Here is a 48,832-nt window from a genome sequence, read left to right as displayed (position 1 = left end):
GTGGGCGACGTCGACGGCGACGGGCGGCTCGACGTGGCCGTGGCCGCCCCCGGCGAGAAGACCGGGGCCGGTGCGGCGTCCGGCGCGGTGCGGCTGCTGCGCGGCACGGCGTCCGGCCTCACCGGCTCGAGCACGCTGTGGGGCAGCATCGTCGGCAACCGGGGCTCGTTCGGGCGGGCCGTGGCGCTCGCCGACACCGACCGCGACGGGCACGCCGACCTGGTCGCGGGCGGCCTCGGCGTGCCGGGCGGCGCGCTGACCGTGGCGCTCGGCCGCGCCGACGGGCTCACCGGCCCGCGCCGGCACATCACGCAGGACACCGCGCGGGTGCCCGGTGCCGACGAGCCGGGCGACGCGTTCGGCGCCGCCCTCGCGGCGGGCGACGTCGACGCGGACGGGTACGCCGACGTCGTGGTCGGTGCCCCCGGCGAGGACCAGGGGTCGACGGCCGACGCGGGCGCCGCGTTCGTGCTCTACGGCTCGGCCGGCGGCCCGGGTGCGACCCGCGTCGTCGCCCGTCGCCAGGGCGCCGACCGGGTGCCGGGCGCCCCGGGGGCGAAGGACGCCTTCGGCGCCGCGGTGGCCGTCAGCGACCTCGACGGCGACGGCTTCGGCGACGTGGTCGTCGGCTCCCCCGGCGAGGGCTCGGGGACCGGTGCGGTCGACGTGCTGCCCGGCTCGGAGTCAGGCCTCGACGCCGTCGCGGCCACGCACCGCACGGCGTCCTCGCTCGGCCTCGGCGGCGCGACGGGCGACCGCTTCGGCGCCGCCCTCGCCCCCTGACCCTTTGCGCGCGTCAGCCCGGTTTGCGCACGTCAGCCCGCTCGCACGGGCCTCAGCAGCGGGCTGAGCCGCGCAGAGCGGGCTGACGCGCGGAAAGGGGGTGGGGGTTCGGGGTGCGGGTGGGGCTAGCGGCCGAAGCCGACGCCGCCGCCGCGCCGGGACCGCAGGCGCTCGCCCTTGGCGGTGGCCTGGGCGTTGAGGTCGGCCTGGAACGCGGTCATCCGCTGCTGCAGCTCGGGGTCGGACGCCGCGAGCACCCGGACGGCGAGCAGGCCGGCGTTGCGCGCGCCGCCCACCGACACGGTGGCCACCGGCACGCCCGCGGGCATCTGGACGATCGAGAGCAGCGAGTCCATGCCGTCGAGGTGGCGCAGCGGCACGGGCACGCCGATCACCGGCAGCGGCGTGACGGCGGCGAGCATGCCGGGCAGGTGCGCCGCCCCGCCCGCGCCGGCGATCAGCACCCGCAGCCCGCGCCCGGCGGCCTGCTCGCCGTACGCGAGCATCTCGCGCGGCATCCGGTGCGCGCTCACGACGTCGACCTCGTGCTCGACGTCGAACTCGGCGAGCGCCTTCGCGGCCTCCTCCATGACGGGCCAGTCGGAGTCCGACCCCATCACCACGCCGACGAGCGCGCTCATTCGGTCACCACTCCCTGGATGAAGTCGGCTGCGTGGCGGGCGCGCGCGCGCAGGTCGTCGAGGTCGTCGCCGCTCACGGTGACGTGGCCGATCTTGCGGCCGGGTCGCACGGTCTTGCCGTAGAGGTGCACCTTCAGCGCCGGGTCGTGCGCGAGCAGGTGCGGGTACGTCGAGTAGAGGTCGGGGTAGTCGCCGCCGAGCACGTTCGCCATGACGGTCCAGCGGGCGCGGGGGCGGGTGTCGCCGAGCGGCAGGTCGAGCACCGCGCGCAGGTGCTGCTCGAACTGGCTGGTGACCGAGCCCTCGATGGTCCAGTGCCCGCTGTTGTGCGGCCGCATCGCCAGCTCGTTCACCACGAACGACCCGCCGGGCAGCTCGAACAGCTCGACCGCCATGACGCCGGTGACGCCCAGCTCGCCGGCCACCCGCAGGGCCGCCTCGGTCGCGGACGCCGCGAGCCCCTCGTCGAGGTCGGGCGCGGGCGCGATCACCTCGGTGCAGATGCCGTCGGTCTGCACGGTCTCGACCACCGGCCAGGCGGCGGCCTGCCCCATCGGGCTGCGCGCCACCAGCACCGCGAGCTCGCGGGTGAACGGCACGGCCTCCTCCGCGAGCAGCACCTCGCCGCGCGCCAGCCAGTCGGACGCCGCGTCGAGGTCGCGCACCACGAGGACGCCCTTGCCGTCGTACCCGCCGCGCGGCGTCTTCAGCACCACCGGCCAGCCGACCTCGGCGGCGAACGCCTCGAGCCCGGCGGCGTCGCGCACCGTCGTCCAGCGCGGGCACGGCACGCCCATGGCGGTCAGCCGCTCGCGCATCACGACCTTGTCCTGGGCGTGCACCAGCGCCGCGCTGCCCGGCCGGACGGCGAACCCCTCGGCCTCCAGCGCCTGCAGGTGCTCGGTCGGCACGTGCTCGTGGTCGAACGTCACGACGTCGCAGTCGGCCGCCAGGCGGCGCAGCGCGTCGAGGTCGGTGTGCTCGCCGACCGGCGCCTGCGGCACGACGAGCGCGGCGCTGGCGTCGGGCGCCTCGCTGAGCACCCGCAGCCCGAGGTCGAGCGCGACCGCCGGCGGGGCCAGCATCCGGGCGAGCTGCCCGGCGCCCACGACGCCGACCAGCGGGAAGCCGCCCGGCGGGCGCGTCGGGGGCGGCACGGGCGGGGCGGCGTCCTGGCTCACGCGGCAAGGCTAGGGCGCGCGCCACGGTGTCCGCGCGCCACCCGCCCGCAGGCCGCACCCAGGAACGCCAAGTACCGTGCTCGGCAGACGGCGAACCGCGGCGGCCCGGCCGGCGTGACCCACCCGACGGCCCCGATCCACCGCGTCCGAGCAGGAGACCACGTGACCCACAGCCCCGCCGCGCTGGTGCGACGGCTGCGCGGCGCCCTCGACCTGGTCGTGCGCGAGATGGTGAAGTTCGGCGCGGTCGGCGCCATCGCGTTCGTGGTCGACCTCGGCACGTTCAACCTGCTGCGGTTCGGCCTCGGCGACGGCGGCCCGCTCGAGCACAAGCCGCTGACCGCCAAGGTGATCTCGGCGACCCTGGCCACGCTGGTCGCCTGGCTGGGCAACCGGCTCTGGACGTTCCGGCACCGCCGCCGCGCCTCCGCCGGCCACGAGCTCCTGCTGTTCGTCGGCTTCAACGTCGCCGGCATGGCGATCGCCCTCGGGTGCCTGGCGTTCAGCCACTACGTGCTCGACCTGCGCTCGGCCCGGGCCGACAACCTCAGCGCCAACGGCGTCGGCCTCGTGCTCGGCACGCTGTTCCGGTTCTGGGCCTATCGCACCTTCGTGTTCTCGAAGGAGCTGCAGGGCGACCCCGACCTCGACCCGGCCGTGCGGCACCCGCACGACGTGCACGGGCCGGCCGACGAGGTCCGGACGCCGGTCACGGGATCGCCCGCTGCTCCTCCGCGTTGAGGAACAGCGCGAACACCGGCGGCGTCGCCCGCAGCAGCTCGAGCCGCCCGCCGTCCGCCTCGGCGAGGTCGCGGGCCAGCGACAGGCCCAGCCCGGTCGAGCCGCTGCTGCTGACGCTGCGCTCGAACACCCGCGCCCCGATCTCGCGGGGCACGCCCGGGCCCTCGTCGGTCACCTCGACCACCACGCTGCGGCCGGTGCGCCGGGCGGTGACGGTCGCCGCACCCTGACCGTGCTGCAGCGAGTTCTCGACCAGCGTCGCCAGCACCTGCGACAGCGCGGACGGCGTGGCCAGCACCCGCACCGGCTCGGACGGCGCCACGACCAGCCGCCGCCGGCGCTCACGGAACGCCGGCGCCCACTCGTCCTGCATCTGCGCCAGCACCGTGCGCAGGTCGACGGGCACGTTGCTCGACCGGTGGCTGCGGCGGGCGCGGGCGAGCAGCGAGTCGACGACCGAGGTCAGCCGCTCGACCTGGTGCAGCGCGATGCGGGCCTCCTCGCGCACCTGGTCGCGGTCGTCGCTGGTGCCGATCTCCTCCAGCCGCATCGACAGCGCGGTGAGCGGGGTGCGCAGCTGGTGGCTGGCGTCGGACGCGAACTCGCGCTCGGCCGCGAGCGCCGCGGCGAGCGACTCGGCGCTGCGCTGGAGGCCGGCCGCCACCCGGTCGAGCTCGACGACGCCAGAGCGCACCGGCATCAGCCGGGCCTCGCCGCGCCCGACCCGCTCGGCGTTCTCGGCGAGCGTGGCCAGCGGGGCGGTCAGCCGCCGCGCCTGCAGCACCGCAGCCCAGGCCGCGGCCCCGAAGGCGACGAGCGACGCCAGCAGCACGAAGGCGGCCAGCCGGGCGATGCGGGCGTCGACCACCCGCCGGGGCTGCTCGACGAGCACCGAGACGCCGTCCTGGGTGGTCGACCGGGCGACCACCCGGCCCTCGGGCGGCGTGCCCACCTCCAGCACCTGCGCGCCCCGACGCGCCACGACGTGCAGCTCGGGACGCTCGCCGCCGCGCCGGCTGGCCTGGGTCACCCGGTCGCGCAGGGCGGCCGGGGGCTGGCCGGGGGCGACGAGCAGCACCGCGGCGACGGCGTCCGCGCGGCGGCTCAGGTCGTCGCGCGCGGCCCGGTCGACGAGGAAGGCGCCGAGGCCGAGCGACGGCAGACCGACGAGCAGGACGGCGACGGCGGCCGCCACCAGCGACGACCGCAGCAGCCTGGCGCGCACCAGCGACCCGACCGGGCTAGTTGTCGCGCTCGAACCGGAAGCCGACGCCGCGCACCGTCGCGATGAACCGCGGGGAGTTCGCGTCGTCGCCGAGCTTGCGGCGCAGCCACGACACGTGCATGTCGAGCGTCTTGGTCGGGCCGTACCACTCGGCGTCCCACACCTCGCGCATGATCTCCTCGCGCGGCACGACGCGGCCGGCCTCGCGCACCAGCAGCCGCAGCAGGTCGAACTCCTTCGCCGTCAGCTGCAGCTCGCGGTCGTCGAGGAACGCCTGCCGGGCCTCGGCGTCGATGCGCACCCTCGCGGTGGGGCCGGTCTCGTGGCCGCCGCGACGCAGCAGCGCGCGGGCCCGGGCCAGCAGCTCGGCCAGCCGGAACGGCTTCGTCACGTAGTCGTCGGCGCCCGCGTCGAGGCCCACCACGGTGTCGACCTCGTCCGCGCGCGCGGTCAGCACCAGCACCGGCACGGTGTGCCCCTGGGCGCGCAGCTCGCGGCACACCTCGAGGCCGTCCATGCCGGGCAGCCCGAGGTCGAGCACCACCAGGTCGACGCCCTCGACGGCGCCCTCCAGCGCGGTGGGGCCGTCGCCGCGCACGTCGACGTCGTACCCCTCGCGGCGCAGCGCCCGGGCGAGCGGCTCGGCGATCGCGCTGTCGTCCTCGGCCAGCAGCACGCGGGTCATGCCGTCACTGTAGGGGTCACGCAGCGCTCGCACCGCGCACTCGTTGCGACGACACGGGTTCGGGTCGGCCGGTCAGCCGGGCCACTGCGGCGTGCGGCGCTCGGCGAACGCCCGCACCCCCTCGGCCCGGTCGGGCGAGAACGCGGTGGCGCGCCACGCGGCGTCCTCGACCTCGAGCCCGGTGGCGAGGTCGACGTCGAGCCCGAGCCGCATCGCCCGCTTGGCCTGGCGCAGCCCGACCGGCGAGTGCGCGGCGATCGTGGCGGCCAGCCCGAGCGCGGTGTCGCGCGCGGCGCCCGCCTCGACGACGCGGTCGAGGACGCCGAGCGCCAGGCCCTCCTCGGCGGTCAACCGGCGAGCGGTGAACACCAGGTCGGCGGCGCGCGACCACCCCACCCGACGGGTCAGCAGCTGGGTGCCGCCGCCGCCCGGGATCACGCCGACGCTCACCTCCGGCAGCCCCACCACGGCGGTCGCGTCGGCCACCACGAGGTCGCACGACAGCGCGATCTCGAAGCCGCCGCCGAGCGCGAAGCCGTGCACGGCGGCGACGGCGGGCACCGGCAGGTCGAGCACCCCGCGGTACGCCGCCCGGGTCACCAGCCGCTGCGCCACCAGGTCGGCGTCGCTGAACCCGTTGCGCTCCTTCAGGTCGGCGCCCACGCAGAACGCCCGCTCGGCGCTGCTCGACACCACGACGGCACGCACGGTCGGGTCGGCCGCGAGCGCCGTCGTCGCGTCGCGCAGCTGCCGGGCCAGCTCGGTCGACACCGCGTTCATCGCCTGCGGCCGGTCGAGCACCAGCTCGGCCACGTGCTCGCCGTGCCGCTCCACCCGGACGTACGGTGCGTCGCTCATGCGCGCACCGTAACGGCCGCCGGGCCTAGGACGTCGCGGACGCGGTGCCGGGTCTCTCGTCGCCGGGTCCGTCGTCGCGGCGGCGCAGCAGCCACGGCACCACGTGGCCGATGCCGCGCAGCGAGCGCCCGCGCAGCTGCCGCACCTCGACGTCCGGCCGGTCGGCCAGCGAGTGCACCGTCGCGACGTCGACCAGCACCGAGTTCGGCCGGGCGACGGCGGTCAACCGACTGGCCCGGTTGACCGTGGTGCCGAACACGTCGCCGAGCCGCGCCACCACCGGCCCGGTCGCCATGCCGACCCGCACGTCGGGCATCAGCTCGTCGGCCGCGAGCGCCTCCACGATGCCCAGCGCGATCTCGGCCGCGCTCGACCCGGGCCGCGACACGAACAGCACCTCGTCGCCGACCGTCTTCACCACCCGGCCGCCGTGCGCCGTCACCACGTCGGACGTCAGCGCCTCGAACCGCTGCACCAGCACCGACAGCTGCCGCTCGGTCAGCCGCCGCACGGTGCGGGTGAACGACACCAGGTCGGCGAAGCCCACCGAGCGCAGCGTCACCACCTGCTCGTGCGCGGCCGGCTCGTCGGCGCCGGACGCCGCGCCCGCCCAGTCCGCCCGCGGCTCCGGAGCCGCGTCCGCCGCGATGCGCGCCAGCGCCGACGCGACCTGCCGCCGCCACGCGTACACGACGAGCGGCTCCAGCTCGTCGCTGATCTGCGCGAACAGCGCCGCCGTGCCCCGGGCGGTCTCGACGTCCGGCGCCGCGAACTCGGGCTCGTCGTCGGCCGCCCCCGGCGCCTGCTGCGCCCCCACGAACTCGGCGAGCAGCTGCACCTGCCACGTCGCCAGCCGGTCGACCGACCGCCCCACCGCGCGCGTCATGCCGAGCGCCGTCACCTCGTCGAGCAGCCCCTCGCGCACCAGCCCGGTGATGCCGTGCAGCGCCCGCACGTCGGCCTCGCTGAACGCCGCCACCTCGTCGTCGACGACCGGGAACCCCATCGCCCGCCAGAACCTGCGCGCCGACAGCAGCGAGACGCCCGCCGCCCGACTGACCTCCCGCCGCCGCAGCGTCCGCGGCCCCAGCAGCGCCGCGTCGTCCACGGCGTCCACCGCCTCGACCTGCTCGACGGCGTCGGCCGGGCGCACGTCGTCGTCCGCGCTCACCGGCGCCACCACCGCCGCGCCGGCTGCGGCACCTCGGCCTCGTCGTCCCACCGGTCGTCCCACCCGTCGTCCCACGCGTCGGGGTCCGAGCGGTGCGGCCCGTCGGCGAGGTCGGCCAGCTCGACGACCCGCTGCTGCACCAGCTCGACCTGCGGCACGTCGCGCAGCACCAGCTGCCCCCGCTCACCCGCCGACTCCACCGTCAGCGTGCCGCACCCCAGCACCCGCTCGACCAGCGTGTGCTCGAACGAGATGTCGTTCAGCCGGCTCAGCGGCAGGTCCCGACCGCTGCGCGACAGCACCCCCCGCCGCGTGATGAACCGCCGATCCGTCACCACGTAGTGCGTCGTCCCCCACCGCAGCAGCGGCACCAGCGTCGTCCGCACCAGCAGCGCCACCGCGAGGACGGCGACCAACCCCCGCAGCACCACCTGCCCGTCCCCCGCAGGCACCACCGCCGCCGCGAACGACCCGACCGGCACGATCACCAGCAGCGCCACCACCGGCAGCACGAGCACCCGCCAGTGCGGGTGGAGCTCGAGCGCGACCTCCTCGCCGTCGGCGAGCAGCTTGCGGGGGTACGGCATCGCGCGATCATCGCGCACCCCGTGTGCTCGGTGCCGGACGCTCCCCGGACGATCCTCCGGGCGCCTCTCGCAAGCTCGTCTGACGGCGCCCTCCGGACCATCCGACTCGCGCCCTCCTTCCGTACGCCGGGTGCGCGTACGACCCCTCTCCCCGTCCCCCCGGTCCGCTCGTCGACGGTCGGGTGCTCTCGGGTGGGTGGAAAGGGGCAGCCGCGGCGGGTGCGCGTCGTGCAGCCGGCGCCGACGAGGCTCCCGGCGCGCCTACGAGAGGAGGGCCGAGTCGCGGAGGCCGGAGAGGCGCCGTCACACGAGCTTGCGAGAGGCGCCCGGAGGGCTGCGCGGGGAGGCCCGGCCCCCGTACGCAAGCCAACAGGGAGACCTCAGGAAGGACGGACGTGCACGACGTCACCCGCGGCGAGCGGCACCGGAGCACCACCGAGGGCGGGGGCGACGACGAGGCGGCCGTCGTCGTCGACCTCTTGGGCGACTCCTTCCAGGCGGTCGCCGCCGGGCAGGTCGACGGCGACGTCGAGGCCGAGGGTGGCGCAGCGCTCGCGGTAGGCGGCGGCGAGGCCGGAGGCGCGGGGGTCGCCGGCGGCGTCGTCCCAGCGCTCGTAGCGGGTGGCGAGGTCGCGCAGCAGGGCGCGCAGGAGCGGGTCTCGGTCGGTCGAGCTGGCGCCGGCGCCGGCGAGGGAGACGGCGGTGTCGACGGGCAGCTCGTCGGCGCGCTGGCTGACGTTGAGGCCGATGCCGACGACGACGCCGCTGGTGCCGCCGGGCAGGGGGACGACCTCGGCGAGCAGGCCGGCGACCTTGCCGGACGGCGAGCGCGGGCCCTCGCGGGGGACGAGCACGTCGTTGGGCCACTTCAGGCGGGCGTCGAGGCCGGCGACGCGCACGAGGGTGTCGGTGACGGCGACGCCGGCGAGCAGCGGGAGCCACGACCAGCGGGCGGGCGGCGCGGTGGGGGCGAGCAGCACCGAGACGGCGATGGAGGCGCGGGGCGGGGTCTGCCAGCTGCGGTCGCGGCGTCCGCGGCCGGCGGGCTGGTGGTCGGTGGTGAGCACGGCGCCGGCGACGGCGAGGCCCTCGCCCGCGCGGCGGCGCAGCTCGACGTTGGTGGAGCCGACCTCGGGCAGCACGTCGACCGACGTCCAGGTGCGGTCGTCGAGCAGGGCGCGCCGCAGGGCCCGCTCGTCGAGCGGCGGGCGGGACAGGTCGGCGTACCGGGAGGACACGTCGGCAGCGTACGGAGGGTCGTCTAGAGTGCGGGCCGTGCTCGACGACGCCACGCCCGAAGTGCCGGACATCCACACCACCGCCGGCAAGCTCGCCGACCTGCACCGGCGCAACGACGAGGCGGTGCACGCGGGCTCGGCGCGGATGGTCGAGAAGCAGCACGCCAAGGGCAAGAAGACGGCGCGCGAGCGGGTCGAGGCGCTGCTCGACGAGGGCAGCTTCGTCGAGATGGACGAGCTGGCGCGGCACCGGTCGACGAACTTCGACCAGCAGTCCCGGCGTCCGTACGGCGACGGCGTGGTCACCGGGTACGGCACGGTCGACGGGCGGCCGGTCGCGGTGTTCAGCCAGGACGTGACCGTGTTCGGCGGCAGCCTCGGCGAGGTGTACGGCGAGAAGATCGTCAAGGTGCTGACGCTGGCCGAGAAGCTGGGCTGCCCGGTGGTCGGCATCAACGAGGGCGGCGGCGCGCGCATCCAGGAGGGCGTGGTCTCGCTCGGCCTGTACGGCGAGATCTTCCGCATGAACACGCGGCTCTCCGGCGTCGTCCCGCAGATCTCGCTGATCATGGGCGCCGCTGCCGGGGGGCACGTCTACTCCCCCGCGCTGACCGACTTCGTCGTGATGGTCGACGGCACGTCGCAGATGTTCATCACGGGGCCCGACGTCATCAAGACGGTCACCGGCGAGGACGTCACGATGGAGGACCTCGGCGGCGCCCGCACGCACAACAGCAGGAGCGGCAACGCCCACTACATGGGCACCGACGAGGACGACGCGATCGAGTACGTCAAGCAGCTGCTGTCGTACCTGCCGAGCAACAACCTCGACGAGCTGCCCGCCTTCGACGTCGAGGCCGTGCTCGAGGTGACGGCGGACGACGAGGAGCTCGACACCTTCGTGCCCGACAGCGCGAACCAGCCGTACGACATGCACACCGTCGTGACGCACGTGCTCGACGACGGCGAGTTCCTCGAGGTGCAGCCGCTGTTCGCGCCGAACATCCTCGTGGGCTTCGGCCGCGTCGAGGGTCGGCCGGTCGGGGTGGTGGCGAACCAGCCGCTGCACTTCGCCGGCACGCTCGACATCGACGCCTCCGAGAAGGCCGCGCGCTTCGTGCGCACCTGCGACGCGTTCAACGTGCCGGTGCTGACATTCGTCGACGTGCCCGGCTTCCTGCCCGGCACCCAGCAGGAGTGGGACGGCATCATCCGCCGCGGCGCGAAGCTGATCTACGCGTACGCCGAGGCGACGGTGCCGCTGATCACCGTGATCACCCGCAAGGCGTACGGCGGCGCGTACGACGTCATGGGCTCCAAGCACCTCGGCGCCGACGTCAACCTGGCCTGGCCCACCGCGCAGATCGCCGTCATGGGTGCGCAGGGCGCGGCGAACATCGTGTACCGCAAGGAGCTGAAGAAGGTTGCCGAGCGCGGCGGCGACGTCGACGCCCGCCGCCGCGAGCTCGTCGCCGAGTACGAGGACACGCTGGCCAACCCCTACATCGCGGCCGAGCGCGGCTACGTCGACTCCGTCATCCCGCCGTCGTACACCCGCTCGTACGTCACGAAGTCGTTGCGGTTGCTGCGCAACAAGCGCGAGACGCTGCCGCCGAAGAAGCACGGGAACATCCCGCTGTGAGCGAGCAGCCCGACGCGACACCCCCCGCGCTGCGGGTGGTGCGCGGCACGCCGTCGCCGGAGGAGCTCGTCGCCGTCGTGGCGGTGCTCGCCGCCCGCGGCGGCGCCCCCGAGCCCGCCCGCGCGCCGCGGCCGCAGTGGTCCGACCCGAGCCGCACCCTGCGCGGCGGGGTCGCGCCGTCGCGCGTCGGCTGGCGGGCCCGGCACCTCCCCTGACCGCTGACCGGGTCTAGGGTGCGCCCGTGACCGCAACCCCTGCTGCGCGTGCCCGGACGGCGGTCGACGAGCTCGCCGACGCCCACCTCGACGCCGAGGTGGCGCTCGACCCGATCGCCGCGACGGCGATGGGCGTGCCGGGTGACGAGACCGAGCTGACCGACTACTCCCCCGCGGGGCACGCGGCGCGCAGCGAGCTGCGGCGGCGCACGCTGGCGGCGCTCGACGCGGCCGAGCCGGCGGACGACGTCGACCGGGTGACCGTGGCCGCGATGCGCGAGCGGCTCGGGCTGGCCGAGGAGCTGTACGCGTTGGGCACCGACGACCGCGACCTGAACGTGCTGGCCAGCCCGCTGCAGGAGCTGCGCTCGGTGTACGACCTGATGCGCAAGGACACCGCCGACGACTGGGCCACGGTGCGCACCCGGCTCGGCCGCACGCCGGAGGCGATGGAGCAGTACGTCACCTCGCTGCGCGCGGGCATCGCGCGCGGCGACACCCCGGCGCGCCTGCAGGTCGAGCGGTGCCTGCAGCAGGCCGAGCGGTACGGGTCGCCCCAGGGGTTCTTCGCGGAGCTGGCCCGCGACGCCCGAGCCGACGACGCGCCGCTGCCCGATGCGCTCGCGACCGAGCTGACCGCGGCGGCCGGGGTGGCCGGGCAGTCGTTCCTCGACCTGGCCGAGTTCCTGCGCACCGAGCTGCTGCCGTCCGCCCGCCCCGCCGACGCCTGCGGCCGCGAGGAGTACGCGCTGCGGTCGCGGTACTTCCTCGGCGCTCGCGTCGACCTCGACGAGACCTACGCCTGGGGCGTCGAGGAGCTGGCCCGCATCGAGGCCGAGATGCAGGACGTCGCCGAGCGCATCCGGCCCGGCGCGAGCGTGCCGGAGGCGATCGCGGCGCTCGACGCCGACCCGGCCCGCCGGCTCGACGGCACCGACGCGCTGCAGGCCTGGATGCAACAGCTGAGCGACGCCGCGATCGAGGCGCTCGCCGGCACCCACTTCGACGTCCCCGAGCCGGTGCGCCGCCTCGAGTGCCGCATCGCCCCGACGCACGAGGGCGGCATCTACTACACCGGCCCGAGCGACGACTTCAGCCGCCCGGGCCGCATGTGGTGGTCGGTGCCGGACGACGTCACCTGGCACAGCACCTGGGCCGAGACGACGACCGTCTACCACGAGGGCGTGCCGGGCCATCACCTGCAGATCGCGCAGACCGTGTACCGCTCCGAGCTGCTGAACCGCTGGCGGCGCCTCGGCTGCTGGGTCAGCGGGCACGGCGAGGGCTGGGCGCTGTACGCGGAGCGGCTGATGGCCGACCTGGGCTTCCTCGACGACCCGGGCGACCGGATGGGCATGCTCGAGGGGCAGCGGCTGCGCGCCGCTCGCGTGGTGATCGACGTCGGCGTGCACTGCGGCCTGCCCGCCCCCGCCGAGGTGGGCGGCGGCACCTGGGACGCCGAGAAGGCGTGGGCGTTCGCGAACCAGCACGTCACGATGGCCGAGTCGATGCTGCGCTTCGAGGTCGACCGCTACCTCGGCTGGCCCGGCCAGGCGCCGTCGTACAAGCTCGGCGAGCGGCTGTGGCTGCAGCTGCGCGACCAGGTGCGCGAGCGCGAGGGCGCCGACTTCGACCTGGCCCGGTTCCACCGCCGCGCGCTCGACGTGGGGTCGGTCGGGCTCGACGTCCTGCAGCAGGCGCTGCTGCCCTGAAGCGTTTTGCCCGACGGACCGGACGATCCGGGACGAGCCCGGCGTTGACCACTGCGTGACCGTCGTCGAGACCGAGACCCCCGCCGCGACCCGCGTCTGGCGCCCCAAGCAGGTGCTGGTGACCCGGTCGGCCGCCGAGCGCCCGCACGGCCGGGAGATCGTGGCCCGCGCCGAGGCGGCCGGCGTGCCGCGCATCGAGCTGCTGCCCGGCGACCGGCTGCCGTCGCTGCGCGGTGCGACCGAGCGCGAGACGTACGCGAACGCCAAGTCGACGCTCGCGGTCGTGGTGGCGCCGCCGTCCAAGCTGCGGCTGCAGCCGATCCCCCCGAGCGCCGACTGGCGGTTCGACCTGGCCGAGGGCTGCCCCGCGCACTGCCAGTACTGCTACCTCGCCGGCTCGCTCGGCGGCCCGCCGGTCACCCGCGCCTACGCCAACCTCGACGAGGTGCTGGCCGGGCTCGACGCCGAGGTGGGCCGCGGGTCGGTCACCACCGGCTCGGCCGCCCGCGACCACGAGGGCACGACCTTCGAGGCGTCCTGCTACACCGACCCGCTCGGCATCGAGCGGCTCACCGGCTCGCTCTCGGCGGCGGTGCGGCACTTCGGCACGCACGACTGGGCCGGCCCGACGCAGCTGCGGTTCACCACCAAGTACGACGACGTCGCGCCGCTGCTCGACCTGCCGCACGGGGGCCGGACGCGGGTGCGCCTGTCGGTGAACGCCGCGCCGGTCAGCCGCCGGTTCGAGGGCGGCACCGCCTCGGTGCCGAACCGGCTCGCCGCCCTGCGGCGGCTGGCCCTCGCGGGGTACCCGGTCGGCCTGACGATCGCGCCGATCATGCCGGTCGACGACTGGCGCACCCACTACGGCGAGCTGCTCGCCGCGGCCGCCGACGCCGTCCGCGACGTGCCCGGCCTCGACCTGACCACCGAGCTGATCACCCACCGGTTCACGCCGCGCAGCAAGGAGGTGCTGCTCGGCTGGTACCCGCACACGCAGCTGGAGATGGACGAGGACGCCCGGCGGCAGAAGCGCGGCAAGTTCGGTGCCGCCAAGCACGTCTACCCCGCGCCGGTCATGGCCGAGCTGCGTGGCTGGTTCGAGCGCGAGCTCGCGGCCGTGCTGCCGCAGGCCCGGGTCCTGTACTGGACCTGACCGGCACCTAGGGTCGTCGGCGTGACCGAACCGACCGACCAGACGGCCGCGCCCGTGCTGCTGCTCGCCTCCGCCTCCCCCGCCCGGCTCGCCACGCTGCGCAGCGCCGGCCTCGACCCGCTCGTGCTGGTGTCGGGCGTCGACGAGGAGCGCGCGCTCGACGGCTACCCCGACCTCGCGCCCGACGAGGTGCCGCTGCTGCTGGCCCGGGCGAAGGCGTCGGCGGTCGCCACGCTGCTCGAGTCGGACGACGCACCCGCCGACGTGCCGGACGACGTCCTGGTGCTGGGCTGCGACTCGGTGCTCGAGCTCGACGGCGAGGTGCACGGCAAGCCGGCCGACGCGGCCGAGGCCGTCGCGCGCTGGCAGCGGATGCGCGGCCGCAGCGGCGTGCTGCACACCGGGCACTGGGTGGTCGACCTGCGCGACGGGTCGGCGGGCGGCACCGGCGCCACGATCGGCGCGGTGTCGTCGACCACCGTGCACTTCGCCGACGTGAGCGACGCCGAGATCGAGGCGTACGTCGCCACCGGCGAGCCCCTCGCCGTGGCCGGCGCGTTCACCACCGACGGGCTCGGCGGGGCGTTCGTGCGCGGCATCGAGGGCGACCACCACACCGTCGTCGGCGTCAGCCTGCCGCTGCTGCGCGACCTGCTCGCCGAGTGCGGCGTCGCGTGGACGTCGCTGTGGGGCCCGCGCGGCTGAGCTCGTCGAGCAGGGTGTGACGCAGTCGTGGCCGCCGGACGGCCCAGGGTGCGCGCCAGAACTTGACGACGGCCAGCGCCAGCAGGTTAGGTGAGGCTCACCTGCTGAGGCTTGCCTCACCACTCCGTCTGCTGGAGCCGTCCGTGCTGCCCACCTTCGTCATCGGCCTGCGCGAGGGCCTCGAGGCCTCGCTCATCGTCGGGATCGTCGCGGCCTTCCTCGTCTCGCAGGGCCGCCGCGACGCCCTGCGCCAGGTCGGCGTCGGCGTCGGCGCGGCCGTCGTGCTCTGCCTGGGCTTCGGCGTCGTGCTCGCGCTGCTCGAGCAGAGCCTGCCGCAGCGCCAGCAGGAGCAGCTCGAGACCGTCGTCGGCGTCGTCGCGCTCGGCATGGTCACCTGGATGGTGCTCTGGATGCGCCGCCACTCGCGCGGGCTGAAGGGCGAGCTCGAGGGCGCCGCCCGGGCCGCGCTGGCGCGCAACTCCACGCGGGCGCTCGTCGTCATGGCGTTCCTCGCCGTGCTGCGCGAGGGCTTCGAGACGGCGGTCTTCCTCGTCGCGGTGTTCACCGCCAGCACCTCCCCCGCGCAGGCCGGCAGCGGCGTCGTGCTCGGCCTGGCCGTGGCGATCGCCCTCGGGTACGCGGTCTACCGCGGCGGCGTGCGCATCAACCTCAGCCGCTTCTTCACCGCCACCGGCGTGGTGCTCGTCGTCGTCGCCGGCGGCCTGCTCATGACCGCCGTGCACACCGCCCACGAGGCCGGCTGGGTGAACGTCGGCCAGCAGACCGCGTTCGACGCCAGCGCGCTGGTGTCGCCCGGCACGCCGCAGGCCGCGCTGGTCACCGGGGTGCTCGGCCTGCAGCCGCAGCCGACGGTGATCGAGGTGGCCGCGTGGGCGGTCTACGTCGCCGTGATGCTGGCGGTCGTGCTCTGGCCGAAGCGCCGCCGCCCCGCCCCAGCACCGCTCGTGCGCGCCCACGCCGGCGCCACCTCCTGACCCCACGCGCCACGGCGCCACCTGCAGCACTCCGAAGGGACCACCCGTGCACCGCCCCCGCCTCGCCGTCCTCACGGCGCTCGCGCTCAGCCCGCTCGTCCTGTCCGCCTGCGGGTCGGACGACGCGTCGTCCGCGGGTGCGGCGTCCGGCGCCACCGTCGTGAAGATCAGCGTCACCGACGACGGCTGCGTGCCCAGCCCGGCCACCGCGGCCGCCGGGCCGCTCGAGTTCCAGGTGGTGAACACCGGGGCCAACCGGGTGACCGAGGCCGAGGTGCTGCAGGACGGCAAGATCCTGGGCGAGAAGGAGAACCTCACGCCGGGCCTCAGCGGCTCGTTCACGCTGCGCCTGACCGCCGGCGACTACGTGGTGGCCTGCCCAAACGCCGCCACCGACCAGTCCGCGTTCCAGGTGACTGGTGCGGCCGCCAGCACCACGGCGAACGCCGACCTGTCGAAGTCGGTCGAGACCTACCAGGCCTACCTGGAGAACCAGGCGAAGGGCCTGACCGCCTCGACCACGAAGTTCGTGGCCGCGGTGCAGGCCGGCGACGTGCAGCGGGCCAAGGCGCTCTTCGCCCCGACCCGCGCGTACTACGAGCGCATCGAGCCGGTGGCCGAGAGCTTCGGCGACCTCGACCCGCAGATCGACGCCCGCGAGAACGACGTCGCCGACACCGACACCTGGACGGGGTTCCACCGCATCGAGAAGGCGCTCTGGCAGGCCGGCTCGACGAAGGGCCTCGACGACGTCGCCGACCAGCTGCTCGCCGACGTGAAGGACCTGCAGACGAAGGTCGGCGAGGTGCAGCTCGCGCCCGAGCAGATCGCGAACGGCGCCGTCGGCCTGCTCGACGAGGTCGCCAAGAGCAAGATCACCGGCGAGGAGGACCGCTACTCGCACACCGACCTGTGGGACTTCGCGGCCAACGTCGCCGGTGCCCGCGAGGCCGTCGACGTGCTCGCACCCACGCTGCGGCAGAACGACCCGGCCCTGCTGAAGACGCTCGACGGCCAGTTCACCGACGTCCTGAAGTCCCTGTCGCAGTACCAGACCGGTGAGGGCTACGAGGACTACTCCGCGGTCACGGCCGACCAGCGCCGGCAGATGACGCAGGAGGTCAACGCGCTCGCCGAGTCGCTGAGCAAGGTGGCCGGCGTCCTGGTGAAGGCGGCGTCCTGACCGAGCAGCGCGGTCGCCTGTCCCGCCGGGGGTTCCTCGGCGGGATCGGTGCCGTGGGCGCGGGCGCGGCGGGGGTCGCCGCGGTCGACGCAGCCGCGGCCCACCCGGCCGCCGCGCCGTCGTCCACGGTGGCCGGCCCGCTCGGCGCGGCCGGGGGCGGCGCCGACGTCACCAGCGCGGCGGCGCGCGTCGACTTCCACGGCCCGCACCAGGCCGGCATCGACACCCCCTCGCAGGACCGGCTGGCGTTCGCCGCGTTCGACGTGGTGACCGACGACGCGGAAGAGCTGCGCCGGGTGCTGACCGAGTGGTCGCAGGCCGCCGTCGCGATGACCCGCGGCGTGCGCGTGCCCGGCGACTCGGTGACGCCCGCGCTGCCGCCGGCCGACACCGGCGAGGCGGTCGGGCTGCCGGCGTCCGCGCTGACGGTGACCGTCGGGTTCGGGCCCGACCTGTTCGACCACCGCTTCGGGCTCGCGGCGAAGCGTCCCTCCCGGCTCGCGCCGCTGCCCGCGCTGCCCGGCGACGAGCTGCAGCCGCAGCGCACCGGCGGCGACCTGGCGATCCAGGCCTGCTCGCACGACCCGCAGGTCGCCTTCCACGCCATCCGCAACCTGGCCCGCATCGGCAGCGGCGTGGTGGCCCTGCGCTGGACGCAGCTGGGCTTCGGTCGCACGTCGTCGACCACCCGCGCGCAGGCCACCCCGCGCAACCTCATGGGGTTCAAGGACGGCACCCGCAACATCAAGGCCGAGGACACCGACCTGATGGCCGACCACGTGTGGGTCGGCGACGACGAGCCGCAGGCCTGGATGCACGGCGGCAGCTACCTGGTGGCCCGGCGCATCCGGATGCTCATCGAGTCGTGGGACCGCGCCGTGCTGCAGGAGCAGGAGACCGTGATCGGGCGGCACAAGGCGTCCGGCGCCCCGCTCGCGGCGTCCGACGAGTTCGACGAGCTGCCGCTCGACGCGAAGGGCGCCGACGGCCAGCCGGTCGTCCCGGTCGACGCGCACGTGCGGCTCGCCTCCCCGCAGGCCAACGGCGGCCTGCAGATCCTGCGCCGCGGGTTCTCGTACACCGACGGCATCGACGAGGGCGGCCTGCTCGACGCCGGACTGTTCTTCATCAGCTTCCAGCGCGACCCCGAGCACTTCATTACCCTGCAGCGCCGGCTCGGCACGCACGACGCGCTGAACGAGTACATCAAGCACGTCGGCAGCGGCGTGTGGGCGGTGCCCCCGGGCCTGCCCGACGACACCCGCACCTGGGCCGACCACCTCTTCGCCTAGACCGGGGGGACGCCGCGGCGCCGGCTGGTGAAGGCCCGGTCGCGGCGCGCGGCGTACCGGAACCGGTGCAGCAGCTCGGCCCGCAGGTCCTCGGGCTCGACCACGCCGTCGAGCACCAGGTCGCTGACGAGGCGCTCGAGGTCGACGTCCTGCTCGTACTCCGCGCGCCGGTCGGCGACGAACGCGGCCCGCTCGTCGGGGTCGGCGATCGCCTCGATCTTGTTGGCGTACACCGCGTTCACGGCCGCCTCGGGTCCCATGACGGCGATCCGGGCGGTGGGCAGCGCGAGGCAGGCGTCGGGGCCGAAGCCGGGGCCGGCCATCGCGTACAGCCCGGCGCCGTAGGCCTTGCGCACCACGACGGAGATCTGCGGCACGGTCGCCTCCGACACCGCGCTCACCATCTTGGCGCCGTGCCGGATGATGCCGCCGCGCTCGACGTCCGACCCGATCATGAAGCCGGGCACGTCGGCCAGGTAGAGCAGCGGGACGTTGAACGCGTCGCACCACCAGATGAACCGGGCCGCCTTGTCGGCGCTGTCGGCGAAGAGCACGCCGCCCTTCACCGCGCTGTTGTTGGCGACCACGCCGACCGTGCGGCCGTCCATCCGCCCGAAGCCGGTGACCAGCTCGGCCGCGAACAGCGGCTTCACCTCGAAGAACGAGTCCTCGTCCAGCAGCCCGTCGAGCACCTCGTGGACGTCGAACGGCTGGCTCTCGACCTCGGGCACCACGCTCGCGTCGAGCGGCGTCAGCGGCGGCTCGGGCACGTAGGTCGGCGGCTCGTCGCGCCAGGTCGAGGGCAGGTACGACAGCAGCAGCCGAGCCTGCTCGATGGCGTCGGCGTCGTCGCTCGCGAGCAGGTCGCCGCAGCCGCTGACGGTGCAGTGCATGCGGGCGCCGCCCATCTCCTCGAGCGACACCTTCTCGCCGACGACCATCTCGGCCATCCGCGGGCTGCCGAGGTACATCGACGCGTTGCCCTCCACCATGATCACGCAGTCGGTGAACGCCGGGATGTACGCGCCGCCGGCCGCCGAGGGGCCGAACAGGCAGCAGATCTGCGGCACCCGACCCGACAGCGCGACCTGGTTGTGGAAGATCCGCCCGGCGCCGCGGCGCCCGGGGAACAGGTCGACCTGGTCGGTGATCCGGGCACCGGCCGAGTCGACGAACCAGAAGACCGGCAGCTCCTCGCGCAGCGCGTGCTCGGTGGCGCGGACGATCTTCTCGACGGTGCGGGCGCCCCACGAGCCGGCCTTCACGGTCGGGTCGTTCGCCACGACCATCGCCGGCCGGCCGTCGACGGTGCCGCGTCCGGTGACGACGCCGTCGGCGGGCAGCCGGTCGGCCAGGGCGTTGGCGTAGCGGCCGTCCTCGACGAAGCTGCCGTCGTCGAACAGCAGCGCGATGCGCTCGCGCACCGGCAGCTTGTGCTGCGACGCCAGCTTCGCGGCGCCGCGCTCGTCGGGCCGCTCGGACGCCTCGCGGGCGGCCTGCAGCCGCGCGCGGACGTCGGCGACCTTCGGGTCGACCGCGTACCGCGGGGCGCGTGCGAGGGCGGTCACGACGGCAGGCCCAGACCGCGGGCGATCACCATGCGCTGCACCTCGCTGGTGCCCTCGCCGATCTCGAGGATCTTGGCGTCGCGGTAGAAGCGCGCGACGGGGTACTCCTCCATGAACCCGTTGCCGCCGAACACCTGCGTGGCGGTGCGGGTGGCGCTCACAGCGGCCTCGGTGGAGTAGAGCTTCGCGATCGCCGCGGCCTGCTTCACCTCGGCGGTGCTGCGCCGCCCCTGCGAGTGCAGGTCCTTCAGCCAGGCCGCCTTGTACGTCAGCATGCGCGCGGCCTCGGTGGCGACGGCGAGGTCGGCGACCTGGAACGACACGCCCTGGTTGACGCCGATCGGGCGGCCGAACGCGAGCCGGCTCGACGCATACGACGTGCACGCCTCCAGGCAGGCCTGCGCGAGACCGACCGCGAGCGCCGAGATGGCGATGCGCCCGTCGTCCAGCGTGGCGAGGAACTGCTTGAACCCCTGCCCGCGGGCACCGAGCAGGTTGCCCTCGGGCACGTGCACGTCGGTGAACGACAGGCCGTGCGTGTCGCTGGCGTGCCAGCCGAGCTTGTCGTACGGCGGCGCGACGTCGAACCCGGGCGTGCCGGACGGCACCATGATCGCGCTGATCTCGGCGCGGCCGCGCTCGTCCGTGCCGGTGCGCGCGGTGACGGTGACGACGCTCGTCAGGTCGCTGCCGCTGTTGGTGATGAACGACTTCGCGCCGTCGACGACCCACTCGCCGTCGTCGAGCCGGGCCTTCGTACGGGTGGCGCCGGCGTCCGACCCGGCGTCCGGCTCGGTGAGGCCGAAGGCGGCGAGCGCCCGGCCGGCGACGAGGTCGGGCAGCCAGCGCTGCTTCTGCTCGTCCGAGCCGAAGGTGAGGATCGGGTTGATGCCGAGGCCGACGCCGGCCGAGAGCGTGATGCCGACCGACTGGTCGATCCGGCCGAGCTCCTCGATGGCGACGCAGAGCGACGTGAAGTCCGCCCCGGCGCCGCCGTACTCCTCCGGCACCACGAGCCCGAACAGGCCGAGGTCGCCCATCTGCGGCACGAGGTGCGCCGGGAAGTGGTGCTCGCGGTCCCACTGCGCCGCGTGCGGTGCGACCTGCTCCTCGGCGAAGTCGCGGACCACCTGCCGGAAGTCCTCGTGGTCCTTGCTCAGCTCGAAGCCGGTCATGGCGTGCCTCCGTCGGCAGGGGTGCGCGGGTCTCGCGACTTGACGTTGACGTCAACGTAAAGCAGGGTCGGGGTCGTGGCAAGCGAGCGCACGTGGACGATCGCGGAGGTGGCCGAGGACCTCGGCGTCACCCACCGCACCGTGCGCTACTACGAGGACGTCGGCCTGGTCTCCCCCGAGCGGCGCGGCACCGTGCGCGTCTACCGGGCCCGCGACCGCATCCGGCTGCAGCTGGTGCTGCGCGGCAAGCGGCTCGGGTTCCCGCTCGACGAGATCCGCACCATCGTCGACATGTACGACCAGACCCCGGGTGAGGCGGGCCAGCTGCGCTACCTGCTCGACCAGGTGGGCGAGCGGCGGGCCGAGCTGACCCAGCGGCTGCACGACGTGCGGTCGGCGCTGGCCGAGCTGGCCGACCTCGAGCGCCGCTGCCGCGAGGACCTCGAGGCGCTGCAGCCACCCGAGACCCACGACGGCGCGAGCGCCGGCGCGCGCTAGAGTCGCGGCCGGTCAGGAGCAGGAGAGTCGATGACGACAGTGACGACGGCGGAGGCGGACGCGATGGCAGGCGGGCACGGCACGGTCACCAAGGTGCTCATCGCGAACCGCGGTGAGATCGCGGTGCGCATCGCCCGGGCGTGCGCGGACGACGGCGTCGCGTCGGTCGCCGTCTACGCCGACCCCGACCGCGACGGCCTGCACGTGAAGGTCGCCGACGAGGCCTACGCGCTCGGCGGCTCGACCCCGGCCGACTCCTACCTCGACGTCGCGAAGCTGCTCGACGTCGCCGCCCGCTCGGGCGCCGACGCGGTGCACCCCGGCTACGGCTTCCTCGCCGAGAACGCCGGCTTCGCGCAGGCCGTGCTCGACGCCGGGCTGACCTGGATCGGCCCGAGCCCCGCGGCGATCGACGCCCTGGGCGACAAGGTGAAGGCGCGGCACATCGCCGAGCGCGCCGGCGCGCCGCTGGTGGCCGGCACGAAGGACCCGGTGTCGGGCGCCGACGAGGTGCTGGCGTTCGCCGACGAGCACGGGCTGCCGGTCGCGATCAAGGCGGCGTACGGCGGCGGCGGCCGCGGCCTCAAGGTGGCCCGCACCCGCGAGGAGATCCCCGAGCTGTACGAGTCGGCGGTGCGCGAGGCGGTGTCGGCGTTCGGCCGCGGCGAGTGCTTCGTCGAGCAGTACCTCGACCACCCGCGGCACGTCGAGACCCAGTGCCTCGCCGACACCCAGGGCAACGTCGTCGTGGTGTCGACCCGCGACTGCTCGCTGCAGCGGCGCCACCAGAAGCTCGTCGAGGAGGCGCCCGCGCCGTTCCTCAGCGACGAGCAGGTCGCCGAGCTCTACCGCAGCTCGAAGGCGATCCTGCGCGAGGCCGACTACACCGGCGCCGGCACCTGCGAGTTCCTCGTGGCCACCGACGGCCGCATCTCGTTCCTCGAGGTGAACACCCGCCTGCAGGTCGAGCACTGCGTGTCGGAGGAGGTCTCGGGTCTCGACCTGGTGCGCGAGCAGCTGCGGATCGCGCGCGGCGAGGCCCTCGGCTACGACGACCCCGAGCTGCGCGGCCACTCGATCGAGTTCCGCATCAACGCCGAGGACGGCGGCCGCGGGTTCCTGCCCGCCCCCGGCACCGCCACGGTCTTCGACCCGCCCAGCGGGCCCGGCGTCCGGCTCGACTCGGGCGTGGTGGCCGGCGACACGGTGGCCGGCGCGTTCGACTCGATGCTCGCCAAGCTCGTCGTCACCGGCGCCACCCGGCAGCAGGCGCTCGAGCGCTCGCGCCGTGCGCTCGACGCGTTCGTCGTCGAGGGCATGCCGACCGTCATCCCGTTCCACCGCGTCGTCGTGCGCGACCCGGCGTTCGCGCCGTCCGACCCCACGACGCCGTTCACGGTGCACACCCGCTGGATCGAGACCGAGTTCGACAACCAGATCGCGCCGTACGGCGGGCCCGTGGGCGAGGCGGCCGAGTCCGGCGAGCGCGAGACGGTCGTCGTCGAGGTCGGCGGCAAGCGGCTCGAGGTCGTGCTGCCGGCCGGACTCGGCGTCGGCTCGGGCGGCGGCGGCTCGACCGCGCGCGCCCGCGCCCCCAAGCGCTCGGCCCGCGGCGCCTCGGCGGCGGTGGCCGGCGGCGACGCCCTCACCGCCCCGATGCAGGGCACGATCGTGAAGATCGCCGTCGAGGAGGGCCAGGTCGTCGAGGCCGGCGAGCTCGTCGTGGTGCTCGAGGCCATGAAGATGGAGCAGCCCATCACCGCGCACAAGGCCGGCACCGTCACCGGCCTCGCCGCCGAGATCGGCCAGACCGTCACCAGCGGCGCCGTCCTGCTCGAGCTCAAGGACTGACCCGACGGCGCGACAGCCCGGGCCGTCGGGTGGTCGGTGCCGCGGTCCGACGACAGCAGTTCCGTCGTCGGAGTGCGGTGCCGACCGCGGGACGTGGAGCCCGGGCGCGGAGCGCCGTCAGAAGGCTCTGGTGTGGAGCTGGCGGGCTGCTTCGGCGATGGAGCCGGACATCGACGGGTAGACCGTGAAGCTGGCCGCGACCTGGTCGACGGTGAGCTTGGTCTGCACGGCGAGCGCGATCGAGAACACCAGCTCGGACGCGCGGGGGGCGACGACGACGCCGCCCATGACGATGCCGGTGCCGGCGCGGGCGAAGAGCTTCACGAACCCGTCGTGCACGTTCTGCATCTTGGCTCGCGCGTTGGTGGCGAGCGGCAGCATGACGGTCTCGGCGGCGATGCCGGCCTGCTCGAGCGCGGGGCCCGACCAGCCGACGGTGGCGATCTCGGGGTCGGTGAAGATGTTGGCCGCCACGGCGCGCAGGTTGAGCGGCTGCACGGCGTCGCCGAGCGAGTGGAACATCGCGATGCGGCCCTGCATGGCGGCGACCGACGCGAGCGGCAGCACGCCGGTGCAGTCGCCGGCCGCGTAGACGCCGCGGGCGCTGGTGCGCGACACGCCGTCGACCTGCACGTGCCCGGACGGCGTGAGCGCGACGCCCGACTCCTCGAGCCCGATCCCCGCGGTGTTGGGCACCGAGCCGACGGCCATCACGGCGTGCGAGCCCTCGACGCGGCGCCCGTCGGTGAGCTCGACGACCACGCCGTCGCCGGTGCGGGTGACGGAGGCCGCGCGCGAGCGGTTCAACACGGTCATGCCGCGGCGGCGGAACACGTCCTCGATCACCTGGGCGGCGTCGGCGTCCTCGCCGGGCAGCACGCGGTCGCGGGAGCTGACCAGGGTGACGGCGCTGCCGAGGCCGAGGTAGGCGTGCGCGAGCTCGGCGCCGGTGACGCCGGAGCCGACGACCACGACGTGCTCGGGCAGGTCGGGCAGGTCGTAGAGCTGCTGCCAGGTGAGGATGCGCTCGCCGTCGGGCTGCGCGGTGTCGAGCTCGCGGGGCCGGGCGCCGGTGGCGAGCAGCACGACGTCGGCGTCGAGGGTCTCCTGCCCGCCGTCGAGCAGGTCGGCGACGACGCGCTGCGGGCCATCCAGCCGGCCGGTGCCGCGCAGTATGCGGACGCCGTGCCGCTCGAGCCCGCTGGCGACGTCGTCGCTCTGGGCGCGGGCCAGCGACTTGACCCGCTCGTTGACGGTCGGCAGGTCGGCGCGGGCGATCTCACCCGGCTCGGGCGAGCCGGCCAGCTGCACCCCGAGGCCCTTGGCGGCGAAGAACCGGCTCATGAAGTCGGCGGTCGAGATGAGCGTCTTGCTCGGCACGCAGTCGGTGAGCACGGCCGCGCCGCCCAGCCCGTCGCGGTCGACGACAGCGACCTCGGCGCCGAGCTGCGCCGCCACGAGGGCGCTCTCGTACCCGCCCGGACCCCCGCCGACCACCACCACGCGTGCGCTCACGAACCCATCCAACCAGGCGGGTCCGACGTCCGATGAGTCCTGCCGCGGTCCGCGGTCCGACCTCGTGACACCCGACGCGACCCCAGGAGCCCGCCGTGACCGCGACCTACACCTTCGACGTCTTCTGCAGCCTCGACGGGTTCGCCGCCGCGGGCGGGGACTGGACGGGCTACTGGGGCAAGCAGGGACCCGAGCTGCTGGCGCACCGGCTGGCGCAGTACGAGGCGGAGCAGCGGCTGGTGCTGGGCGCCATCACGTTCCGGCAGTTCACGCAGATGCTCGCCGACAGCACCGAGGACTCCGACGTCCGCGACCCGTGGGTGACGGCGATGCGTGCGCTGCCGACCACCGTGCTGTCGACCACCCTGTTCGAGCCGCTCGACTGGCCGGACGCGACCGTGGTGGACGACGACCCGGTCGACGCCGTCCGGCGGCTGAAGGAGGAGTCACCGGTGCCGCTGCGCTCGCACGGCAGCCTCCTGCTGAACCGCGCGCTGCTGGCCGCCGGCCTGGTCGACCGCCTGCAGGTCACGGTGTTCCCGGTCGTCACCGGCCGCACCGGGCAGCAGCCGGTCTTCGAGGGCGCGGAGGACCTCGACCTCGAGCTGCTGGAGCAGCACGTCCTCGACGGGCGCACGCTCGAGCTCACCTACCGGCCGACCCTGCACCGACCCGCCTGAGGCGGCTCGCGACGACCGCCCACTAGCCTCGCCCCCATGGCCCTGTACGCCGCCTACGGCACCAACCTGGACGCGAGCCGCATGCTGCGCCTGGCGCCGCACTCGCCCACCCGCGGCACCGGGTGGCTCTCGGGGTGGCGGCTGACGTTCGCCGGCGAGGACATCGGCTGGGACGGCCCGAAGGCGACGATCGTCGAGGACCCGACGAGCCAGGTGTACGTCGCGCTGTACGACGTGACGCCGGCCGACGAGGAGACGATGGACGAGTTCGAGCGCGCGGTGCTCGGCGGCGCCACGAAGATCCGCCTGCGCGTGCACACGCTGGACGGCGACCCGCTGGCCTGGGTGTACGTGATGGACGCCTACGAGGGCGGGCTGCCCACCGCGAGCTACCTCGGCGAGCTGGCCGAGGCCGCCGAGGTGGCCGGCGCCCCCGACGACTACGTGGCCGACCTGCGCGCGCGCCCCTGCCGCTCGGACGGCTAGCGCGGGGAGGTTCGGTGCGCATCCGGCGATTCGCCCGCACCGAGACGGTGCGAACCGGTAGAAACGCAACGAGCACCACCGAGGACGTGCCCGACCCGTGCGCCTCCGTCACCCGAGAGGCACCCCGGATGCGCAGGATCGTCGCGGCCGTCGCCGCGCTCGTCGTCGCGGCTGGCACGGCCGCGCTGGCCGTCCCCGCCCAGGCCGCGCCCGTCGCACCCGCGGCCGCGACGTCCGCCCGGGCGGCGACCGCCGCGCTCGACGGGCCCACCCGCCCGCGCATCCGCTGGAAGCGCTGCACCAACGGGCTCGAGGCGTACGGCGCGCAGTGCGGCACGTTGAAGGTGCCGCTCGACCACGCGAAGCCGTACGGCACGCAGATCACCCTGGCGCTGTCGCGCATCAAGCACACGGTCACGACGTCCCGCTACCAGGGCGTGATGCTGACCAACCCCGGTGGCCCCGGCGGGTCGGGCCAGACGCTGTCGGTGCTCGGCTCCTACGTGCCGCACCACGTCGGCGACGCCTACGACTGGATCGGCTTCGACCCGCGCGGCGTGGGCAGCAGCCGGCCCGCCCTGCGCTGCAAGGCCTCGTACTTCCGCACGAACCGCCCCGACTACGTGACGACCACGACGAAGCTGCAGACCGCGTGGCTGTCGCGCACCGAGCGGTACGCGCAGGCGTGCGGCGACCGCGGCGGCGCCCTGCTGCGGCACCTGCGCAGCATCGACACGGTGCGCGACATGGAGAGCATCCGCGTCGCCCTCGGCGTCCAGAAGATCAGCTACTACGGCTTCTCGTACGGCACCTACCTCGGCCAGCTGTACGCCACCCGCTACCCGCAGCGGGTGCGCCGCATGGTGCTCGACGGCGTGGTCGACCCGAAGCGGGTCTGGTACCAGGCGAACCTCGACCAGGACCCTGCCTTCGAGCACGCCATCCGGGTCTGGTTCGCGTGGGTCGCGCGCTACGACTCGGTCTACCGCCTGGGGAAGACCGAGGCCGCCGTCCGAAAGCGCTGGTACGCCGAGCAGGACGCGCTGCGGCGCAGGCCCGCGGGCGGAGACATCGGGCCCGCCGAGTGGACCGACCTGTTCGTCTCGGCCGCCTACTACCAGAGCACCTGGACCGACGAGGCCGCGCTGTTCGCCTCGTGGGTGCACGACCGCGACGTCGACGTGCTGCGGTACACGTACCAGACCTCCGACGACTACGGCGACGACAACGGCTTCGCGGTCTACAACGCCGTGCAGTGCACCGACGCCAAGGCACCCACGAAGTGGCGCACCTGGCGCACCGACGCCAAGCGGGTCGCCGCGAGGTCTCCGTTCCTGACCTACAGCAACCTGTGGTTCAACGCGCCCTGCCACTCCTGGCCGGTGCGGGCCGGCACGCCGAGCAAGGTCGACGGACGCCGGGCGCCCAAGATCCTCCTGGTGAACCAGACCGGTGACGCGGCGACGCCGTACGCCGGGGCCAAGGTCGTGCGCCGGCTGTTCCCCCGCTCGGTGCTGCTCGCCGAGCCGGGCGGCACCACGCACGCCGGCTCGCTCGGCGGCAACCGGTGCACCGACGACGTCGTCGCGCGCTACCTCAAGACGGGCGCCACCGTGCGGCGGCACCGCGGCACGGGCGCCGACGTGACCTGCGCGCCGCTGCCGAAGCCCACGCCGAGCCGGGTGCAGGTGACCGAGCTCGGCCGCTCGGCCCGCACCCCCGCCCCGGCGTCCGACCCGTTCTCGTTGCAGGCCGTGCTGCAGGCGGCGCAGCTCCCCCGCTGACCCCCTGCACGTCAGCCCGCTGCGCACGTGCTCGTGCGCGGCGGGACGGCGGCACGCTCTAGGGTCGCAGGCATGACGCAGCCGACCACCGACCTGGCCGACCCCGCGACCGACCCGTTCGAGGTCGCCGCCGCCGCGGCCGCCCGGCTCGCCGAGCTGACCGGCGCGCCGCGGCACGACGTGGCGCTGGTGCTCGGCTCGGGCTGGGGACCGGCCGCCGAGCTGCTGGGCGAGACGCTGGCCGAGGTGCCGGCCGCCGAGCTGCCCGGGTTCCGGCCGTCCGCCGTGGCGGGGCACAGCAGCACGCTGCGCTCGGTGCGCATCGGCGACTCCGACCGCCGGGCCCTGGTGCTCGGCAGCCGCACCCACCTGTACGAGGGGCGCGGCGTGCGGGCGGTCGTGCACGGCGTCCGGACGGCGGCCGCGGCCGGCTGCTCGACGGTCGTGCTGACCAACGGCTGCGGGGGCCTCGACCCGTCGTGGACGCCCGGCACGCCGGTGCTGATCAGCGACCACCTGAACCTCACCGCGACCTCCCCGCTCGAGGGCGCCACCTTCGTCGACCTCACCGACCTGTACTCGACCCGGCTGCGCGCGCTCTGCCACGACGTCGAGCCGGGCCTGGCCGAGGGCGTCTACGCGCAGTTCCCCGGCCCGCACTACGAGACGCCCGCCGAGGTGCGGATGGCGGGCGTGCTCGGTGCCTCGCTGGTCGGCATGTCGACCGCGCTCGAGGCGATCGCCGCGCGGCAGGCGGGCCTGGAGGTGCTCGGCGTCTCGCTCGTGACGAACCTCGCGGCCGGCATCGGCGGCGAGCCGCTCGACCACGCCGAGGTGCTCGCCGCCGGGCAGGCCGCCGCCGAGCGCTGCGGCCGGATGCTCGCCGAGGTCGTCCGCCGCCTCTGAACCCGCCGTCCCCTGGTGCCGAGATGCGAGCAGTGGTTGGCGCAGGCCCCGCCGGAGCAACCACGACTCGCATCTCGGCGGGAGGGTGCCGCGGGCGATGGCCTAGGGTGCTCGGGTGTCTGCGCCGCTGCTGACCTCTGCCCGCGCCTGGCTGGAGGGTGACCCGGACGACGTCACCCGGGCCGAGCTGCAGGGGGTGATCGAGCGCGCCGAGTCCGGGGACGAGCACGCGCTGGCCGACCTGGCCGACCGCCTCGACGGCACCCTCGAGTTCGGCACCGCGGGGCTGCGCGGGCAGATCGGCGCGGGGTCGAACCGGATGAACCGCGCGGTGGTGATCCGCGCGGCCGCCGGCCTGACCGCGTACCTGGCCGAGCGCCAGCCGCAGCCGACCGTGGTGATCGGGTACGACGCGCGGCACCGCAGCGACGACTTCGCCCGCGACACCGCCGCCGTGGTCGTGGCGGCCGGGGGCCGGGCGCTGCTGCTGCCCCGCGCGCTGCCGACGCCGGTGCTGGCCTTCGCCGTCCGGCACCTCGGCGCCGACGCGGGCGTCATGGTCACCGCGAGCCACAACCCGCCGCAGGACAACGGGTACAAGGTCTACCTCGGCGACGGCAGCCAGATCGTGCCGCCCGCCGACCACGACATCGCGGCGCAGATCGACGCCGTGCCGCCGGCCGCGCAGGTCGCCCGGGCCGACGACGGCTGGCAGGTGCTGGGCGACGACGTGCTCGACGCCTACCTCGACGCGGCGGCCGCCGTGGTGTCGCCCGACGCGCCGCGCGAGCTGTCGGTCGTGCACACCCCGCTGCACGGCGTCGGGCGCGACGTCCTCGTGGAGGCGTTGCGCCGCAGCGGTTTCAGCGCGCCGTACGTCGTGCCGAGCCAGGCCGAGCCCGACCCCGACTTCCCGACCGTCGCGTTCCCGAACCCCGAGGAGCCCGGCGCGATGGACGCCGCGCTCGACGCCGCCCGCGAGCGCGGCGCCGACGTGGTCCTGGCCAACGACCCGGACGCTGACCGGTGCGCGGTCGCGGTGCCCGACCCGCAGGCGGACGGCGGGTGGCGGGTGCTGCGCGGCGACGAGGTCGGCGTGCTGCTCGGCGCCCACGTGGTCGAGCGCGGCGTCGGCCCGCACGACGTGCTGGCCTGCTCGATCGTGTCGAGCCGGTGGCTGGCCGCGGTGGCGGCGGCGCACGGCGTGCGGCACGTCGAGACGCTCACCGGGTTCAAGTGGATCGCGCGGGTGCCGGGGCTGCGGTACGGCTACGAGGAGGCGCTCGGCTACTGCGTCGACCCCGGCCGCGTGCGCGACAAGGACGGCGTGAGCGCGGCGCTGCTGGTGGCCGAGCTCGCCGCGACGCTGAAGGCGCAGGGCCGCACGCTGCTCGACCGCCTCGACGAGCTGGCCACGGCGCACGGCGTGCACGCCACCGACCAGTACGCGGTGCGCGTCGCCGACCTCGCGCTCATCGCGGGCGCGATGCAGCGGCTGCGGGCCACCCCGCCGTCCGAGCTGGGCGGCTCGGCGGTCGAGCGCACCGACGACCTGACCCGCGGCGACGGCGACCTGCCACCGACCGACGGGCTGCGCTACCACCTCGCCGACGGAAGCCGGGTGATCGTGCGGCCGAGCGGCACCGAGCCGAAGCTGAAGTGCTACCTCGAGGTCGTCGAGCCGGTCGACGACGATCTGCAGCACTCCAGGAGCGTTGCGGCACAGCGACTCCAGGCACTGAAGGCGTCGGTGCGCGAGGCCGTGGGGCTCGAGTGACCGGCGTCGTGGTGGTCGGCAGCCTGTCGGCCGACGTGACGGCGTTCGCCCCGCGGCTGCCCGGGCCCGGCGAGACCGTGCTGGGCAGCACCTTCTCGATGGTGCTCGGCGGCAAGGGCGCGAACCAGGCGGTCGCGGCGGCGCGCGCCGGTGCGGTCACCGCGATGGTCGGCTGCGTCGGCGACGACCTGTTCCGCGACCTCGTGGTCGACGGGCTGCGCGCCGAGGGCGTCGGCACCGACCACCTGCGCACCGTGTCAGGCCCCACCGGCATCGCGCACATCCGGGTCGACGCCGCGGGCCAGAACGACATCGTCGTCGTGCCGCTGGCCAACGCCGAGCTGACGACGGACGCCGCGGAGAAGGCGCTGCGGGCGCTGGCACCGGGCGCCGCCGTGCTGCTGCTGCAGCTCGAGGTCCCGCTCGAGACCGCCGTGCACGCCGCACGGGTGGGCCACGAGCTCGGGCTCACGGTCGTGCTCGACCCCGCGCCCGCCGCCGAGCTCGACCACGCGGTCTGGGCGCACGTCGACGTCGTCACCCCGAACGAGACCGAGGCCCGACGCATCACCGGGTGCACCGACGTCGCGGACGCCGGCCGCTGGTTCGTCGAGCGCGGCGCGCGGACCGCCGTGGTCACCGTCGGCGGCGACGGCGCGGTCGTCGTCGACGCCCGGTGCACCCGCCGGCTGGCCACCCACCCGGTGACGCCCGTCGACACCACGGCCGCGGGTGACGCCGTCGCCGGGCACCTCGGAGCGGCGCTGGCCGCCGGCGCGGGGCTCGACGACGCGCTGCGCCGGGCGCTGGCCGCGGGCGCCCTCGCGGTCACGGTCGCCGGAGCGAGCCCGAGCCTGCCCACCGCGGCCGCCGTCGACGCGCTGCTCGGCGACGACCACCCGGCGCACGAGGGATAGTGGAGCCATGAGCACAGTCACCGAGCACGCGTCCGTGCTCGACGTCGTCGGCGGCAGCGAGCTGACCGACGCCGGCCTGCGGCGGTTCCTGCACGGCCTGCCCGGCGTCGACCAGGTCGGCCTCGAGTCGCGGGCCGCCGGCCTGCGCACGCGGTCGGTCAAGACGACGTCGAAGGCGTGGGCGATCGACACGGCGATCTCGATGGTCGACCTCACCACGCTCGAGGGCGCCGACACCCCCGGCAAGGTGCGGGCGCTGTGCGCGAAGGCGGCGCACCCCGACCCGTCCGACCCGTCGACGCCCACGGTGGCCGCGGTCTGCGTCTACAACGACCTCGCGTCGATCGCCGTGGAGGCGCTGCGCGGCACCGGCATCCACGTCGCCGCGGTGGCCACGGCGTTCCCGTCCGGCCGGGCCACGCTGCCGGTCAAGCTCGCCGACGTCCGCGACGCGGTCGAGGGCGGGGCCGACGAGATCGACATGGTCATCGACCGCGGGGCGTTCCTGTCGGGCCGCTACCTGCAGGTGCACGACGAGATCGTCGCCGTGAAGCAGGTGTGCGGCGACGCGCACCTCAAGGTGATCCTGGAGACCGGCGAGCTGCCGCGGTACGACGACGTGCGGCGCGCGTCGTGGCTCGCGATGCTCGCGGGCGCCGACTTCATCAAGACCAGCACCGGCAAGGTGCAGCCCGCCGCCACGCTCCCGCTCGTGACGCTGATGCTCGAGGCGGTGCGCGACTTCCGCGAGGCCACCGGACGCCAGGTGGGTGTGAAGCCCGCCGGCGGCATCCGCACCAGCAAGGACGCCATCAGCCACCTGGTCGTGGTGAGCGAGGTGGCCGGCGACGACTGGCTCGACCCGGACTGGTTCCGGTTCGGGGCGTCGACCCTGCTGAACGACCTGCTGCTGCAGCGCCAGAAGCTCGCCACCGGTCGCTACAGCGGCCCCGACTACGTGACGGTGGACTGATCACCATGGGCAAGCTCGAGTACGCACCGGCGCCCGAGTCGCGCTCGGTCGTCGACATCCGCCCGTCGTACGGCCTGTTCGTCGACGGCGCGTTCGTCGACCCGGCGTCCGGCTCGTCGTTCAAGACGGTCAGCCCCGCGACGGAGGAGGTGCTGGCCGAGGTCGCCGAGGGCGGTGCCGAGGACGTCGACCGCGCCGTCCGCGCCGCCCGCCGGGCCTACGAGCAGGTCTGGTCGAGGTTGTCGGGCATCGAGCGTTCGAAGTACCTCTTCCGCATCGCGCGCATCCTGCAGGAGCGGGCGCGCGAGCTGGCGGTGCTCGAGACCCTCGACAACGGCAAGCCGATCAAGGAGAGCCGCGACGTCGACGTCCCGCTCGCCGCGCAGTGGTTCTTCCACCACGCCGGGTGGGCCGACAAGCTCGAGCACGCCGGCTACGGCGCCGACCCGAAGCCGGTCGGTGTCGTCGGTCAGGTGATCCCCTGGAACTTCCCGCTGCTCATGCTGGCCTGGAAGGTCGCGCCGGCGCTGGCCTGCGGCAACACGGTGGTGCTGAAGCCCGCCGAGACGACCCCGCTGAGCGCGCTGCTGTTCGCCGAGATCTGCCAGCAGGCCGAGCTGCCGCCCGGCGTGGTCAACGTCGTCACCGGCGCGGGCGCCACGGGGCAGGCGCTCGTCGAGCACCCCGACGTCGACAAGATCGCGTTCACCGGCTCGACCGCGGTCGGCAAGCAGATCGCCCGCGCGGTCGCCGGCACCCGCAAGCGCGTGACGCTCGAGCTGGGCGGCAAGGGCGCGAACATCGTGTACGACGACGCGCCGGTCGACCAGGCCGTCGAGGGCATCGTCACCGGCATCTTCTTCAACCAGGGGCACGTGTGCTGCGCGGGCTCGCGACTGCTGGTGCAGGAGAACGTGGCCGACGAGGTGGTCGAGCGGCTGCAGCGCCGCCTCGGCACGCTGCGCGTCGGCGACCCGCTCGACAAGAACACCGACGTCGGCGCCATCAACTCCGCCGAGCAGCTGGCCCGGATCACCGAGCTGGTCGACGCCGGCGAGGCCGAGGGTGCCACCCGCTGGTCGCCGGCCTGCGAGCTGCCGACGTCGGGCTACTGGTTCGCGCCGACCGTCTTCACCGGCGTCTCGAGCACGCACCGCATCGCCCGCGAGGAGGTGTTCGGCCCGGTGCTGTCGGTGCTGACCTTCCGCACGCCGGAGGAGGCGGTCTCGAAGGCCAACAACACGCAGTACGGGCTGAGCGCGGGCGTCTGGTCGGACAAGGGCTCGCGCGTGCTGTGGACCGCCGACCGGCTGCGCGCCGGCGTGGTGTGGGCCAACACGTTCAACAAGTTCGACCCGGCCTCGCCGTTCGGCGGCTACAAGGAGTCGGGACACGGCCGCGAGGGCGGCCGCCACGGGCTGGAGGCCTACCTTGCCCACTGAGCAGGCACCGCGGCTCGAGGTGCGCAAGACCTACAAGCTGTACGTGGGTGGCGCGTTCCCGCGCAGCGAGTCGGGTCGCTCGTACCCGGTGACCGACGCGCAGGGCGGGTTCCTCGCGAACGCGGCCATGGCCTCGCGCAAGGACGCGCGCGACGCCGTCGTCGCTGCCCGTGCGGCACAGGCGAAGTGGGCGTCGGCGACGGCGTACAACCGCGGCCAGGTGCTCTACCGGGTGGCCGAGGTGCTGGAGGGCCGGCGCGCGCAGTTCGTCGACGAGGTGCGGCGCGGCGAGGGGCTGTCGGCGGCGCAGGCGGACGCCGTCGTCGACGCGGCCGTCGACCGCTGGGTCTGGTACGCCGGGTGGACCGACAAGGTGGCGCAGGTGCTCGGTGGCCTGAACCCGGTGGCCGGGCCGTTCTTCGACATCAGCGTGCCCGAGCCGACGGGCGTGGTGGCGGTGCTCGCGCCGCAGCGCTCCTCGCTGCTCGGCCTGGTCTCGGTGGTGGCGCCGGCGCTCGTCACCGGCAACAGCGTCGTGGTGCTGGCCAGCGAGCACCGCCCGCTGCCCGCCGTCACGCTCGGCGAGGTGCTCGCGACGTCCGACGTGCCGGGCGGCGTCGTCAACGTGCTGACCGGCCGCACCGCCGAGGTGGCGCCCTGGCTGGCCTCGCACATGGACGTGAACGCCATCGACCTGGCCGGCACCGCCGGCGCGGACGGCGTCGAGTGCGCCGACCTCGAGGTCGCCGCCGCCGACAACCTCAAGCGGGTGCTGCGCCCCGGCGACGCCGGCGGCGACGGGCCCGACTGGCTGGTGACGCCGGGTCTGGAGCGGATCCGAGCCTTCGTCGAGACGAAGACCGTGTGGCACCCGAAGGGCACGTGAGCGACGACGCCGCCGCCGTCCGGGCGTTCGTGCTGCGGCTGGCCCGGGCCGAGGCCACCTCGGTGGTCGACGTGCCGGGCGGCATCGGGGTGCGGCACGCGCTCTACCCGGCCTCGTACGAGCACAACCGCCTGCTGCTGCACGAGCCGCTGCCGTCGTCGCAGGCGCTCGCGGCGGCCGACGACGTGCTCGGCGCGGCCGGGCTCCCCCACCGGCGGGTCGACTGGCTCGGCGACGGGCCGCCCGACGTCGGCGCCGACGGGCTCGAGTGGTCGCGGTCGGTGACGATGCGGCTGGGTGACGGCCCGCCGCTGCCCACCGGCGACGCGCGGGAGGTGCCGTTCGCGACGGTGCGCCCGTCGGTGCGCGAGGGCTGGCTGCGCGACCTGCCGGACCTGTCGCCGGACGCCGCCGACCAGCTGACCGACCGCCGGCTGGTGACGGCCGTCGCGTGCGACCTGTCGTGGCACGCGGTCGTCGAGCAGGGGCGCGTGGTCTCGTCGTGCGACCTGCGGCTGCTGCGGGTCGACGGCACGCTGCTCGGCCAGGTCGAGGACGTCGTCACCGAGCCGGCCGCCCGTGGCCGCGGCCTGGCGCGGGCGGTCGTGGGCCATGCGGTCGAGACGGCGCGCGCCGCCGGGGCGGCGTTCACCTGGCTGGAGGCCGACCGCGACGACTTCCCCCGCGCGCTCTACCGGCGGCTGGGGTTCGAGGAGATCGGCGCGGTCACGACCGCGACCCGCCCGACCTGAACCACGACCGGGCGCCTACCAGCGCAGGCCGGCGGCGGTCAGCCCCGCCTCGACCTCGAGCCGCGCGACGCCGTCGAGCGGCGGCGGGCCAGGCTCGTCGAGCCCGAGCACCAGGCAGGCCTCGGCCAGCAGCCCGTCGTACGCGAGCCGCGCCGCGAGCAGCCGTGCGTAGATCGCGGGGGTGCGGGTGTCGCAGACGCACAGCCGGCCCATCTCGGCGTCGAGCGCGTGCAGCCGCACGACGACCCGCTCGAGCGGCTGGTGCCGGGGCGGCGGCGGGGGCAGGCGACGGGCCCCGAGCGCCCCGGCGAGCGCCACGACGGCGCGCCGCAGGGACTCCCCGCGGCCGGCGTCGTCGCCCATGTCATCAGGATGCGCCGTCCGGGCCTGCCGCACCACCCGCGCGGTCTGCGAGAATCGTCGTCTGTGAGCGACGCACTGCGGCACCGAGCCCGGCCCCTGTCCGTCGACGGGCTGTCGGTGGCACCCGCACCGGCTGCGCGGGTCGTGGTGCTGGCCGGTCCGTCGGGCAGCGGCAAGTCGCACCTCGCCGCCCGGCTGGGGCTGCCGGTGCTGCGGCTCGACGACTTCTACCGCGACGGCGACGACCCGGCCCTGCCCCGCGCCTTCGGCATCGTCGACTGGGACGACCCGGCCTCGTGGGACCGCGACCGCGCGGTCGCCACGATGGTGCGGCTGTGCACGGACGGCGCCGCCGACGTGCCCGAGTACGACATCCCCACCTCGCGCGTCACCGGGCACGGCCGGCTCGAGCTGCAGGGCGCACCGCTGGTCGTCGCCGAGGGCATCTTCGCCGCCGAGGCGGTGCCGGCCCTCAGCGAGGCCGGGGTGCTCGCCGACGCGCTGTGCCTGACCCACCGGCCCGTGGTGACGTTCGCCCGCCGGCTGGCCCGCGACCTGCACGAGCACCGCAAGCCGCCGCTCACCCTCGTGCGCCGCGGGCTGGGCCTGCTGCGCGCCGAGCCGCGCGTCGTCGCCCGGCAGGTCTCGCTCGGCGCCGTCCCCTGCACGCCGCGCGAGGCGCTCGCCCGCATCCGGGCCCTCGCCGCGGTCTGAGCGGGCGGACGCTGCTACCGGCGTCCGCGGCGGCGTCCGCTGCCCGCGCCGTCGCCACCCGAGACGCGCTGCACGAACGCGTAGACCAGCGGCAGCGCCAGGAACGGGCCCGGTGAGTGGTTCGTGACCAGGGCGACGGCCGTGCCACCCAGTGCGACCACCGCCAGCCCCACCAGGACGGCGACCCGCACCAGCAACGGACGGCGGGTGCGCAGCCACCATCGTGCGCGGTCGCGGCGGCCGTGCCCCTCCGGCTGCGGCACCTCGCGCTCGTCACGAGGGTCGGCCAGCACGACGAGCCCGGGCGGCGTGCCGGCGTCGAACGCGCGGACAGCGTCCTCGCCCTGCCGCAGCAGCGACGGCTCCAGCCGAACGTCGTACCCGTCGGCCCGCACCACCCGGCGTCCGCCGTCGGGGTACCGCAGCACCGCCGCCGCCTCCGACAGCACCGCCGCCACGTGCCCGCCGCCCGGCTCCAGCATCGCCAGGTACCCGTCGCCGACCCGCACCAGCGAGGTGTCCAGCGGCGCGTCGACCATGACGTGGTCGCGACCACCGAGCAGCGGGCCCGGGTCCATCCAGAGCCGGCGCACCCTGGCCGACGGGTCGTCGCGCTCCGGACCGTCGGGCGCGCCGACGAGGAGCGAGAGCGACACCTCGGTCGCGAGGGAACGCAGGTCGGCCTGCGTGACGGCGAGCACCTCCTCGGCGAGCTCGTCGACCTCGGTCGTCGTGCCGTCGAGCAGGTGCTGCTCGGCGCTGGCCCAGGCCTGCCACGCCAGCGTCTCGGGACGGCGCATCTCGCGCACGGTGGCGTCGAGGTCGTCGGCCAGCTCGGGGTCCTCGTGGTCGGCGAGGCAGGCCTGCGCCACCAGGTCGGCCAGCCGCTCGACCAGTCCGTCGCGCCCTTCCGGCAGCACGTCACCGGACCACGTCAGGGTGGCGCGCTCGGCGGACACCGGGTCGTACGACCCCTGCACGTGGTACGTGCTGGCCGTCCGGCCGCGCAGGTCGCCCTGCAGGGCGCGCTGCAGCGAACGCAGGAACACCAGGGCCGCGCTGCTGCGGGCGACCAGGCCGGACAGGCTCACCGACGCGGAGGGCCCCGGGAACCACCCGGGCAGCTGCTGCGGGCAGGGCACCGCCTCGGGCACCGGCCGTCGCGGGCCGTCGGGCAGCCGCAGGCGCAGCCCGCCAGGTGGCGGGCCCGACAGCGCCAGCGCGACGTCGCCGCGCGTGAACACCGCGCGTGCGTGCGCCCGCACGTCGTCCGGCGTCACCGCTTGCAGGCCGAGCTCCGTCCACGCCGCGACGCCCGGGCCGGTGGCCCCGAAGCGCCACAGCAGGTGGTCGGCGACCGCCCCCGTGCCGCGCTGCCGGCCCTCGGCGCGCAGGACCGCCGCCTCGTGGTCGAGGTGCTCGAGCCGGGGCTCGGCGAGCCACGCCGCGACGTCGGTGAGCAGCTCGGCCACCTCGTCCGGCTCCCCCATGACGTCGAAGCGGGTGTGCAGCAGCGACACCGACCCGTTCACCGGTCGGCGCACGCTGTCGCGCCCGTGCAGGGCGAGGTGCTCGACGAGGTGGGTGAGGCCGCGGCGCGGCAGCGGCTCGTCGGCCTGCCCGGTGCGGAAGACCAGGCTCGCCCGCAGCGGCCCCTCGGCCGGCACCCAGAAGGTCGGCACGCCGTCGACCTCGTCGCGGCGCAGCGCCGGTCCCCCCGTGACCACGGACGGAGCCTAGGGCCGGCGGGCCGTCCGCGGGCCCGTTCACACCGATCCGCGCCCGACCGCGTCGCCGGAGGCGGGCACGAGCCCGCCACGTCACCCGGTCGGCCGATCGCGTGCTGCTGTGTGACAACCGATGGCTACCCTGTGACTCGTGCGGCCACCCGGCCGGCGACGGCTGACAGGGAGCGTGACGTGCGCGGAGTGCCCAGGCTGCTGTCGGCCGAGGCGTTCCGCGAGCGCGGTCTGGTGCAGCAGACGCGGCTGCTCTTCCTGCTGGGCGGGCTGCTGGCCATCGCCATCACCATGCCCCCGGCGGTGCACGGCAGTGGTGTCGCCGTGGCGGGCGTGCTGCTCGGCGCCGCGGCGGTCGTGACCTGCCAGGTGCTGCGGCACCGGCTCGGTCGTGCCGGCTGGCAGCTCGACGTCGTCGAGGCGCTCGGCACCCTGCTCTTCACGCTGGCCGCGCCGTACCCGCAGGTCGCGTTCGGGTGGGTGTTCCCCGCCGCGTGGCTGCGCGCCCTCTTCGGCACCAACCGGGGCGTCGTCCGGTACGCGCTGCTCGGCGTCGGCGCCCTGACGACGGCCACGCTGACCTGGCACCTGGTGCCCGGCCACGTCGGCCGCACGGCGTTCGGACCGGTGCTCGGCGTGCTGCCGGAGTACCTGCTCATCGTCGCCGTCGCCCGCTACCTCGGGCTCGGCCTGATCGCCCGCGAGCAGTCGCAGCTGCGCGACGCCGCGCTGGTGCGGCTGGGCACCCGGCTGCTCGGCGTCACCGACCGCACGGCAGTGCTCGAGCACGCCTGGCGCACCGCGGCCGAGGTGTGTGCCGCGACCCCCGGGCTGCGCGCCGCGATCGTCGACGCCGACGGCGCTGGGCTCGTGGTCGGCGGGCAGGCCGGTGACGTCGACCTGCCCGAGCGGGTGGCGACGGCGGTGCTGCCCGTCGCGACCGGCTGCGGCGAGCCGGTGCCGCTGCCGGACGTCGCGTGGATGCCGCCGGCGGCGCGCGCGCTGTCGTGGCTGGCGATGGCCGTGCCCGAGCAGGACGAGCGCTGGATGCTGCTCGGCGCGCCGGGGTCGGTCTCCGGTGACGCCGTGGTGGCCGTGCGCTCGATGCTCAACCAGGTCGCGCTCGCCCTGCGCAGCAGCGACCGGCACCGCGACCTCGCGACGCAGGCCCACCAGGACGGCCTCACCGGCCTCACGAACCGCAAGACGTTCGACCAGCTGCTCGGCCAGGCGGTGCGTTCCACCCACTCGCTGAGCCTGCTGTTCCTCGACCTCGACGACTTCAAGCTGGTCAACGACGGCATGGGCCACGCCGCAGGCGACGAGCTGCTGCGTCAGGTGGCCGACCGGCTGCGCGGCGCCGTCCGCAACCACGACGTGTGCGCGCGCCTCGGCGGCGACGAGTTCGCCGTCCTGCTCGTCGAGTCGACCGAAGCCGGCGCCGCGCACAAGGCCGAGCGCCTGGTGCGGTTGCTGTCGAGCCCCGTGCAGCTGCCCGGCGGTCAGGCCCGCGTCGGGGTGAGCGTCGGCGTGGCCCACTGGACCGAGGGCGTCGACGCCGACGCCCTGATGCACCGCGCGGACGCCGCGATGTACGCCGCGAAGGCGCAGGGCAAGAACCGCGTGCAGGTGTTCACGACCGAGCTGCCCAGCAGCGAGCAGCAGGCGGCGTTCGAGCAGTCGGTGGTCGAGGCGGTCGAGACCGACGCCGTGCAGGTGCTCTTCCAGCCGGTGCTGAGCGCCGACGGGCGCTGCAGCGCGGTCGAGAGCGTGCTGCGCTGGCAGCACCCCACCCGCGGTCCGCTCGAGGCGTCGGCGTTCCTGCCCGTCGTCGACCAGGTCGGCCTCGGGCACCGGCTGCTGACGCTCGTGCTGCGCACGGCGGGCGGCCTCGCGCAGGAGCACCTGCGCCGCACCGGACGTCGCGTCGCGGTGCACGTGCCGCTGACCGCGGGCCAGCTGACCGACCCGCGCTGCGTCGACCTCGTGCGCGACGCCGTCGCCGACCACGACCTCGAGCCGCGCCAGCTGGTGCTCGAGGTCACCGAGTCCGCCGTCACCGACCGGCCCACCGTGCTCGAGACGCTGCAGGCGCTGCGTGCCGCCGGCGCCGGCCTGGCCCTCGACGAGTTCGGCGCCGGCTACGCCGCCCTGGCCACCCTGCAGTCGCTGCCCGTCGACCTGCTGAAGGTCGACCGCTCCTTCGTCGACGGCTGCCCCGACAGCGTCACCGACCGCTCGATCGTCGCCGCCATGACCGGCATCGCCCGCCAGCTCGGCCTCGCCACCGTCGCCGAGGGCGTCGAGCGCGTCGAGCAGCTCGCCTTCCTGCACGACGTCGGCGTCGACGCCAGCGAGGGTCCGCTGCACCGCCGCCCCACCCCCGCCGACGACGCCCTCGACTGGCTCGACGACCACGCGGCCGCCGCGCTGCTCGACGGCGTGCGCTGACGCTCAGCGGGAGCCGGCTGCCCCGTGGCTCAGCTCGCGGACCGTCCCGCGCAGGGCGCGCAGGGTGACGCCGCCGTCGGCGAGGCCGAAGCGGACGAGGCTCTGGAACATCTCGTCGTCGTCGGCCGCGGCGCGCACGCCGGCGTCGAGCACCGACGGCCAGCGGTTGAGGCGGTGCATGAGGGCGGCGTCGCGCAGGTGCCGGCCGAGCCGCACCTTCAGGGCACGGCGGTAGGTCGTGCCCGGGTCGCCAGGCATCGTGGCGGCGCGGCCGGCGAGCGCGCCCGAGATGACGGCGTACGAGATGCCTTCGCCGCTGAGTGGGTTCACCAGGCCGAGGGCGTCGCCGACGAGCAGCACCCGACCGTCGCGCACCGCGGCACGGCCCGGCGAGAGCGGCAGATGGGCGGCGCGCAGACCCTCGATCGGGCCGAGGTCGGGCAGCAGGCGGTCCAGACCGACGAGCAGCTCGGCGCGCGACAACGGCGGGCCCTGCAGCAGCTGCCCGTACCCGACGTTCGCCCGGCCGTCACCGATGGGGAACGTCCACGCGTACGCCGGCCAGTGCGCGTCGGTCATCACGATGACCTGGGTGCCCGGCCACTGCGGCGAGGCGGCCGCGTAGCCGCGGATCGCGATCGCCGTCCGGGTGGCCTGCTGGTGCGGGCGGTCGACCAGTCGCCGCACCACCGACTCCGCGCCGTCCGCGCCGATCACGACGCTCGCCCGCAGCGTCCCGTCGAGGGTCACGCCGTCGGCGTCCGCCACGAGCGAGCGCACCCGGTGCTGCCGCAGCTCGGCGCCCAGCCGCACCGCCTCCCCCACCAGCCGGGCGTCGAGCACCTCGCGCGGGATCACGTGCACCGACCGGTGCATGCGGCCGTCGACCACCGAGCCACCGGGCGAGGTGAGCCGGATGCGGTGCAGCACGGGGTATCCGGCCGTCACGGCCCGGACGTCGACCCCGAGCGCCGCGAGCTGGTCGAGGCCCTCGGCGGCGATGCCGTCACCGCACGACTTGTCGCGCGGAAACGCATGGCGGTCGAGCAGCACCACCGACGCGCCGGCCTGCCGGGCCGCGGCCGCAGCGGCCACCCCCGCCGGTCCGGCACCCACGACGGCGACGTCGACCTGCTCCACTACGAGCCGCCGAGCGCGCGGTAGCCCGGCTTCACGACGTCCTCGATGAGCGCCAGCCGCTCGTCGAAGCCGATGAACGCGCTCTTCATGGCGTTGACCGTCACCCAGCGCAGGTCGTCGAGCGTCCAGCCGAGCTCGTCGACCAGCAGCTGCATCTCGCGGCTCATCGACGTGCCGCTCATCAGCCGGTTGTCGGTGTTGACGGTGACGCGGAACCCGAGCCGGCGCAGCAGCCCGATCGGGTGCGCCGCGACCGACGGCGCCGCACCGGTCTGCACGTTCGACGAGGGGCACAGCTCGAGCGGGATGCGCTTGTCACGCACGTAGGCCGCGAGCCGCCCCATGGTCACGTCGCGGACGTCGGCTGCGGCGTCCGCCTCGACGTCGGTGCCGTAGGGGCGCGAGCCGACGCGCAGGTCGTCGACGATGCGGACGCCGTGACCCAGCCGGTCGGCGCCGCACCACTGGATCGCCTCCCAGATGCTCGGCAGCCCGAACGCCTCGCCGGCGTGGATGGTGAAGTGCGCGTTCTCCCGGCGCAGGTACTCGAACGCGTCGAGGTGGCGGGTGGGCGGGAAGCCCGCCTCGGCGCCGGCGATGTCGAACCCGACGGCGCCGGCGTCGCGGTAGCGCACCACGAGCCGCGCGATCTCGAGCCCGTTCGCGGCGTGCCGCATGGCCGTCAGCAGGGTGCCCACGCGGATCGGGTGCCCGGCCTCGGCGGCGAGCCGGGTGCCCTCGTCGAGCCCGTGCTGCACCGCCTCGACGACCTCGTCGAGCGCCAGTCCCCCCGCGAGGTGCTGCTCAGGGGCGTACCGCAGCTCGGCGTAGACCACGCCGTCGGCCGCGAGGTCCTGCGCGCACTCGCTCGCCACGCGGGCCAGCGCGTCGGCCGTCTGCATGACGCCGACGGTGTGGTCGAACGTCTCGAGGTAGCGCACCAGCGAGCCGGAGTCGGCGGCCTCGCGGAACCAGGTGCCCAGCTGCTCGGCGTCGTGCGTCGGCAGGCCCTGGTAGCCGCTCGCCTCCGCGAGCTCGATCACCGTGGCCGGTCGCAACCCGCCGTCCAGGTGGTCGTGCAGCAGCACCTTCGGCGCGCGTCGGACGAGGTCGGAGATCACGGGCTGGCTCACGCCGTCGAACATATCGGGAGGCACCGACGACCCACCTGCTGGCAGGCTCCCCGGGTGACCGACCTGCGACTGCGCCCGCTCCGGCTCGACGACGAGGAGGCCGCGCTCGCCGCTCACGCCGAGCTGGCCGCCGACGACTTCAGCTTCCTGCTCGACCACGACCCGAGCGCGCCGTGGGTCGACCACGTCGCGATGCACGAGCGGCTGCGGCGCGGGATCGACCTGCCCGCCGGTCGGGTGCGCGCGGCGTTCCTGCTGGCGTGCGTCGGCGACGAGGTGGTCGGCCGGGTCTCGATCCGCTTCGCGCTGAACGACTGGCTCGAGCAGTTCGGCGGGCACGTCGGGTACGGCGTCCGGCCCGCGCACCGGCGACGCGGGTACGCCGGCGAGATGCTGCGCCAGTCGCTCGTCGTCGCACGATCCGAGGGCGTCGACCGCGTCCTCGTCGTCTGCGACGACGACAACCTCGCGTCCGCCGCCGTCCTCCTGCGCGGCGGCGGCGTCGAGAGCACCCCCACCGTCGACGCGGAGGGCGGACGGCACCGCCGCTTCTGGATCCCGTGACGCCCGCGGCCTGTGGATAACTTTCTCCGTGTGTTGCCGAACTGTTAGGTTCTGTCATCGCGTCGACTTGACGCACGACAAGAAGCACGTGACTTCGTGACGACCAGCAGGGGCAATCCGTGAGCACCACGATCCGACGCGCACTCCGAGCAGGCGCAGTCGCCACCGCCGCCGTCATCTGCGGCGCCACCACGGCCCAGGCCTACACGTTCGCGAGCGAGGGGGCGCCGCTGTCCGTCAGGGACGAAGGCACGCTGCGTGGGCAGTCGTACGGCCACCTGAGCCGTCGGGGATCGAACGCCCTCGTCCTCGACACGAGGGCCCGTGATCTCGTGAAGAAGGATGGCCGCGCCTACTCGCAGGGCAACGCCTATCGCGGTCAGGACGCAGTACGCATCCAGACAGGGCGTCGAAGCGACGGGGGCACGTTCTTCGCCCCCCTGACGAAGACTCAGGACTACCCGACCGTGCTGACGGGCTGGACGGGGTACACCAAGGTCTGTATCGACCGTGACTGGGCACCCGATCCTTGCTCGGGACAGAAGTCCGGCGGCCTCTGACAAGCCGCCGATGGCTCTCGCAGAACTCGAAGGGGCCGGGCTGGCATTCACGGACCTGGCCGTGCGCCGTGGTCGCTGCCCTGTGCTCCGCGGCCTTCGTGCCGACCTCCACCCAGGGGTCACGGCCCTGGTTGGTGTCAACGGCGCCGGGAAGACGACGCTGTTGACGGCCGCAGCCGGCGGGCTTCGGCCGCGCGGTGGGCAGGTGCTGATCAACGGCCTCGACCCTTACGCCTACCGCAGCCGCACTCGCGCGCTGCGTTCTGTGGCACTCATGCCGCAGGCGGCTCGTTTCCCCGGCGGCATGACCGCCACGGAAGTGGTGGAGTACCTCGCCTGGACCCGCGGGGCCGACGGGCGAACGGCACGCACGCAGGCGCGCGAGGCGCTGGGCCAGGTGGGGCTGGCACCCCGGGCCCGAGACAAGGTGCGTTCGCTGTCCGGTGGCATGGTGCGTCGGCTCGCCCTGGCGCAGGCGGTGGCCACCCGGCCGTCGGTGCTGCTGCTCGACGAGCCGAGCACCGGCCTCGACCCGCGGCAGCGCCGCACGATGGTCGAGCTGCTCTCACGGCTCGATGGGACGGTGCTGCTCAGCAGCCACGTGCTCGAGGACGTCGTCGACCTCGCTGACCGCGTGCTGGTCCTGCACGACGGTGCGTTCGTGTTCGACGGGACCCTGACGGAGCTGGCCGAGCTGGCTCCATCGGACGTCGTGCAGGCGCGACGGCTGGAGGCCGGCTTGCTCCGCCTCGTCGACGGAGAGGAGACGCGATGACCGCGCTCAGCATCTGGATGCGACGGTGCACCGCCGCGAGGGCGTTCCCCGCCCTGGTCGCGTTCGCGCTCGTCGTGGTCTACAGCCGCGGCGGCTGGCAGTACGAGTGGGGCTGGGGGCTGGAGCGTGCCGGCTCTGCCGCAGGGCTGCTCGCTGTCGTCGCCGCCGGGCTCGCCGCGCACGACCGGGCCCGGCTCGCGCACCCGACGCTCACGTCGCTGGCTGCCGCTGCGCCCCGAGGTCAACGGGGCCTGCTCGCGTCGGCCGCGAGCACCTGGATCGTGCACGTGTGCGCCTGGTTGGTCGCCGTCCTCGTGGTCGCCGTCCGGGTCTTGGGACACGCACCCGGCGGTGCACCCGACCCGCTCGAGCTGGTGCAGCCCCCCGTCGCCCTGGCGGCGGGCACCGCGCTCGGCACCATGGTCGGGGCACTGCTGCCGAACCTCGCCGCCGGGCCGGTCGCCACGATCGCCACGTACCTGCTCGCCCTGTTCGGTCTCGGCAACGGCCCCGACCTGTTCCGCCCGGGCGACGCGGTGGGCACCCTGATCGGCTTGCGCCCCGACCCCGTGCTCGTCATCGGTGCGGTCGTCGTGCACATGGCCCTCGCGCTCGCCAGCCTGTCGGTCGCGGTAGCCGGGACATCGGTGGTCACCTGGCCGCGTGCAGTGGCGGTGGTGACGGCCCTGGTCCTGGTCGTCGCGGGCGTCGCACAGGACCGCCAAGGTGATCGTGAGGCGTACGTCGACGCCGGGTGGGGCACGACCTGCACAGGCACCAGCGTGGTGGTCTGCGGGCCGACGGACGGCGGAACCGTGCTCCGACTGACCCAGCGCAGTCTCGCTGACGCGATCGATCGACTGGGACCGAGCGGCATCGCGTGGCAGATGCGGTACCGCTACGAGGACGGAGCCGTCGACCCGACAGGTAGTGGCGTCGTCGAGGTGTCTCCTGAGACCTTCGTGGACGAACGCCTCTCGGCCGACGAGATCGGGCTCGCGCTCGGGCGGCCGAGGATGTGCGCCGGCTTCGGCGACCCCGGCGACGAGGCGCTGCTGAACGACGTCTCACGCGTCATGGACTGGGTCACGCACGTGCTGGACGCGCCGGTGGTCCCGCCAGCACCGGCGGAGGTGAAGGCGGCGTACGCAGCGCTGTCGACCTGTCCCCTCGCGACGGCTGGCGCACAGCCATGAAGGCTCGGCTGGTGGCGCACCGCTGGCCCCTCGCAGCCGCGTCGGCCGCCGCTGTGGCGCTGGCGACCTGGCTCGGGCGGCAGGACGCGATCTCTGTCCCGCTGGTGCAGGACCGGGTGCCGGTGCCGCTGCTGACCACCCTCGTGTCCGCGGTCGTGGTGCTGACCCCGTACGCGGCGTTCCCCGACCTCGAGCCGACGCTGCCGCGGGAGCACGGCCTGCGCGTGGTGCGCGTGCTCGGCGGCACCGCACTCGGCGTCGTCACCCTGCTGCCGACCCTGACCGGCGTCGGCGAGCCGATCGGACCGCTGCTGCGCCTGCTGCTCGTGCTCACGACCATCGGCCTGCTGAGCGTCGCCGCGTTCGGCGACCTCGGCTGGAGCATCCCACTGCTCGCCGGACTGGCGGCCCTGATGTCCGACAACGGCCCGGCACAGCCGGTCACGAGCCGCCTGGTGCAGGCACCGTGGTGGCTGCTGCTGCTCGGGTGGCTCGTGGCCGCCACGGTGCTGGTGCTCCGCGGGCCGCGCGCGCCGACGACCTAGCGGGCGGTGCGGGGTGCTCCTGGGTTGATGCAGCACACGGGCCCCGCACCGCAGCGGCCGTCGCGCTACGCCTCGCGCGCGAGCAGGCCCGGCTCGAGCTCCTCGATGAGCGCCTCGGTCTCCGACTCCAGCGGGACGTCGAGGTCGGCGAGCACCGAGCGCAGCCGGTGCACCGCCGCGGGCAGCAGCGCGGCGCCGCCGCTCGGGTCGGTGAGGTCGCGGGCGTGCGCCGCGCGCAGTACGTCACGCCAGAGCAGCTGCTCGCGCGGCGCCATGCGCAGCCCCGAGGCGGCGGCGGACTGCGCACCCGCCGGGTCGTCGTCGTGCAGCAGCTCGGCCATCCGGTGCGCCAGCGCCACCACCAGCTCGGGCACGGTCCGCTCGAGGCGGGTGCGCACCACCCAGCTGTAGCGACCCTGCGGCGCCCCGGTGAGCAGCGGTCCGCGCACCACCCGCAGGGCACGACGCAGCAGGTCGGCCTCCTTGGCCGGGTCGCGCTCGTCGCGGGCGCGCAGCGCCAGGGTGCGGACGACGTCCCAGTCGGAGGGCACGTCGCTCGACAGCTGCAGCCGCCCGTCGGGCAGCTCGCGCAGCAGGGCACCGCCGCGCTCGTCGTCGCCCAGCCAGTCGCGCACCCGGGCGACCGTCGCGTCGCGCACGTCCGGCGTCACACCGCGCGGCCAGAGCGCTCCGCCGAGCACCGTGGGGTGCACGCCCTCGCGGTGCACCGCGAGGAACGCGACGACCTCGGTGGCGAGCGGGATCCGCGACGGGTCGAGCGCACCGGTCGCGCGTGCCTGCGGCGCACCGAGCAGGTCGATGCGGTTGGGCGCGGCGAGCCACGTCGCGTCGTCGACCATCGCGTCGACCGGGGGCACCGTGAACCGGGTGCCGGTCGGCACGGGCGCCGCCGGCTCGTCGCGGGCGGCGGTGAGCAGGCTCGCGAGCGCCGAGACGGTCGGCTCGTCGAGGCGGTAGCCCGTGACGCGCAGGTCGAGCGGCGCGATGTCGACGGTGCCGGCCTCGTCGACGTGCAGCCGCCAGGTCGCACCCGGCACCTCCGCCGCGACCAGCACGCCCGAGGCCTGGCGGCCGCCCGCGGTGAGCAGCGGGGCCAGGGCCTCGCGGCCCGGGTCGGTGGCCAGCACCAGCAGCCGGCCGCCCTCGCGCCGGGCGCCACCGGACAGCACGCCGTCGCCGGCGTGCCGCTGCTCGACCGCCTCGGCGAGCGCCGCCGTCACGGCCGCCGCGTCGTCGACCGGCTCGAAGCGCTCGGGTGCGAGGGCCAGGACGTCGGCGGGCAGGCCGTGCACGCCGACGGTGAGGTCGCGCCCCCAGGGGCTGGTCGCCAGCGAGACCGCCATGGCCACGCCGACGTCGGCCACCGTGGCCGGGTCGCCGGTGAGCGTCACCGGGCCGGTCGCAGCGTCGAGCACGAGCATGACGTCACGACCGTCGCCGTCGCGGCCGACGCTGACCAGGCTGGGGAACGGGGCCGGTGTCGACGCGGACGCGGCGTCGGCGGGGTCGAGCTCGGTGGCCCAGCAGTAGCCGTCGCCGACGACCTCCCAGCCGTGGGGTGCGCGGTCGCGGGCCGGTGCGAGCAGCAGCTCGACGCGGGCCGACTCGACGCGGACGGCGAACACGCCGGGCAGCGGCAGGTCCTCGGCCGCGCACGCCTCGGCGAGCCGGCGCAGGGTCGCGTCGACCCCGCGGGCCCGGTCGAGGTCGGCGCCGACCCGCAGCGCGGCCTCGGTGGCCAGCGACTGCTCGTCGTCGACGTCGGTGCCGGGCCGGCGCCGCGAGCGCCACAGCGTCGCCAGCAGCCCGGCCGCCAGCAGGCCGCCACCGGTCAGGCCACCGACTAGCGCGTCGTCCGACGCCGCGGTCGACCCGGCGCTCGATCCGCCGGCCGCCCCGTCGGACGTCGCCGGGCTCGAGTCCTCGAGGTGGAACGCCGCGCCCTGGGCGTGCGCCGCCGCCGCGTCGGCCTCGGCGACCTCGCGCAGCGCGCTGCTCGACCGCGCCTCGTGGTGGACGGCGGCCCGGTGCAGCCCGGTGGCGTCGTCCGGCATGATCAGCTGCCAGCCGGGCTGGATGAGCCGGCTCAGCTCGAGGCGGCGGCCGTCGGGCTGCTCGCGACCCTCGTTCAGCTGGTAGATCTCCTTGTAGCGGCGGCCGTCGCCGAGGTGCCGCTCGGCGATGTCCCAGAGGTTGTCGTGGTACCGGCCGTCCGGCTTCTGCACCGTGTAGACCTTGTGCCCCGCCAGCACCGCGTGCTCGGGGTCGGCGGCGACCGACGCGACGTCCGCGGTGCTCGCTGCGGCGGCCCGCGCCTCGTCGGTCAGCAGCACCCCCGCCCCGCCGCCGGGCAGCACGCTCGGGCTGACCGGCGTCGCCCGCGCCGGGCCGGCGTCGCCGTCGACCGCATC

General features: G+C 75.1%; 45 protein-coding genes. 29 read left to right on the top strand and 16 right to left on the bottom strand.

Annotation, left to right across the window (positions count from 1 at the left end; all coding sequences use genetic code 11):
• A partial coding sequence (locus ACYVI6_RS07085; RefSeq protein ID WP_460445695.1) for an FG-GAP-like repeat-containing protein occupies positions 1 to 783 on the top strand: 783 nt, incomplete at its 5' end.
• Positions 784 to 908: 125 nt separating this feature from the next.
• Here the strand turns inward: ACYVI6_RS07085 and purE are convergent.
• Together purE and ACYVI6_RS07075 are read right to left on the bottom strand one after the other, a co-directional pair.
• Entirely contained in the window at positions 909 to 1,424 is a 516-nt protein-coding gene (purE, locus tag ACYVI6_RS07080; RefSeq protein ID WP_460445694.1) for a 5-(carboxyamino)imidazole ribonucleotide mutase, read from the bottom strand.
• The gene (locus ACYVI6_RS07075; RefSeq protein ID WP_460445693.1) at positions 1,421 to 2,605 is read right to left on the bottom strand and encodes a 5-(carboxyamino)imidazole ribonucleotide synthase; all 1,185 of its coding nucleotides are present in this window, start codon (positions 2,603 to 2,605) and stop codon (positions 1,421 to 1,423) included. Before ACYVI6_RS07075 ends, purE begins: the two co-directional genes overlap by 4 nt.
• 162 nt (positions 2,606 to 2,767) lie before the next feature.
• On the opposite strand from ACYVI6_RS07075, the gene ACYVI6_RS07070 reads away from it, so the two are divergent.
• On the top strand, positions 2,768 to 3,346 hold the full coding sequence (locus ACYVI6_RS07070) for a GtrA family protein (RefSeq protein WP_460445692.1): 579 nt from the start codon (positions 2,768 to 2,770) through the stop codon (positions 3,344 to 3,346).
• Here ACYVI6_RS07070 and ACYVI6_RS07065 read toward each other — a convergent pair.
• The 6 genes from ACYVI6_RS07065 to ACYVI6_RS07040 form a co-directional block, all read right to left on the bottom strand.
• On the bottom strand, positions 3,315 to 4,571 hold the full coding sequence (locus ACYVI6_RS07065; RefSeq protein ID WP_460445691.1) for a sensor histidine kinase: 1,257 nt from the start codon (positions 4,569 to 4,571) through the stop codon (positions 3,315 to 3,317). The genes ACYVI6_RS07070 and ACYVI6_RS07065 overlap by 32 nt on opposite strands.
• Before the next feature lie 16 nt (positions 4,572 to 4,587).
• On the bottom strand, positions 4,588 to 5,256 hold the full coding sequence (locus ACYVI6_RS07060; RefSeq protein WP_460445690.1) for a response regulator transcription factor: 669 nt from the start codon (positions 5,254 to 5,256) through the stop codon (positions 4,588 to 4,590).
• Between the two features lie 72 nt (positions 5,257 to 5,328).
• A complete protein-coding gene (locus ACYVI6_RS07055) occupies positions 5,329 to 6,114 on the bottom strand; it encodes an enoyl-CoA hydratase/isomerase family protein (RefSeq protein ID WP_460445689.1) in 786 nt (261 codons plus the stop codon).
• A 25-nt stretch (positions 6,115 to 6,139) separates the two neighbouring features.
• Complete coding sequence (locus ACYVI6_RS07050) at positions 6,140 to 7,285, bottom strand: adenylate/guanylate cyclase domain-containing protein (protein WP_460445688.1); 1,146 nt, start codon at positions 7,283 to 7,285, stop codon at positions 6,140 to 6,142.
• Positions 7,282 to 7,872: a PH domain-containing protein gene (locus tag ACYVI6_RS07045; RefSeq protein ID WP_460445687.1), complete on the bottom strand. Its 591-nt coding sequence runs from the start codon at positions 7,870 to 7,872 to the stop codon at positions 7,282 to 7,284. Before ACYVI6_RS07045 ends, ACYVI6_RS07050 begins: the two co-directional genes overlap by 4 nt.
• A gap of 380 nt (positions 7,873 to 8,252) precedes the next feature.
• Positions 8,253 to 9,110: a biotin--[acetyl-CoA-carboxylase] ligase gene (locus ACYVI6_RS07040; protein WP_460445686.1), complete on the bottom strand. Its 858-nt coding sequence runs from the start codon at positions 9,108 to 9,110 to the stop codon at positions 8,253 to 8,255.
• Positions 9,111 to 9,147: 37 nt separating this feature from the next.
• Here ACYVI6_RS07040 and ACYVI6_RS07035 point away from each other — a divergent pair, with 37 nt between their 5' ends.
• The 8 genes from ACYVI6_RS07035 (at position 9,148) to efeB (ending at position 18,010) form a co-directional block, all read left to right on the top strand.
• A complete protein-coding gene (locus ACYVI6_RS07035) occupies positions 9,148 to 10,752 on the top strand; it encodes an acyl-CoA carboxylase subunit beta (RefSeq protein ID WP_460445685.1) in 1,605 nt (534 codons plus the stop codon).
• The gene (locus tag ACYVI6_RS07030) at positions 10,749 to 10,967 is read left to right on the top strand and encodes an acyl-CoA carboxylase epsilon subunit (RefSeq protein WP_460445684.1); all 219 of its coding nucleotides are present in this window, start codon (positions 10,749 to 10,751) and stop codon (positions 10,965 to 10,967) included. Before ACYVI6_RS07035 ends, ACYVI6_RS07030 begins: the two co-directional genes overlap by 4 nt.
• A gap of 26 nt (positions 10,968 to 10,993) precedes the next feature.
• Positions 10,994 to 12,679, top strand: a complete 1,686-nt coding sequence (locus ACYVI6_RS07025; protein WP_460445683.1) for a DUF885 domain-containing protein — start codon at positions 10,994 to 10,996, stop codon at positions 12,677 to 12,679.
• A gap of 55 nt (positions 12,680 to 12,734) precedes the next feature.
• Positions 12,735 to 13,835, top strand: a complete 1,101-nt coding sequence (locus ACYVI6_RS07020) for an SPL family radical SAM protein (RefSeq protein ID WP_460445682.1) — start codon at positions 12,735 to 12,737, stop codon at positions 13,833 to 13,835.
• A gap of 21 nt (positions 13,836 to 13,856) precedes the next feature.
• Positions 13,857 to 14,540, top strand: coding sequence for a Maf family protein (locus ACYVI6_RS07015; RefSeq protein WP_284289981.1), 684 nt, complete (start codon positions 13,857 to 13,859; stop codon positions 14,538 to 14,540).
• Positions 14,541 to 14,683: 143 nt separating this feature from the next.
• Positions 14,684 to 15,535, top strand: coding sequence for an iron uptake transporter permease EfeU (gene efeU / locus ACYVI6_RS07010; RefSeq protein ID WP_460445681.1), 852 nt, complete (start codon positions 14,684 to 14,686; stop codon positions 15,533 to 15,535).
• A gap of 46 nt (positions 15,536 to 15,581) precedes the next feature.
• Complete coding sequence (gene efeO, locus ACYVI6_RS07005; RefSeq protein WP_460445680.1) at positions 15,582 to 16,718, top strand: iron uptake system protein EfeO; 1,137 nt, start codon at positions 15,582 to 15,584, stop codon at positions 16,716 to 16,718.
• Positions 16,715 to 18,010 carry an iron uptake transporter deferrochelatase/peroxidase subunit gene (gene efeB / locus ACYVI6_RS07000; protein WP_460445697.1) on the top strand — a complete coding sequence of 432 codons (1,296 nt, stop codon included), beginning with the start codon at positions 16,715 to 16,717 and terminating at the stop codon, positions 18,008 to 18,010. Before efeO ends, efeB begins: the two co-directional genes overlap by 4 nt.
• Here efeB and ACYVI6_RS06995 read toward each other — a convergent pair.
• Positions 18,007 to 19,578 carry an acyl-CoA carboxylase subunit beta gene (locus ACYVI6_RS06995; protein WP_460445679.1) on the bottom strand — a complete coding sequence of 524 codons (1,572 nt, stop codon included), beginning with the start codon at positions 19,576 to 19,578 and terminating at the stop codon, positions 18,007 to 18,009. The two genes, efeB and ACYVI6_RS06995, sit on opposite strands and share 4 nt — an antisense overlap.
• Positions 19,575 to 20,753 carry an acyl-CoA dehydrogenase family protein gene (locus ACYVI6_RS06990; RefSeq protein ID WP_460445678.1) on the bottom strand — a complete coding sequence of 393 codons (1,179 nt, stop codon included), beginning with the start codon at positions 20,751 to 20,753 and terminating at the stop codon, positions 19,575 to 19,577. The genes ACYVI6_RS06995 and ACYVI6_RS06990 overlap by 4 nt, the downstream gene beginning before the upstream one ends.
• Before the next feature lie 75 nt (positions 20,754 to 20,828).
• Here ACYVI6_RS06990 and ACYVI6_RS06985 point away from each other — a divergent pair, with 75 nt between their 5' ends.
• Complete coding sequence (locus ACYVI6_RS06985; RefSeq protein ID WP_460445677.1) at positions 20,829 to 21,251, top strand: MerR family transcriptional regulator; 423 nt, start codon at positions 20,829 to 20,831, stop codon at positions 21,249 to 21,251.
• 30 nt (positions 21,252 to 21,281) lie between these two features.
• A complete protein-coding gene (locus tag ACYVI6_RS06980) occupies positions 21,282 to 23,102 on the top strand; it encodes an acetyl/propionyl/methylcrotonyl-CoA carboxylase subunit alpha (RefSeq protein WP_460445676.1) in 1,821 nt (606 codons plus the stop codon).
• A gap of 117 nt (positions 23,103 to 23,219) precedes the next feature.
• Here the strand turns inward: ACYVI6_RS06980 and ACYVI6_RS06975 are convergent, their stop codons facing one another.
• Complete coding sequence (locus tag ACYVI6_RS06975; protein WP_460445675.1) at positions 23,220 to 24,617, bottom strand: NAD(P)H-quinone dehydrogenase; 1,398 nt, start codon at positions 24,615 to 24,617, stop codon at positions 23,220 to 23,222.
• Between the two features lie 95 nt (positions 24,618 to 24,712).
• Here ACYVI6_RS06975 and ACYVI6_RS06970 point away from each other — a divergent pair, with 95 nt between their 5' ends.
• From ACYVI6_RS06970 to ACYVI6_RS06925, 10 genes are all read left to right on the top strand, one after another.
• Positions 24,713 to 25,297, top strand: coding sequence for a dihydrofolate reductase family protein (locus ACYVI6_RS06970; protein ID WP_460445674.1), 585 nt, complete (start codon positions 24,713 to 24,715; stop codon positions 25,295 to 25,297).
• A 36-nt stretch (positions 25,298 to 25,333) separates the two neighbouring features.
• Positions 25,334 to 25,783 (top strand): gamma-glutamylcyclotransferase, encoded by a 450-nt coding sequence (locus tag ACYVI6_RS06965; protein WP_460445673.1) that lies wholly within the window; start codon positions 25,334 to 25,336, stop codon positions 25,781 to 25,783.
• Positions 25,784 to 25,911: 128 nt separating this feature from the next.
• Positions 25,912 to 27,567: an alpha/beta hydrolase gene (locus ACYVI6_RS06960; RefSeq protein ID WP_460445672.1), complete on the top strand. Its 1,656-nt coding sequence runs from the start codon at positions 25,912 to 25,914 to the stop codon at positions 27,565 to 27,567.
• Positions 27,568 to 27,639: 72 nt separating this feature from the next.
• A complete protein-coding gene (locus ACYVI6_RS06955) occupies positions 27,640 to 28,473 on the top strand; it encodes a purine-nucleoside phosphorylase (protein WP_460445671.1) in 834 nt (277 codons plus the stop codon).
• A 115-nt stretch (positions 28,474 to 28,588) separates the two neighbouring features.
• Complete coding sequence (locus ACYVI6_RS06950) at positions 28,589 to 30,250, top strand: phospho-sugar mutase (RefSeq protein WP_460445670.1); 1,662 nt, start codon at positions 28,589 to 28,591, stop codon at positions 30,248 to 30,250.
• On the top strand, positions 30,247 to 31,167 hold the full coding sequence (locus tag ACYVI6_RS06945; protein WP_460445669.1) for a ribokinase: 921 nt from the start codon (positions 30,247 to 30,249) through the stop codon (positions 31,165 to 31,167). Before ACYVI6_RS06950 ends, ACYVI6_RS06945 begins: the two co-directional genes overlap by 4 nt.
• Before the next feature lie 7 nt (positions 31,168 to 31,174).
• Positions 31,175 to 32,140, top strand: a complete 966-nt coding sequence (deoC, locus tag ACYVI6_RS06940) for a deoxyribose-phosphate aldolase (RefSeq protein ID WP_460445668.1) — start codon at positions 31,175 to 31,177, stop codon at positions 32,138 to 32,140.
• A gap of 5 nt (positions 32,141 to 32,145) precedes the next feature.
• A complete protein-coding gene (locus ACYVI6_RS06935; protein ID WP_460445667.1) occupies positions 32,146 to 33,582 on the top strand; it encodes an aldehyde dehydrogenase family protein in 1,437 nt (478 codons plus the stop codon).
• On the top strand, positions 33,572 to 34,468 hold the full coding sequence (locus ACYVI6_RS06930) for an aldehyde dehydrogenase family protein (protein ID WP_460445666.1): 897 nt from the start codon (positions 33,572 to 33,574) through the stop codon (positions 34,466 to 34,468). The genes ACYVI6_RS06935 and ACYVI6_RS06930 overlap by 11 nt, the downstream gene beginning before the upstream one ends.
• Positions 34,465 to 35,220 (top strand): GNAT family N-acetyltransferase, encoded by a 756-nt coding sequence (locus ACYVI6_RS06925; protein ID WP_460445665.1) that lies wholly within the window; start codon positions 34,465 to 34,467, stop codon positions 35,218 to 35,220. Before ACYVI6_RS06930 ends, ACYVI6_RS06925 begins: the two co-directional genes overlap by 4 nt.
• 15 nt (positions 35,221 to 35,235) lie before the next feature.
• Here the strand turns inward: ACYVI6_RS06925 and ACYVI6_RS06920 are convergent, their stop codons facing one another.
• Entirely contained in the window at positions 35,236 to 35,583 is a 348-nt protein-coding gene (locus ACYVI6_RS06920; protein ID WP_460445664.1) for a hypothetical protein, read from the bottom strand.
• A gap of 111 nt (positions 35,584 to 35,694) precedes the next feature.
• On the opposite strand from ACYVI6_RS06920, the gene ACYVI6_RS06915 reads away from it, so the two are divergent.
• Positions 35,695 to 36,297 carry a uridine kinase family protein gene (locus ACYVI6_RS06915; RefSeq protein ID WP_460445696.1) on the top strand — a complete coding sequence of 201 codons (603 nt, stop codon included), beginning with the start codon at positions 35,695 to 35,697 and terminating at the stop codon, positions 36,295 to 36,297.
• A 14-nt stretch (positions 36,298 to 36,311) separates the two neighbouring features.
• Here ACYVI6_RS06915 and ACYVI6_RS06910 read toward each other — a convergent pair whose 3' ends face one another.
• A complete protein-coding gene (locus ACYVI6_RS06910) occupies positions 36,312 to 38,024 on the bottom strand; it encodes a peptidase M16 family protein (RefSeq protein ID WP_460445663.1) in 1,713 nt (570 codons plus the stop codon).
• A gap of 192 nt (positions 38,025 to 38,216) precedes the next feature.
• Here ACYVI6_RS06910 and ACYVI6_RS06905 point away from each other — a divergent pair, with 192 nt between their 5' ends.
• Positions 38,217 to 40,487: a putative bifunctional diguanylate cyclase/phosphodiesterase gene (locus ACYVI6_RS06905; RefSeq protein WP_460445662.1), complete on the top strand. Its 2,271-nt coding sequence runs from the start codon at positions 38,217 to 38,219 to the stop codon at positions 40,485 to 40,487.
• A 3-nt stretch (positions 40,488 to 40,490) separates the two neighbouring features.
• On the opposite strand, the gene ACYVI6_RS06900 is transcribed toward ACYVI6_RS06905, so the two are convergent.
• Both ACYVI6_RS06900 and ACYVI6_RS06895 read right to left on the bottom strand, forming a co-directional pair.
• Complete coding sequence (locus ACYVI6_RS06900; protein ID WP_460445661.1) at positions 40,491 to 41,627, bottom strand: NAD(P)/FAD-dependent oxidoreductase; 1,137 nt, start codon at positions 41,625 to 41,627, stop codon at positions 40,491 to 40,493.
• Positions 41,627 to 42,760: an adenosine deaminase gene (locus tag ACYVI6_RS06895; RefSeq protein WP_460445660.1), complete on the bottom strand. Its 1,134-nt coding sequence runs from the start codon at positions 42,758 to 42,760 to the stop codon at positions 41,627 to 41,629. Before ACYVI6_RS06895 ends, ACYVI6_RS06900 begins: the two co-directional genes overlap by 1 nt.
• A gap of 54 nt (positions 42,761 to 42,814) precedes the next feature.
• On the opposite strand from ACYVI6_RS06895, the gene ACYVI6_RS06890 reads away from it, so the two are divergent.
• From ACYVI6_RS06890 to ACYVI6_RS06870, 5 genes are all read left to right on the top strand, one after another.
• Entirely contained in the window at positions 42,815 to 43,324 is a 510-nt protein-coding gene (locus ACYVI6_RS06890) for a GNAT family N-acetyltransferase (protein WP_460445659.1), read from the top strand.
• A gap of 119 nt (positions 43,325 to 43,443) precedes the next feature.
• On the top strand, positions 43,444 to 43,884 hold the full coding sequence (locus ACYVI6_RS06885) for a hypothetical protein (protein WP_460445658.1): 441 nt from the start codon (positions 43,444 to 43,446) through the stop codon (positions 43,882 to 43,884).
• Between the two features lie 10 nt (positions 43,885 to 43,894).
• Positions 43,895 to 44,659: an ABC transporter ATP-binding protein gene (locus ACYVI6_RS06880; RefSeq protein WP_460445657.1), complete on the top strand. Its 765-nt coding sequence runs from the start codon at positions 43,895 to 43,897 to the stop codon at positions 44,657 to 44,659.
• 374 nt (positions 44,660 to 45,033) lie between these two features.
• Positions 45,034 to 45,855 (top strand): hypothetical protein, encoded by an 822-nt coding sequence (locus ACYVI6_RS06875; RefSeq protein WP_460445656.1) that lies wholly within the window; start codon positions 45,034 to 45,036, stop codon positions 45,853 to 45,855.
• Positions 45,852 to 46,400, top strand: a complete 549-nt coding sequence (locus ACYVI6_RS06870; protein WP_460445655.1) for a hypothetical protein — start codon at positions 45,852 to 45,854, stop codon at positions 46,398 to 46,400. The genes ACYVI6_RS06875 and ACYVI6_RS06870 overlap by 4 nt, the downstream gene beginning before the upstream one ends.
• Before the next feature lie 65 nt (positions 46,401 to 46,465).
• On the opposite strand, the gene ACYVI6_RS06865 is transcribed toward ACYVI6_RS06870, so the two are convergent.
• Positions 46,466 to 48,832, bottom strand: a 2,367-nt coding sequence (locus ACYVI6_RS06865) for a hypothetical protein (protein ID WP_460445654.1), incomplete at its 5' end; no start/stop codon positions are given.

Source organism: Angustibacter aerolatus (genome assembly GCF_054776675.1).
This window is presented reverse-complemented; position numbering and strand designations above follow the sequence as displayed.

Coding starts and splice junctions, on each gene's coding strand:
- purE (WP_460445694.1), bottom strand. CDS start 1,424: ATGAGCGCGCTCGTCGGCGTGGTGATGGGGTCGGACTCCGACTGGCCC.
- ACYVI6_RS07060 (WP_460445690.1), bottom strand. CDS start 5,256: ATGACCCGCGTGCTGCTGGCCGAGGACGACAGCGCGATCGCCGAGCCG.
- ACYVI6_RS07055 (WP_460445689.1), bottom strand. CDS start 6,114: ATGAGCGACGCACCGTACGTCCGGGTGGAGCGGCACGGCGAGCACGTG.
- ACYVI6_RS07045 (WP_460445687.1), bottom strand. CDS start 7,872: ATGCCGTACCCCCGCAAGCTGCTCGCCGACGGCGAGGAGGTCGCGCTC.
- ACYVI6_RS06990 (WP_460445678.1), bottom strand. CDS start 20,753: ATGACCGGCTTCGAGCTGAGCAAGGACCACGAGGACTTCCGGCAGGTG.
- ACYVI6_RS06980 (WP_460445676.1), top strand. CDS start 21,282: ATGACGACAGTGACGACGGCGGAGGCGGACGCGATGGCAGGCGGGCAC.
- ACYVI6_RS06965 (WP_460445673.1), top strand. CDS start 25,334: ATGGCCCTGTACGCCGCCTACGGCACCAACCTGGACGCGAGCCGCATG.
- ACYVI6_RS06960 (WP_460445672.1), top strand. CDS start 25,912: ATGCGCAGGATCGTCGCGGCCGTCGCCGCGCTCGTCGTCGCGGCTGGC.
- ACYVI6_RS06955 (WP_460445671.1), top strand. CDS start 27,640: ATGACGCAGCCGACCACCGACCTGGCCGACCCCGCGACCGACCCGTTC.
- deoC (WP_460445668.1), top strand. CDS start 31,175: ATGAGCACAGTCACCGAGCACGCGTCCGTGCTCGACGTCGTCGGCGGC.
- ACYVI6_RS06935 (WP_460445667.1), top strand. CDS start 32,146: ATGGGCAAGCTCGAGTACGCACCGGCGCCCGAGTCGCGCTCGGTCGTC.
- ACYVI6_RS06920 (WP_460445664.1), bottom strand. CDS start 35,583: ATGGGCGACGACGCCGGCCGCGGGGAGTCCCTGCGGCGCGCCGTCGTG.
- ACYVI6_RS06880 (WP_460445657.1), top strand. CDS start 43,895: ATGGCTCTCGCAGAACTCGAAGGGGCCGGGCTGGCATTCACGGACCTG.
- ACYVI6_RS06870 (WP_460445655.1), top strand. CDS start 45,852: ATGAAGGCTCGGCTGGTGGCGCACCGCTGGCCCCTCGCAGCCGCGTCG.